Below are 57671 nucleotides of genomic sequence, written 5' to 3'. Positions count from 1 at the left end.
GCTGTGCGACGGGCTTGGCCTGGGTGGCAGTATCAACCTGCACCTGGTCCCCGGCTTTGATGTGCTGCAGGCCCTCAACCACTACCTGCTCACCGGCAGCCAGGCCCTCGGTGACCACCCAACGGTCGCCCTGGGCGCTGCCCAGCACTACCTGACGGTCGCTGACGCGAGACTGCGGGTCCACCACCATGACCTTCGGTACGCCGGCGCTGTCGCGTTGGATGGCGCGTTGGGGCACGCTGATGCCCTGGGGTTGCACCGCCTGCGCCAGGCGCACGCGCACATAGCTGCCAGGCAACAGGTCCAGGTTGGGGTTGGGGAATTCGCTGCGCAGGGTGATCTGGTTGGTACTAGGATCAACGCTGATGTCGGAGAACAGCAGCTTGCCGGGTAGTGGATAGGCACTGCCATCGTCCTGGATCAGGGTAACGCTGGCCTGGCCATCGCCGACCTGCTGCACCTGGCCGGCGCGCAGGGCCTTGCGCAGCGCGCTGATTTCGCGGGTCGACTGGGTAACATCGGCGTGGATGGGGTCCAGTTGCTGAATGGTCGCCAGCGGCGTGGCTTCGTTCTGCCCAACCAGCGCGCCTTCGGTTACCTGAGCCCGGCCAATACGGCCGGCGATCGGCGCCGTGACCGTGGCGTAGCCGAGGTTCAGGCGGGCGCGTTGCAGGGCGGCCTTGGCCTCGGCCACCGCGCCGTCGGCTTGCAGGAAGCTGGCTTTGGCATTGTCGTATTCCTGGCGGCTGACCGCCTTGTCGCTGACCAGTTCGCGGTAGCGCTGCTCCTGCAGACGGGCTTGGTACAACGTGGCCTCGGCCTTGGCCAGGGCCGCCTTGGCGCTGTCGAAGTCTGCCTTGAACGGGGCCGGATCGATCAGAAACAGCACATCCCCCTGTTTGACGTCGCTGCCTTCACGGTACACGCGCTTGAGCACCACGCCAGCCACCCGGGCGCGAACCTCCGCTGTGCGCGGTGCCAGGATGCGGCCGCTGAGCTCAGTGGTGACGGCCAGTGGCTGCAGTTGCAGGGTTTCTACCCGCACCTGGGGGGCAGGGGGCTGTTGGTCCTGGTTGTCACCTTCGCTACAGCCGCTCAGGCCAAGGCCCAGTAACGCCAGAAGCGCCAGGCGACGCAGGCAGGGGGATGATGTGTTGGGCATACGGGTCTTCCGCTGATGATCCACACTATGCTACGGCAGTCACTCAGCGAATTGCTGTGAACAGCTGTAGGGCAGGTGTGAAAAAGTGTGAAGAATGATCCTGTAGGCGGGGTGGGTTCTATATTCTGCATAGGCTTTTGCCGGTTTGGTCGCGGGTAGACGCCGCCCCACAGTCACCCACTGCCTGCGGTCTCTGTGGGAGCGGGTTCACCCGCGAAGAGGCCGGCACAGTTCCACTCCAACCCAGAACCCAAGCGCCTATGCCGAATATTTTCCTGGTCGAAGACGACAGTGCCCTGTCCGAGCTGATCGCCAGCTACCTGCAACGCAATGAATTCCAGGTACAGGTGATTGCCCGCGGCGACCATGTGCTCGACGAGTACCGTCGGCACAAACCTGACCTGGTCATCCTCGACCTGATGCTGCCGGGTATCGACGGGCTGCAGGTGTGCCGCCTGTTGCGTCAGCAGTCCCGTAACCTGCCGATTCTGATGCTCACCGCCCGTGACGACAGCCATGACCAGGTGCTGGGGTTGGAGATGGGCGCCGACGACTATGTGAACAAACCGTGCGAGCCGCGTGTGCTGCTGGCGCGCGTGCGCACCCTGCTGCGCCGCAGCAGCATCAACGAACCCCGCCTGGACCAGGACCTGATCGTTATCGGCGGCCTGTGCATCGACCTGGCCGAGCGTACGGTGACGTGGCGCGGTGAGGCGGTGGAGCTGTCCAGCGGGGAATTCAACCTGCTGGTGGTACTGGCGCGCAACGCCGGTGTTGTGCTGAACCGCGACCGCATTCTGCAGCAGTTGCGTGGCATCGAGTTCAACGGCACCGACCGCTCGGTCGACGTGGCCATCTCCAAGTTGCGGCGCAAGTTCGATGATAATGCCGGGGAAGCCCGCAAGATCAAGACCGTGTGGGGCAAAGGCTACCTGTTCAGCCGTGTCGAGTGGGAGTGCTGACCGCCCATGCTGAAAATTCTGGTGCGCCTGTACCTCGTCATCATCGTGGCGTATGCCGGCGCCTTGCTGTTCATACCCGACACCATCGTCGGGCTGTTCCAGGATCGCTTCATGGCCTACAACCTGGGGCAGACCAAAGGCGTGCAGTCGCTGATCGTGCGCCAGTTCCACCAGGTGCCCAAGGCGCAGTGGCCGGCGGTGGAGCAGGCACTGGCCGAGGATTTCGCGCCGTTGCAGGTGCAACTGCTGCGCATGAGCGATGCCGGGTTGCGGCCGGCAGAGCGTTCGCGCCTGGAGCAGGGGCTGTACGCCGTGCGGTTGGCAGACTGGGGTTATTACCAAACGGTACTGGCGCCTCTGGACAAGGACTGGCTGGTGCGTTTGCATTCGCCGCCAGACCCCCTGGACATCAACGTGCTGTCGTGGGGTGTCACGGTACTGATCGGCGCTGCCATGCTGGGTTGCCTCCTGCTGTGGGTGTGGCCGCACTGGCGCGACCTTGAACGCCTCAAGGAAACCGCCCGGCGCCTGGGGCAGGGCAAGATGTCGGAGCGCACGCATATTTCTGCACATTCCAACATCGGTGAGTTGGCCGGGGTGTTCGACACCATGGCCGGCGACCTGGAACGCCACGTGAATCAGCAACGTGAACTGCTCAACGCCGTTTCACACGAACTGCGAACGCCTTTGACGCGCCTGGACTTCGGCCTTGTGCTGTTGTTCGATGAAGTGCCGGCGGCCAGCCGCAAGCGCCTGCTCGAACTGGTGGGCCATGTGCGGGAACTGGACGAACTGGTGCTGGAGCTGCTGTCCTACAGCCGTTTGTACAATACCGACCAGGCGCGCGAGCGGGTGGAGGTGTCGCTGCTGGAACTGCTGGACAGCGTGCTTGGCAGTTTTGCCGAAGAGCTCGATGGCCGGGGCATCCAGTGGGAAGTACGCGCTGGCAATGACATGCCGCGTTTTGTGCTCGACCCGCGGCTTACTGCGCGTGCGGTGCAAAACCTGGTGCGCAATGCCATGCGCTACTGCGACAAGCGCCTGCTGCTGCGTTTGAGCCTGGAAGAGGGGGCGTGCCTGTTGACCGTGGAGGACGACGGCATCGGGATTCCGGTGGAGGAGCGCGAGCGGATCTTCCAGCCGTTCTACCGCCTGGACCGCAGCCGTGACCGCAGCACTGGCGGGTTTGGCCTGGGGTTGGCGATCAGCCGCCGGGCCATCGAGGGGCAGGGGGGAACGCTGACGGTTGCGCAATCTGCCCTGGGTGGGGCCCGGTTTACCATACGGCTGCCCGCCAGTTGAAAACCTTGCTCCGGCGCTTCTTATCACCGTGCACTTCTTGTAGCGTTACAGGCTGTCCATCCGGGAGCTGAACATGCAAGGCAAGGCACGCAAGATCGTCCAGGTCGTGCTCTACGAGGCCATCGCCGTGGTGTGTGTAGCGCCCGCGCTGGAACTGGCGTTCGGTGCAGGCATGGCACAATCGGCCGTGCTGTCGGTGTTGATGTCTGGCATCGCCATGAGCTGGAACATGGCCTACAACTGGGCATTCGAACGTTGGGAAGCGCGTCAGCCAGCGCGCGAGCGCACCTTGCTGCGTCGTCTGTTGCATGCATTAGGCTTCGAAGGTGGGCTGGTCGTCCTTCTGCTGCCGGTGGTGGCTTACTGGCTGCAGGTAAGCCTCTGGGCAGCGCTGCTGACCAACCTGGCCCTGTTCGTGTTCTTCTTTGTGTACGCGTTCGTCTTCCAGTGGGGGTTCGACAAGGTATTCGACGTGCCGCTGTCGGCCCAGCAGGTCAAGTGTTGACGTGCGACCGTGGCGCGGGATAACGTCCTGCCCATGCACACCCTCTCGCACGCCTTCGCCAGCATTATTACCGCCATTATCAGCTTGGCGGGCTAGCGCGAACGTGCACGAAACCCGCCCTGGAGGCGGGTTCTTTCCATCTGACTCCTGGGCACCCTGAACAACCGCCAAGGAGTTACCGATGACCAGCCTCTGCGTCAGCCCTCGTCTCACCCTCACACCCCAGCAATTGCTGTCGGAGCAGGTCAGGCGCATTCTCGCCGCGCCGGTGTATGACCTGGCCATCGAGACACCGTTGCAGGCTGCGCCGGCCTTGTCTGCCAGGCTTGGTAACCGGGTGCTGCTCAAGCGCGAGGACCTGCAACCGACCTTCTCATTCAAGATCCGCGGCGCCTACACGCGCCTGGCGCGGCTAAGTGCAGCCCAGCGAGCGCGCGGTGTGATCACGGCCTCGGCCGGCAACCACGCCCAAGGTGTGGCACTGGCCGCCTCACACCTTGGCATGACGGCGACCATCGTCATGCCGACCACCACGCCGTCGCTCAAGGTGGAGGGGGTACGCTCACGGGGTGGGCACGTGGTGTTGCACGGTGAGAGTTTTCCCCACGCATTGGCCCATGCATTGACCCTGGCGGACCGCGGAGGCGCCACCTTCGTGCCGCCGTTCGACGACCCCGATGTGATCGCAGGGCAGGGCACCGTGGGCATGGAGATACTGCGCCAGTGCCAAGGCCCGTTGCACGCCATCTTCGTGCCGGTGGGCGGCGGTGGCCTTATCGCTGGCATCGCAGCCTATGTGAAATACCTGCGGCCGGATGTGAAGGTGATTGGTGTAGAACCGCAGGACTCGAACTGCCTGCAGGCGGCGCTGCAGGCCGGGGAGCGGGTGGTGCTGCCACAGGTGGGGGCGTTTGCCGATGGCGTGGCCGTTGCCCAGGTCGGCGCCCACTGCTTCGAGCTGTGCCGGCATTTTGTCGATGAAGTACTGACGGTCGGCAACGATGCGCTGTGTGCTGCCATCAAGGATATCTACGACGATACCCGCTCCATCACAGAACCTTCCGGCGCACTGGCCGTGGCAGGTATCAAGCAGTATGTGGCCCGTGAAGGTACCCAGGGCCAGACGTTGGTGGCCATTGACTCCGGGGCCAACGTCAATTTCGACCGCTTGCGCCACGTGGCCGAGCGGGCCGAACTGGGCGAGCAGCGTGAAGCGATCATTGCCGTCACCATACCGGAGCAACCTGGCAGTTTCCGTAGCTTCTGCCAGGCACTGGCCAAGCGCCAGATCACCGAGTTCAACTACCGCTGCAACCCGGGCAAGCCGGCGCGGTTGTTCGTGGGGGTGCAGACCCACCCGCAGCACGACCCCCGGCAGCACCTGCTGGGCAGCCTGCGCGGGCAGGGTTATGACGTGCTGGACCTGACTGACAACGAACTGGCCAAGCTGCATGTTCGCCACACCGTGGGCGGCCATGCCGCGCCAGGCGCCCAGGAGTGTGTGCTGCGCTTCGAGTTCCCGGAGCGCCCCGGGGCGCTGCTGGCGTTTCTGGAGCGGTTGGGCAAGCGTTGGAACATTAGCCTGTTCCATTACCGTAACCACGGTGCCGCCCACGCTCGTGTGTTTGCGGCACTTGAAATCCCGGAAGAGGAGCGCGGTGACTGGCGTTCGGCGCTGGCGGAAATGGGCTACCAGTACTGGGACGAAACCGACAACCCGGCCTACAGGCTGTTTCTAGGCTGATGTAAGGGACAAGCCAGCGCCGGGGTAGCGGCCTCAGCGCTCGCGCATGAAAAAACCGGCGACAAACTTGCGGAAGGTTTCGGGGCTCTTGAAGTCGGCATAGCGCTTGAAGTTGTCGGCGTCCGGCTCGGGGCCCATGGGCTTTTCCAGCAATGAAACCGAGAGCACACGGTCCTGGTCCGAGGTCATCACCAGTTCATCCATGACCTGGCCGCCGATAACCGGCCGGCGCATCTGCACCTTCACGCCCTTGCCGGCCATCCAGTCCACCAATGCCACCAGGGCCTTGAGCGGTTCACGCTCCTCGTCGCGGTATATGGGGAACAGATGCCTGCGCGACAGCACAGGCACGCTTGCCACGTGGATCAGCTCGTAGAACTGGCTGCCGGGCGTGGCTGGCGAATACAGCACCAGGGCCAACAGTGGGCCACTGGCGCGTTGCCCGCCCCAGTACAGGTGATGACCTTGGAAATCGACGCCTTCGACGCTGCGGTTGCTGAACAGCTTGCGGCCCTTGATTTGATCGATGCAGTCGAGCAGCAGGCCGTGCCGCCGATGGTTGCCAAACACCGTGGCCTCTCGCAGCCGCGCCTTGAGCATCATCATGTGCTTCATGTCCAGGCGGGTTTCCAGGTAGTTGCTGGCCGGTACCCGCTCAAGCAAGGGATAGCGGCTTGCCACATTGCGCAACTGGGCGAATTGCCCTGTGAGGTCCTGCTTGAGGTGGGTGGCATACAGGTTCAGGCCGCTGGTTTCGATCCAGGTCAGCAGCAGGGACAGCAGCCGCTGTTGCTCGCGGCGGTCCGCGCTCTCGCTGCCGCTGCCTGCAGACGCTGGGCGAAAGTCGCCGATCAGGCGCAGTGGGGTATCCGGTGCCAGCCAGGCTGCCGGCTGCACAGGGGCGCTGTCGCGCTCGGCCGCCTCTTGTTCGTCCTTGGTGAACGGGCACCCCGGGGCGTGCTCGGCAGTGCCGGGGTTGTTCTTGAGAAACAGCGTGCCGGTGTGGCCATTGAGTGTGACGTTGAGCACCGGCAGCGCATCGCTGCGGCAGTCGCAGGCCAGCCAGTGGTTGGCGTTACGCACATGCATCAACAACTGGTTGGCTTGCAGCAGCCGAGGCCCGGTAAGGCTGCCGCTGGCAAACCCCTCCAGCAGCGCTTCTTCAGCAGGCGTCAGGCTACGCACCTGGGTGGCGGTCTTATCGATGATGCGCATGCAGCAGCTCCTTGCTCAGAACCTCAAGCTTCAAGCAAAGCGCTGCTGCTTTCAACCGTCAGAAGATGTAATCGGTGGTCAGGAAGCTGGACTGCCGGTTGCGGATGATTTCGCTGATCAGCGCCTTGTTCGCGTCCTGGAAACGGGTGGCGACCAGGGTTCGAATCGAGAACACACGCAGTGCGTCGTGTACCGAAAGCGTACCTTCGGCGCTGTTCTTGCGCCCGTTGAAAGGGTAGGTATCCGGGCCGCGCTGGCACTGTGCATTGATATTGATACGCCCCACCTGGTTGGCGAATGTATCGACCAGGCTGCCGATGGTGGCCGGGTCATTGCCAAACAGGCTCAGTTGCTGGCCGTAGTCGGAGTCCAGTACATAGTCGATGACGGTCTGCAGGTCCCGGTAGGGCACCACCGGCACCACAGGGCCGAACTGCTCCTCGTGGTACACCCGCATGCCCGCGCTCACCGGGTAGAGCAGCGCCGGGTAGAAGAACGACCCACGGCTGCGCCCGCCGTGCTCGTTCAGCACCTGGGCGCCGTGCGCGGTTGCATCGGCTACCAGTTCGTTGAGATACGCCACCTTGCCCGGCTCAGGCAACGGCGTCAGCGCCACGCCCGGTTCCCACGGCATGCCGGCCTTGAGGTCGGCCAGCTTGCGCTTGAATTTATCCAGAAACGCCTCGGCCACGTCCTCATGGACGAACAGGATTTTCAGCGCGGTGCAGCGCTGGCCATTGAATGACAGGGCACCGGTAACGGCTTCTTCCACCGCATTGTCGAGGTCGACCTGAGGCAGCACGATGCCGGGGTTCTTGGCGTCCAGCCCCAATGCCGCGCGCAGGCGATGGGGCCGTGGGTGCAGCTTCTTCAGGTCGCTGGCCGCCTTGTGGGTGCCGATGAACGCGAACACGTCGATCTTGCCGCTGGCCATCAGCGCACTCACCGTTTCCCGGCCACGGCCGTAGATCACGTTGATCACCCCTGGCGGGAAGCTGTCGCGGAACGCCTCCAGGAGCGGGCGGATCAGCAGCACACCAAACTTGGCTGGCTTGAACACTACCGTGTTGCCCATGATCAGCGCCGGGATGAGCGTGGTGAAAGTTTCGTTCAAGGGGTAGTTGTAAGGCCCCATGCACAACGCTACGCCCAGCGGTGCCCGGCGAATCTGGCCCAGCGTGCCCTGTTCCAGTTCGAAGCGGCTGGAGCGGCGGTCGAGGTCCTTCAGAGCATTTATGGTGTCGACGATGTAGTCGCAGGTGCGGTCGAACTCCTTCTCGGAGTCCTTGAGGTTCTTGCCGATTTCCCACATCAGCAACTTGACCACGGCCTGGCGCTGTTCGCGCATGCGCGCAAGGAACGCTTCGACATGCTGGATACGCTCGGCCACGCGCATGTTCGGCCATTTGCCGCGACCCTTGTCGTAGGCGTCAACGGCGGCGTCCAGGGCGGTAAGCGCGGTATCGGCATCCAGCAGCGGGGCGCTGCCCAGCACCACCTGGCGCTCTTGGCTGCCTTCCTTGAGCCACACCGGGCTGTAGACGGTGTTCAAGGGCCCGTCCCAGCGCCTCAGCTCACCGCCGACCAGGTAGTCCCGTTGTTCCAGTGGGGCATCCAGCCGCCAAGCGTCTGGTATGGCCTCCAGGCGGGGGAAGAGTGAATCGAGCAGACGTTCCATGGTTGCTGCACCTCATGTTCGTGACGGCGTTGCACACGCCAGGTGAAACGATTCAGTTCGAGCATGCGCTGGCTGGCGAAAAAAAACCAGTGTGGCCCAACTTGGAGCATTGTGCCTGCGGGGCGAGCGCCCCGCAGTGCCGGCGTGTTACAGCGGCAGGTTGAACAGATCGATTGCGGGGCGGCCCAGCCACTGCTCGCGCAGCGCAGGGTGGGTGTCGATCAGGGTAAGTCTGCGCCAGAATTCGGCGTGCGATTGCTGCGGGTGTGAAAGAAACGGCTCGGTGTCGAGCAATGCCCGCAGGTCGCGGCGGTATTGCAGCGGCAGACGTTGCCACACCGCCGACTCGGCGGGGCCGGTGCCGTCGAAGAAGTCCAGATAATCGCTTTCGCAGACCATCAGGTCGACATGGTGAGACGCATTGTAAGCCTCGATCTGCGCCACCACGGGGGCGCTCAACCACTCGCTTTCCAGGCGCAGGGTATCGGCAATATGAGTCGGCAGTTCGAAACCTTCAGGTAATTGCGCCAACTGGTTGTCCGACAGGTCCAGCACGAAGGGTTCGATCATCTGTTCCAGGCCGCGAGGCAGGTCAGTCAGCGCACACCCTGAAAGGAACAGTGTCTTGAGCTCCGGGTGCAGGCGCAGATCGGGTGCGCGCAGCAGTGGGTTGTCGGTGAGGTCGAGCACGGTCAAGCCGGTGTAGCGCTGGAAGGTCTGCTGGCATAAGTCGTCCCAGGTTACCCGATTGCTGTCCAGGTCCAGCCAGCGCAACGCTTCGGGGTGCGTTACCAGGGGGAGATGGTCGAACCGGCAGTCTGTGAGCAGCAGCCGCGTGAGGTTGGGGAAGTGCTGGCAGAACACAGTGGGCAGGTGCTTGAGGGAGCGGTTGCCGCTTAACGACAGGTGCTCGATATGCGCGAAGCCTTCGCCCAGCGGCATGCTTGCCAGGTCATCGTGCTGGAGGTCCAGCTTTGATAGGTCGAGGCTCAATAGCCGGCCCCCGCCCTCGAGCGGCAGGCGTGTCATGCGTCGCCAGGCGTTGATGAGCGGCTGGATCGCCAGGTGCCGTTGATGGGGGCGAAGGGGGTTGGGGCGTGCCCATTCGGCCAGCTCGGTACGCAGGGCCACCAGCTGCTCCTGCAGCGCACGCAAGCGCTCGCTGGTAGAGCGTATATCGTCGAGGTCGTCTTCTTCCTGGTCTTCGCTCAACCAATCGGCGATCTCGGCATCGGTGGCCTCGGGGTAGATTCGCCGGAAGGCCGCCGCCAGTGAGTGGGTTTGGCGGGGGGCCGGCGGCAGCGGGTCGAGGGGGCGCCCACCGCGCAACCACCCCTGAGGCACGGCGGGTTGCCGGGGCACCCCGCCCAGCCGTCGCAGCAGGTCTGCGCGGTGCTCGCGGGCCCAGGCCAGTACCGTCTGGCGCAATGCATGGGGGTTGCCTTGCTTGATGCCCAAGCGGGCGTGCAGCGAGCGCGGCAGGGCCTGTTCGATCGCCCGGCAGAGGTCAAGGCCCTGCGGCATGGGGGCCGGGCGCTCGCCCAGGTAGGCCTCATAGCCTTCGGTGGATTTGATTACCCGAGCCAGGGTGGTGGCGTGGCCGCTGCCGACGGCGTCCAGCACAGGGCCCTGCGGCCCCCCGGCGCGCAGCTCCAGGCGCAGGTCAGCCGGCCACGCGGGCAGGGCATCCAGTGCGCTGAACAACAGCCGTTCGCTGTCCGCGCTGGCACGCGCGGGCAGCAGCACGCCCTCCAGGCCACGCACCAGCGGTAGCTCACTGTGCACGTCTGCTACCTGCTGCCGGATCGCCGCCGGGAGCGTCTGAGCCTGCTCCCAGGCCGCCCACTCAGCCGGCTCCAAGGGTTTCAGCAGACGCCTGGCCAAGGCCGGAGAAAGCCTGGGGTAAGCTGCCAGCAACGCTTCGCAGGCTAGGTCATTTGCCGACAAGCTGTTGTAGCGTTGGTCAAACAGCCCAGGTTGGGCATCGGCGCCCAAGGCCTGTACGTCATCTTCGATCTGCATACGCTCCAGCACATCCATCAGCAGCGCGGGCGCCGGCTGGCCCAGAAGGTGTACCCGGCGCAGGTGCTCGGCATCGACACCGCACAAGTTGCAGGCTTGCTCAACCTGTTCGGCAGTCAACCCTGTGAGCGGCTCACCGAGCCTGTGCACCAGCGTGGTCAAGGACCAGTCGCCGGGTTGTTCGTGCTGACCCCGCCAGGCGCCTTGACGATTGTGTTCAAGCGGGGGCTGCCAGGCCTCAGGCGTTTCGGGGTGGATGATGCGCCATTGCTGGGTCTGCGGGTCCAGCTGATGTTCGTAGAGGTGCCCGTCCATACGGAAGAAGTAGCGCCCCTCATGCAGGTACTGGCCCTGAGGGTTGGCCTGCAAGCCAGCGGGCAGCTTGACGGGGCTGCGATAGGGTGCCAGGTCCTGGTTCCACAGTTTGTAAGTGCCGTCGGCAGTGCGTATTTCCTGGAGGTTAGCCATCAGTGGCCCGTTGAACAGCTTTGGCAAGGCGTGACCTGCCGCCCCCAACCCACCCAGCAATGCCAGGTTCACGCCGAGGTTTTCCAGGTGCTGGAGCGCCTGGTGACGGTCGCCAGCTTCCCAGGCTTCATATCCCTCGAACGCCTCGCCCAGCAGTTGGCAAGCCGTTACAGCCATCATGGCGGTGCCCACCACCGGTATGAAAAAGCCAGCAACGTTGAGCAGGTCCAGGCCAATGGCTTCCCACTCCTGAAAGCGCCGCGCCCGAGCGCTGGCATCGGCATCTGCAGTGGGCACGGCCAGCAGCCTGGCTTCATGCTTCATACGCGCCAGCTGTTGGTCATAGCCGAAGCCGAATGGCTCGGTTTGGATGCGCTGGCGAGTCGGCCGCAGGTCGGCATCGGCAGCACGCTGCCACGTCGCGTTCTGGGTGCTTACGCCAGTGGCGTCGAGGTTCTGTTGTAGCACATCAAGAAAATGCCCGCGGGCATCGCGCACCACATAGGCGGTGAAAGCGCTGCGCGCATCAGGCTCCAGCAGCAGCGCTGCCAGTGCTTCGTGCACGGCCTGCAGGTCATTGCACTGGCGTAGGGCAGGGGTGTGGTTGGGCAGGAACAGGCCCAACCCGTCGCGCCCCAAGTCGATCAACATCACCTCGTGCAGCGTGACCCCGAACAGCGCCAGCTGCCAGCATTGTACCGGCCCACCCGCCAGCAGCCGGGTCACGGTATCGACGCTGTCGCCGGTCAGCAGATGTCGCATATGGGCCACGCCGGCCGCCAGGCGCAGGCGTGCTCTGAACACCTCCGCCATCAATACCCTGATCTGGGGTTGGCCGAAGGAGTGCTGCAGGTGCGCCTGATAGGCACCGCCCAGGTCCTGTTCACGGCAATGGGCGGCGAAGGTTTCCGGGGCAAGGGGCAGGGGCTGTACCTGGTAGCGCTCGGAGTCCAGCATGAAGTGGGCGGCAGGCGTCTGCATGCCGATGATCGCCGACCCCCGCACGCGAATGGGTGTGACCTGGATGTCGGCGCTCAGGGCCAGGGCGCTTGGCGGTGTGAAGGTTTCGTCATCGGCAAAGTTCTGCAGTGCTGCCTGCAGCAGGCTGTCGCGCCGGTGGCTGAACAGGTAACGCAGGCCCACCCAGTGCCAGCGGCGTTCCACCCGTAGCAGCTCACAGTGCTCGAGCGGTGCTTGTAGCCCTTGGCGGGCAAGGTAGGTCTGCAGGGCAGGCTGTGCGAATTCCACCACCTGCTTGACGCCCCGAAGTGACCGGGCCAATGCTGCCTGGGCCATCAGCAACCGCCGATGGCTGGCGTTCACCACCTCCCGCAGGTCCGGGCTGGCATTGTTGAACCAATCGCTGTGTTGCCAGGGGGCCAGTTGGCTTTTTTGCAAGGCAGCCCACTGCTCGGGATTAGTGTGCTGGGCCCAGGCCGGTAACTGCCGTTCGCCTTGCATGTGAAATAAAGACATGGGTTAGCTCCTTCATGAGAAGGAGGCATCAAACGGTATTTATCGGCCACCAAGTGGTAATCGGGTATTGCCGGGCCTATAGCAAATAGCCAATACAACCCGGTCGTTGGGCAGGAAATTTGGCGCCATTAAACTTCTTGGGCTGCGGCAGCAACTTTGCTTGCCAAAGTGTTTATCCGCATCTTAAATTGTTTCTACAGGTGATGATAAATAGCCATTACCGCTTTATTAATCAATGGTTTAGATGCTTAAAGCGGATTGTTCTCTTTTTCCGATAGGCCGCAGGGCACCCCACAGGACCTCGAAGAAGAAATGAAAAAGACGTTGACGGCTGTAGCGCGTCGCCATTTATCACCCTCCCTGCGCTACGACTTGCGGCTGTGGGCCAGTAAAGCTGGCGAGCTAGTGGCGCGCGCCTGTTTCTGGCGCTGGGAGATGAGCCGGTTCCGCCTGCAGCCTGCCAGCCCGTACGAAATTCTCTACATTGGGCGCAAGCAGCAACGTGAGATGGCCAAACTGTTGATAGGCGGCAAAGGTCACGTGGCGCAAACCGTGGATGGCACCCCCCAGCGCGATGCCGGGCAGGTGGTGGTGGTTAGCGAAATGCCGACAGCGGGTGCCTTGTCAGTGCCGCATTACCTCAGCGCAGTGGTGCCACTCGGGCGGGCGTTGGAAGATATTACCGCGCGCTACGACAGTGAGTTGCGGCGCAGCATTCGCAAACATCGCCCGCTGTATGCAATGCGCCAGGCTACAACGGATGAGGAAATCGCCATGGCGGACCGCGAGCTGTTGCGGCCGTACGCCACGGCGCGGCAGGGTATTCATGCGGCGCAGTTTCCCACCGAAGAGGTGTTTCGGATCGCCAAGACGGTCGGCAGGCTCGACCTGATCACCTTGGGTGACGAGGTCATTGGCTGCCACCTGGGGTGCGAAGTGGTGCGCGACGGCAAACGGTACTGGAGTACGCTGCGGTTCGGCTATTGCGAAGCGGTTTTCTCCGACGCCAAGCGGTTGCGCGAAGTGAACTCGATCACCACCTTCATGGCCCTTGAATGGGCGTTGGCCCAGGGCTTCGATTATTACGACATCGGCCTTTGCCTGGCGCGACCAGACGATGGGTTGTTGAAGTGGAAGCGCCGTCGTGGCGGTGATATCGATTCGCTGGGCAACCACGCCTACCTGTTTGTACGCCTGCCCAAAAAGGGTACCGCAGACTTCCTGTGGGAAACGCCCCTGTTCGCGGTGGAGGGGAACAAGTTGACCCTGCACCTGGGCCTGCCCACGGGCGCCAGCGCCGAGCAGGTTGCCAGCCGCTACCACGAGATGGTGTTCGGCGGCCTGCACAAGATTTACCTGTATGGCCGCGAAGAAGCGGTACAGGGCCTGGAGCAGGCCCTGCAGAACCGTTATGCCAATCTGCAAAGCAGCCCTGTGATGCAAAGGGTGCTGTGTAATTGAACTCACGCCATTAGGCAGCCCAATGAATCTGGGTGCTGCGGCGGTTCCTGAACTGTTCCGCTTCGGAGATGCTTCATGGCAGGCGACCTCTCGCAGCACGATGCAGTGCCGGTAACCCGGCATGCCGGTTGGACTCTGGCTGCCTACCGGTACATGGCGCGCAAGCGGTTGAGCCAAGCGCAGCCCCTGGATATCAAGGCGGTTGCCGCGAAACGCTGGGACATCGCACCGGCTGAAACAACCGTGTCGCCACCGGCGCTGTTTTTGCCCGGCCAGCTTGAACGGGTGACCGGCTGGGAAGGCAAGCGTTTCTACCCCTATGTGCACCCGGCCAAGACCATGCAGGGCGGCATTGAAACAGAGCAGGGGCCAACCCGTGGCTATTTGTTGAAAGATGTCTGGCTGGTGGACGGGGCGTTATACAAGGGCCGGGCCAGCCACTGGCTGTCACTCAAGCCCTCGACGTTTCCCACTATCAGGGTAGAGCATGAACTGGACCGGGCAGCCATCTACTGCACGCAAAATGGCAACACCTGGTTCGGCACCTGGTTGATGGAGGATTGCCCCACCTATGCCCTGGCCTGCGATGAAGGCGTACCGGTGACCACCGCGCCGTCCACCCGCTACCCCCTGTTCACCCAGACGTTGGCGTACGAACACTGGCTGGGCATGCAGCCTGCCCGCTTGCGCAGCGCGTTTTTCCGCGAACTGGTGCTGTTCGACGACCAGAGCAACAACCGCAACCGCCACGCCCGTTACCGCGCCATGGGCGACAAATTGCTCGCCCACGTGCCGCACACGCCACACCCTGGGGTTTTTCTGCTCAGGGGTGGTGATGGCGAACGGCGGATGTTGCGCAACGAACTGGAAATCGCCGAGCACCTGCGCGCCACTCGCGGTTTCCGTATCGTCAACCCGCTGCAATGGGACGTGCCGAGTATCGTCGCCGCGTGCGCAGGTGCGCAAGTGGTCATCGGCGTGGAAGGCAGCCAGTTGGTTCACGGCGTGAATGTATTGCAGGCCGGCGGTTGCGTGCTGGCCTTGCAGCCGCCGAACCGTTTTGTCAGCTACTACAAGTACCTGACCGACCGTGATCATCAGTATTTCAGTTTTGTAGTGGGTACACCTGATGGAGACGGGTTCACCATTGACATCGATGAAGTCGAGCGCACGCTCGACCTGTATCAGGCGCGCAGGGTGTAGTATCGCGGCAGCGTTTGGCACTGGGCGGGGCAGAGATGATCGAGGTATCGAGGTTCTGGCGAGATTCACGATTGCCGTTCGTGGAAGCTCGTGTGGTCGGTGACGGGCGTCAGATCTGCCATGCAGCCCATTCCCACGAGAGTTTTTCGCTCGGCGTGATCACTGGAGGTCGCAGTACTTATGTGAGCGGTGATGATCGTTGGGATGTTCAGGCGGGCACTACCGTCTTGATAAACCCCGGCGTGGTGCATACCTGCAACCCTGTCGCCGGGCAGGGTTGGTCCTACCTGATGATGTACCTCGACATGTCCTGGCTTGAGCGCTGCGGGTTCCATTTGCCGGCCCAGGCTTTGAGCTATTCGCCTGCCCTGTACCAAAGGTTGATGGAAGTCTTTGCAGAGCTGTTCGACCCAATGATCACTGACCGTGAGCGTCGCCTCGCTATGTTCTTTGCAGCATTACCCGGCTTTCTCGGCGCAGCCGCTCCCCAAGCCAGCAAGGCGCACCCCCGTTTGGAACTGGCAGCGGCATTCATCCGGGCGCACCGTGGAGATCTTCTAAGCCTTGCCGACATTGGCGCAGCTTGCGGCTTGTCGCGGGCGCACCTGATCCGCGCGTTCCGCCAGCGCTTTGGTCTGACGCCGCATGGCTACCTGCTTGACCAGCGCGTGCAACTGGCGCGGTCGTACCTGCGCGAGGGTTGGGCAATCGCCGAGGCGGCCCACGCGGCTGGCTTTGCCGACCAGGCGCACCTGCAGCGGGCCTTCAAACAGCACTTGGCTGCCACACCGGGGCACTATCAAAAGGGCGCTGCCTCTACCTGAGCAGGTAGAGCGCACTGACCACCAGCAATGCCGCCAAGGTGCGGTTGAGCACGCGCAGATGGGCTGGCGTTTCAAGCCGCTTGCGAATCAGGCTGCCAGCCCAGGCCCACGCGGCCACTGAAACGAAACAGATAGGCCCGTAAATCCAGGTGAAGAGCCACAGCAGTTGTTGTTCGCCGCCAGTGTAGGCGCCTACGCCAGCGACCGCCGCCAGCCAGGCCTTGGGGTTGAGCCACTGCATCGCCGCCCCGTGCCAAGCTGAAGGTGGCCGGCCGATGTGGGCATCCCCCAGTTTTCCATCGTCCATGGCCAGTTTCCACGCCAGGTACAGCAGAAACACCACACCGCCTGCATGGAGCAAACCGGCTACCGCCGGCAAACGGGTCAGTAGCTGGTGGACCCCGCAGCCTACCAATACCAGCAATAGGCAAAACCCAAGGGTGGCGCCGGCGACATGCCCGAGGCTGGCTCGGAGCCCATGGCGGGCGCCGCTGCCCAGGGCCACGACATTGACGGGGCCGGGTGAAATAGAAGCGGCCAGCGCAAAGGCGGCCATCGAAACTGCAACGCTCATGAATGCTATCCCTGTGGTTGAATGCTGGGTGAATGTTCAGGGATAGGGCGTTGCCAGTATTGAATGGAAGTGCTCTTCGCTCGTAGAGCGGGATGGAGCCTGCCTTGGCATCAGTTGCTAAAGGTTTGTAATAGTTTTGCGCTAACTGAAAAACCTGCTGTGCTTGTAGGATTATTTTCCCTAATTGTTATCCAGGTCATCAATGAGCACCTTCGTGGCGCCCCACCGTCTCCGGCCTTCCTGGCCCTGCTTTACCTCTCCTGTTGCCCTTTCCCACGTGAGTATCCGCTAATGGAATGGCTTGCCGATCCCACGGCCTGGCTAGGCCTGCTGACGCTTATCGTGCTTGAACTGGTACTGGGTATCGATAACCTGGTGTTCATTGCCATCCTGGCAGACAAGCTGCCCCCTCATCAGCGCGATCGCGCGCGGGTCATTGGCCTGAGCCTGGCCCTGATCATGCGCCTGGGCCTGCTGGCCAGTATTTCCTGGATGGTCACCCTGACGGCGCCGCTGTTCGAAGTGTTCGACAAGAGCTTCTCGGGCCGTGACCTGATCATGCTGTTCGGTGGTGTGTTCCTGTTGTTCAAGGCCACCATGGAACTGCACGAGCGGCTGGAGGGCCATGTGACCCAGGCCAGCGGCGCAGCCCGGCATGCGGCTTTCTGGCCGATCGTCGCGCAGATCGTGGTGCTCGATGCGGTGTTCTCGCTCGATGCTGTGATCACGGCGGTGGGCATGGTGGAACACCTGTCGGTGATGATGATCGCGGTGATCTTCTCGATCGGCATCATGATCGTCGCCAGCAAGCCGCTGACACGCTTCGTCAACGCGCACCCCACAGTGATCATGCTGTGCCTGGGCTTCCTGATGATGATCGGTTTCAGCCTGACCGCCGAGGGCCTGGGGTTCCACATTCCCAAAGGCTACCTGTACGCGGCCATTGGCTTCTCGATCCTGATCGAACTGTTCAACCAGTTGGCCCGGGCCCGCCGCAAACGCAGCCTGCAACAGCACCGGCCGCTGCGTGAGCGTACCGCGCACGCCGTGCTGCGCCTGTTGGGCGGGCGCCGCGTGGAAGCGGACGAAGTGGGTGAGGAAATCGCCGACCTGGTCGAGGGCGGCGAGGAGCAGGTGCTGTTCGACCGCCGCGAGCGGGTGATGATCAGCGGGGTACTGAACCTGGCCGAACGCCCTATTCGCACGGTGATGACGGCACGTGCCGAAGTCGACCTGCTCGACCTTGCCCAGCCGGCTGACGCCATTGCCCGCGCGTTGGTCCATTCGCCTTACTCGCGCTTGCCGTTGATCCGCGATGGCCGCGTGGACGAACCGCTGGGCTTTGTGCACAAGAAGGAGCTGCTCAAAGAGTTGCTGTCTGGTAGCCAGCCGGACCTGGAAGGGCTGGTGCGGGCGCCGTTGAACCTGCTGGAGAGCTTCAGCATCCTCAACGCGCTGGAGCAGATGCGTGGCAAGTCCACTCACATCGCGTTCGTGGTCAACGAGTTCGGTGACTTCACCGGCCTGCTGACCATGACCGATATCCTCGAATCCATCGCCGGCGAGTTGCCGGACGCCAGCGAGGTCGAAGGCCCGAGCTTTGTCCAGGACGGGCAGGGGTTTGTGATCAGCGGGGCAATGAACCTCAGCCAGGTCCACGCCCGCACCGGCTTCAGCGCCCGGGCCACCGAGGACTACCAGACCTTGGCGGGGCTGGTCATGAGCTTGCTGGACCGCCTGCCCATGGTCGGCGACCGCCTGGCATGGAACGGCTGGACGCTGGTGGTCGAAGCCGTGGAAGAACGGCGGGTACGTCAGGTACGGCTCATACCGAGCGACGACGCTGACGCATCAGGTGCTTGAAGCCTTCAAGCACCAGCACCAGCACCGCCGCCCAGATGGGCAGGTAGGTGAGCCACTGGTCCGGGCCGATGGTTTCACCCAGCAGCAAGGCTACGCCCACCAGCAACACGGGCTCGACGTAGCTGAGCAGGCCGAACAGGCTGAAGGGCAGTAGCCGGCTGGCCAGTACGTAGGCGATCAGGGCCGAGGCGCTGATCGCCCCAAGTACCGGAATGAGCAGGTACAGGCCGGGGTGAGCCTGCATGTCGGCACTGGACAGCGGCCCCTGGGCAACGAAGTACAGCGCCCAGGGCAGCAGCAGGCACATGTCGCACCACAGCCCACCCAGGTGGTCTGTACGGCAGCGGCGGCGCAGCACGAAGTAGATGGGGTAGCCGATGACTACAACCAGGGTTTCCCAGGCAAAACTGCCGTGCTGGTAGAACTCGTGTACCACGCCGAGCGCGGCGCAGCCCACCGCTATTTTTTGCAGCCGCGACAGTTGTTCGCCGTACACCATGCGCCCCGTCAGCACCATGGCCAGCGGCAGCATGAAGTAACCCATCGACACCTCCAGGCTGCGCCCGTGCAGCGGCGCCCAGAGAAACAACCATAGCTGCACGCCCATCAGCCAGGACGTGCCCAACATGCCCAGCAACAACACAGGTGTGCGCCGCACGCGGCCGAGCAACTCGCCCACCCTGGCCCAGTCGCGGGAAATCAGCATGAACAGGGTAAGGCATGGCAGCGTCAACAGGGTGCGCCAGCCGAAGATCTCTTCGCCATCCAACGGCTTGAGCAGGGACGTATAGAAGTACATCACGGCAAACAAGCAGGAGGCCATGACCGATGAAACAATTCCTTTTGACACGAGTGCCTCGAATACAGGATAGGAGCGGTGGAATCAGCCGCGCATGATCTCAGGGGCCGCGCCTTGCGGCAACTGGGAGGGGCCAGGTTGTGCGGCCAGGGCTTCCAGAAACTGGTCGGCGGGCATGGGCCTGGCGAACAGGTAGCCTTGCTGAAAATGCGCGCCATGGCGCGCCAGATAGTCCCGCTGCGCGGGGGTTTCCACCCCTTCGGCCACGATACCCAGCCCCAGCTTGGCCGAGAGCTCGATGATGCTGTCAAGAATGTGAACCGACAGTGCGTCAGCGCCGATCAACGCCACGAAGCTGCGGTCGATCTTCAGGTAGTCGACCTTGAATTGGCGCAGGTAGTTGAGGCTGGACTGGCCGGTGCCGAAGTCATCCAGGGCAATCATCACGCCCATGTCGTGCAGCTTCACGAACAGCTCCAGGGTGGCGGGGGTAGGCTCGATCAGCTTGCGCTCGGTCAGCTCCAGGGTCAGGGTCACTCGACCAGGCGGAAAATGTTGCAGGAATGCGCGGCAGTCCTCCACCAGGCCTAGGTCGCGGCAGTGATCGGCGGTGATGTTCACACCGATATGGAAGCCGTCTTCCATGAGCCCGGCATAAGGTGCCAGGCCTTGCGCCGTGTGCATCATCAGCGCCCGGGTCATGGCCACGATCTGGCCACTGTGTTCGGCATAGGGAATGAACAGGTCAGGGCTTACCAGCCCCTCCTGCGGGTGGTTCCAGCGCATGAGCACTTCAACACCGGCCCATCGGTAGTCCCCTTGGCGTACCACTGGCTGGAAGTAGGGCACGAACTCATCGGCCTGCAGCGCCCTGCGCAGTTCGGCCCGTGGTGAGTTGGCCCTGCGGATCTGCCAGTGGCAGGCAAGGCCGGCGCCTACTCCAAACACCAACAGCAGCCCGAGCAAGGCCAGGTAGTGGCTGCGCAACAGCCGGCCCTGTTGATCGGCGGGGTAACCCCCTGCCACGCTGAACGGGTAGCGAGCCGAGTCCTGCACCACGTAGGCCTTGGCCGCAGGTGCAGGGGCGCCCCGGTGGACTGCGCCGTCCTGGCCCATCCACGCATCGCCCACGCGCAGGATCAGGGCCTGGTCCGGGCCAATCAGGCGCAATACCGTCAGCAGGTGCTCACCATCGACGGTGCTGATGACGCCTCGGTCACCCTCGCTTGCGCGGTATAGCAGCAACGGATGGTCGGGCGTTACCGAATTGCCGGTCATCAGCCACAATTGGCCGTCGGCGTAATCGTCAGGGTTGACGCGTTCGTCGTAGTCCCCGAGCAATGACGTGCAATACAGCCGGTTGTAGTGGAACAGGTTGGTGGAGCGCACGTAAGCGTTGCGGGTCACTTCGGCGCGCAAGCGCAACTGCGCTTTGGAACACGGGGTGCTGGCCAGGGGGAGAAGGGTATGGGCAGCGCTCGACAGGCTGTCGAGGATACGCTCGATGTGCACCATGGCCTCGCGAGTGGTGGCTTGGCTGCTGGCCTGCATCTCGCGCTCGACCTGCCAGCTCATCACCGCGAACCCGCACAAGGCCGGCAACGCACCTACGAACCAAGGTAACAATGAACGCCAGCCGAAGCCTGGCCGGGTTTTTCGGGTGAGGGGCATGCTCTGGCCTATCCGCGCGGCAGTCTCAGGAGCATAGCCTTGGTATGCCAGGCTGAGGAACCAGATGGCGACAAAAGATTTTACGCTGTGTAGAATCGATTTACGAAAAGAACAATAAGTCCTTCCATTCGGGAAGGATCAAGCCCCCCGGAATGCGTCGCTATGTCAGACCATGGGTTCAGATTGATCATCGGTGATTTCCTCGCCCGCAGCGTACGGGGCATCCCGTGCTCGCCGCCGTTTTCCCTCCAAATCACTGGAAATTCATAATTTTCGCTGCAGATGAGGACACGAACATGGCTGATATTTTCGACAACCCGATGGGCCTGATGGGCTTTGAGTTCATCGAACTGGCATCCCCGACCCCCGGCCTGCTAGAGCCGGTTTTCCAGATGCTGGGCTTTACCAAGGTCGCGACCCACCGCTCCAAGGATGTGCACCTGTACCGCCAGGGCGACATCAATCTCATTTTGAATAATGAGCCCAAGAGTGTTGCATCGTATTTTGCCGCTGAGCATGGCCCTTCGGTGTGTGGCATGGCGTTTCGAGTTCGCAATGCTCACCAGGCCTATGCCCGCGCGCTGGAACTGGGTGCGCAACCGGTCGAAATCGAAACCGGCCCCATGGAGCTGCGCCTGCCTGCCATCAAAGGCATTGGCGGGGCGCCGTTGTACCTGATCGACCGTTTCGAAGAGGGCAGCTCGATCTATGACATCGATTTCAACTTCATCGAAGGTGTAGACCGCCACCCTGCGGGGGCGGGCCTGAAGATCATCGACCACCTGACCCACAACGTTTACCGTGGTCGCATGGCCTATTGGGCAGGCTTCTACGAGAAGCTGTTCAACTTCCGCGAAATTCGCTACTTCGACATCAAGGGCGAATACACCGGCCTGACATCCCGCGCGATGACAGCGCCGGATGGCATGATCCGCATTCCGCTCAACGAGGAATCATCCAAGGGCGCCGGGCAGATTGAAGAGTTCCTGATGCAATTCAACGGTGAAGGCATCCAGCATGTCGCGTTCCTCACCGACGACCTGCTCAAGACATGGGATGCCTTGAAAGGCTTCGGCATGCGCTTCATGACAGCCCCTCCGCAGACTTACTACGAAATGCTGCAAGAGCGCCTGCCTGGGCATGGTGAACCGGTGGATCAGTTGCAGGCGCGCGGTATTCTGCTCGATGGGGCCGCACAGTCCGGCGACAAGCGCCTGCTGCTGCAGATTTTCTCCGAAACGCTGCTGGGCCCGGTGTTTTTCGAGTTTATCCAGCGCAAGGGTGACGACGGCTTCGGTGAGGGCAATTTCAAGGCACTGTTCGAGTCCATCGAGCGTGATCAAGTGCGCCGGGGTGTATTGAGCACTGATTGACCAGGGCCGGGTCTGGGCGCTCAGTGGTGGCCCTCCGGGGCTTCCAGCGTTCTGTTCCGAACCCGGCCAAGCGCGAAGTAAATCACGGCGCCGGTCATGAGCCCAACCAGCATCAGCGAGGGCAGAATGTTGAGCATCGATTCGCGGATCTCGCGCGCGGTGTAGCCCGCTGCGTAGCCCCCGACAACCCGATACTCGTATTGGGCTGAATCAGCCTGACGGTTGAACTCGCTCAGCGATGGGCGCATGCCGCTCAGGCTGTCGCCATTGCTCCACAGGTAATGCTCATTGAAATCCAGCATCAGCGTCAGGCCGTCCTGAAACGCGCTCAATTCAGTTCGCAGTTGTGTGGTATAGACAGTGGCGACCACGCCATGGCGACCCTGCGGCAGGTACAGGTTCACCAAAAGGTGATCGTTGCGATCCTGCAACGTGCTGGAAAGCGTCACCAGCCGCCCAGGTGAGGCGAGGGTAGACAGCACACTGAGTGGATCGGACGTGGTACTGCAGTAGGCCTGACCATCACTGACCAGTGTCAGTGACCTCAGCATGGACCGGCTAGCGACTTGGTCCAGCAACGCCTCTTTGGCCTGCTCGCAGGTTTGCCCAGCCAGTGGCAGGGCCCTTGCCGCGACCTCATGCACGCGGTCCAGTGCCTGGTCAACGCTGAAAACCGCCTCTTGCACGGAGATGGCGGCATTCTCCGCGAGTTTTACCTCTACTTGGTAGATCATTACCAACAGGCCCGAAAAGACAGGCACCAGGCCTACGGCCATCAACAGCACGAGTTCCAGCATGCTGCGCCCGGCGTTCATGATTCTGTGCATGGTGAGGTGGGCCCCTGGCTTGTTGCTGATCGACATGAGCAGCCAAACGTCGAGCCTAAGTGTTCATGGGCGTACAGGCTGTAGGGCAGCCGCCTACAGCTCAGGGGAAAGTGGTGAGTGTTCGGTTGTGATCTATCCCCGGTACGTGCGTCAATTCTCGCTGGCGATGTGCGCTGGCCGGTGGCCGGGGGCCGGGTCACAGCCTTTGAAGGAGGGTGGGGCCACGCTGTGCTAACGTCAGTACTGCAGGCAAACGAGCCCTTGCGCGCACTTGGCGTCGTGGACGCCTTCGGCCCACCCAGTGGAGTGATGACAGTGGTTGCAAAAGACAAGCCGCGGGCGGCTGCGGCGCACCCGGTACAGCAGGCTCAGCGCGCTGCCCTGGCCGCTCTGGCACAGGTGTCGATTACTCAGTTCGATTGGTCGCGCACTTCTCTGGGGCCACTCCCACGCTGGTCGGCGTCGCTGCGCATTGCCGTGGACATGGCGCATTTGTCCCCGTTTCCCTGTGCAGTGGTGTGGGGGCCAGACATGACGGTTGTCCCCAACGATGGCTACCGCGCCCTGAGGCCAACCGTTGACGCCCAGGGCAAGGCGTTCGACGCAGTGTGGGCTGATGTGTGGGACGCCGTAGGCCCTTGGGTATTCGACGTACTAAACGGGCGCAGCAGCTTTGTCGAAGACCCGCCCGTGCGCATCAACTGTGGGGAATGTGCCGAACAAACCTGGTGCGCGTTCGGGTACACACCCTTGCATGATGAGCGCGGGGAGATTGCTGGCTTTTTGCATACGGTGGTCGAAACCACGGCCAGCATCGAAGCGCGCGATCACTGGCGCAGGCTTGCAGAGGGTTTTGAGCGCGACGTTCAGCGCCACGCGGCCGAGCGCGAACAGATATGGCAACTTTCGCACGATGCCATGATGACCCTGACCCCTGATCTCAAATTGCATGGCGCCAACCCGACCTGGTTCCGGATCCTTGGCTGGGCCCAGGAACACGTCCAAGGCATGCCGATCCTGGAGCTGGTTCACCCAGCCGACCGCGCCGAGGTGCAGCTGGCAGTAGACGGCCTGCTTCAGCACAGGCATGCGGACCAGGTGGAGACCCGCTTGCGTCACTGCGATGGCCACTATCACTGGTTTACCTGGCGCGCGCGTTTCGAGGCAGGCTTGATGACCGTGGTGGGGCAGGACGTTACCGAGCACCACGAACTCGCGATGCGCCAGTCCGAGGCATTGTTACGTAATAACGAACGCATGGAGGTGGTCGGCCAGTTGGCGGGTGGCATGGGTAATGAAATGAACAACCTGCTGGCAGGTATCGGCGGCAGCCTCGAACTGTTGCAGAGCCGGCTGGACGAGAGACGCCTTGAGCGGGTCGACGACTACGTCAGGGTGGCGCGTGATTCGGTGCAGCGAGCAATGGAGTTGACCCACCGCCTGCTGGCCTTCTCCCGCGAGCGGCCGCTGGCCCCCAAACCCATTTATTTCAACCGTCAATTGCGCCAGAGTGAACCGCTGCTGGCGAGCACCCTGGGCGCGGAGATAGGCCTGAAATGGCAGTTGGATGTCGCACCGTGGGCGGTGAATGTTGACGTTCCCCAATTCGAAAACGCCTTGATCAACCTCTGTGCCAATGCCCGTGAAGCCTGCCTCGGCCGTGGCAGCGTTACGGTGCGTACCGTCAATGAGCGGCTGACGGCGTGGTTCCCCGACGAAACCGGGGTGCCACCCGGTGATTACGTGGCGTTGCACATCGAGGACACCGGGCACGGCATGCCGGCGCGAGATGTGGCCAGGGCTTTCGAGCCGTTTTTCACCACCAAGCCCATGGGACGTGGGTCTGGGCTCGGTTTGTCCATGGTGTACGGTTTTGTCCGCCAATCCGGAGGGTATGCCTGGATCGAGTCATCGGTGAACGAGGGCACCAAGGTTTGCATGCTGTTCCCGCGGAGTCTGCATGCCATTGCTCAGGAGCAACCGCATCTGGGTCGGTCGGTGAGCAGAGCCCGCGGCGAGCGGGTACTGCTTGTCGATGACGAACTAAACCTGCGTGCAGTGATGCGCGAGTACCTGATCGATCGTGGTTTCGACGTCACGGACGTGCCCGACGCCAATACGGCACTGGAACGGTTTCATCAGGGCGACGTGTTTGACCTGATAATCACCGATATCGGTTTGCCTGGCGGCTTCAGTGGCAGGCAGGTGGCCAAGGCGATACGGATGGAGCTGCCACAGCAGAAAATCCTGTTTATCACCGGCTACGCCCAACAGCAGGTCGAGCCGGAGTTTCTCGAGCAGCCAGGCACGGCACTGATGAACAAACCGTTCATGCTGGCTGAGCTCGCCGATAAGGCCCTTGGCATGCTTGATACCTGAGAGCGCTCAGGGCCTTCCGAGAATCTGTATCACGTAGGCTTGCAGCTGTTGCAACTCGAAGGGCTTGCCAATCAGGTGCATGCCTGGGCCCAGAAACCCTTCACGAGCCATTGCCGTTTCTGCATAGCCTGTGATGAACAGCACGGGCAGTTGCGGGTCCGTACTACGCGCGATCTCCGCCAACTGCCGGCCGTTCATGCCGGGTAAACCTACATCGGTGATCAACAGGTCCACGGGTTCCCCCGAGCGCAAGCGGCTCAGCCCTTCAGCGGCGTTGCCTGCGGTGCAGCAAGAGAACCCTTCGTCCTCGAGCGCCTGGCATAACAGCTGGCGAACATCAGGGTCATCTTCGACCACCAGTACATGGTGACCGCCGCTGGGTTGCAGAGCCTGCGCCGATTCTGCATGGCCAGGATCACGCTCCAGATAGCGGGGCAGGTAGAGGCCTACCTCGGTACCGTGCCCAACCCGGCTGCGCAGCGTTGCGTGGCCATGGGACTGCTTGCTGAAGCCGTACACCATTGACAGACCCAGCCCTATGCCCTGGCCGATGGCCTTGGTACTGAAAAACGGCTCGAAGGCATGTTCCAACGTGCTTTGGGCCATCCCCTGGCCATCGTCGATGATGCGAATGTGAACATAGTCGCCCGCGCTGAGGGTGCCGGCAGCAAACTGACCTGCCTGGACATGCTGGTTGCTCGCCTCGATGCGCAGCCGGCCCCCACTGGGCATGGCCTCACAGGCGTTGAGCAGCAGATTGTCGAGGGCTTCCTGCAACTGCTGGCCATCCACTTCGACCGGCCAGAGGTCGGACGGTACATCAGTCAGCAACGTGACGGCCGGCGGTATGCTCACCTGCTTGGGCGGGTGGTGGAGCATGGCTTGCAAGTCGACACGTTGAGTGTGCAGGGACTGCCGCGAAGAAAATGCCAGCAGGCGGTGGGTAAGGCGGGCCGCGCGTGTTACCGCGTCGCGGCCCATCTGCAGAACACTGCCAAGGCCTTCACGGCGATCTTGCTTCAAACGGCGGTCAATCAGCTCGAAACTGCCGCCTATGCTGGTGAGCAGGTTGTTGAAATCATGGGCGACGCCGCCTGCCAGTTGGCCGATGGCTTCCATCTTGCGCGCTTGATGGCGCGCGAAGTCGCTGCCAGATGTGCCCTCGGGTGCAAGTGCATCCTGGGTGTCGAGCCGCAGCTGCAAGGCGCGTAATTGGTCCCGCGCGCTGTACTGCTTTTTGCGGTGACGCAACGCAGACTGCGTGACGTGCAGCAGTTGGGCTTCTGCGAAGGGCGTAATCAGAGGGATCAGGTTGCCAGTGGGGTGGTTGGGTTGCCCGCCCAACGACGCCTGGTTCTCTAGCACCAGGACGATTGGCAGGTCTGACCAGCACGGTTGTTCATCAATGAATGCTTGCAGCGGCAGGCAGGGCCCCTGCACAAACGCCTGCTCGGCAATGATTGCCAAGCCAGCCCCTTCAGCCAGGCAGGCGTGCAGGTTCGCCAGGTCCATTGCGCACAGGCTGTCGATGCCGGCCGAGGCGAGCAAGCGTGAAGTTTCCGCAGCCACAGGCTGGGGTGCCAGTATCAAGGCACGATGGTCTAGCGCCGGTGTACTGGCCAAGATGGCTCTCCTGAAATGGTAGCCCGATATGCTCTCGACCTTGTGCCAGAAGGAGGGTTCAACAAAACAGTCGGATTGCTATAGCCCCTGTTGCAAGAACGGGTCGTCAGGGTTCTGCCGCTCCAGCTCGGCCAGTAACACCTGCACATTTTGCAATTGCCCTGACTCTTTCCAGTACTTGATCAGCAGCACGCGGGCGCGGCGGTTGGCCGGCTCACGGGTGAGTACGGCCTCCAGTTGCTTTTGAGCCGCATCATGTTGCTCCAGGTCGTGCAAGGTCACGGCGAGTGTGTAGCGGTAGTCGGCATCGTCCGCATCCAGCTCCACGGCGCGGGACAGGGCCAGCAGGGCGTATTCGCGTTGGTCGTGACGGATCAGCCAGAGGCCAAGCTCGTGCTGCAGGAAGGCTGAGTCAGGCCTCAGGGCCAATGCCTTACCCAGCACCTGGCGTGAGGCGTCGTGCTGCCCTTGGCGCTCCAGCAGGCGGACCTGGGTAGCCAGGGCGTCGAGGTCATTGGGGGCGGCGGCCAGCGCGCGGTCGATGGCTTTGCCCGCCTGGGCGTAGTCGGCCTCGTGCAGGTAAAGCCGTGCGAGGTGTACCTGGGCATCGACATCTTCCGGTTGTTGCTCCAGTACCTGCTGGTATTCCGCCACGGCCTTTTGCAACGGGCCGAAATACAGGCCGATGGCATCAGGATCGAGGCCTACCAACGCATCCACTGCAGCGAAGCGGACGCTTTGATCGGCGTCCTCCAGCAGCGGCCCAAGCACCAGGCTACGCTGGGCGGCGGGCAACAGCCGGCGGATACCCGCGATGGCTGCCCGCCGTACCATCGGCTCTTCATGCTCCAGGTCTGTGCGAGCGAGTTTCAGCGCCTGCGGCGACGGATAATTGGGCAGCTCGGTATAGAGTGCGGCACGGCGGATGGGCTGCAGGTCATCCCGTTGCAGTTGCTGATACAGCACACGTGCCGCCCCCGGTTGCCCGTCATGAGCCTGGCGCAGGGCTTTCACATAGCTGTGAGCCGGCAGCGAGGGTTGCGCAGGCTTCACGTCGCGCCACAGGTAGCCAAACGAAGCCGCCACCACGATCAGCAGCAGCAGGGCGATCAGGTAGCGGTTGCGTCTGGGCATCGGACGGTCCGTAGCGGCGGAAGGGCAGAGCTTGGGCCAGCAGATTGGGAAATGCAACCGCGTCCCGAGAACAGGAGCCATTCGGCGTTGGGTGCGCACGCAACACTGTAGGAGCGAGCGCAGCTCGCGATGCGCCGCGCGAGCGGCGCTCAATCAAATCGCCGCAGACCCCGTTGCAACGAACACTCACGGCACACCCAGCAAAAAAAGCCCCGCAGGCACGAGCCGGCGGGGCAAACGCTGGCTGGACGAGCCAACCAAAGGAGCCTGGAACAGGGACCTCAGTGTGTGCTGGCGAGTGTTTCAGGTTGCCAGCCACCACCCAGGGCCTTGTAGATGGCGACAATGCCGCGGTACAGGTCCACTTCACCCAGCGCCTGGGCATCTTCGGCGCTCAGCCGTTCGCGCTCGGCATCGAGCAAGACCAGGTAGTCCACCGTGCCTTCGCGGTAACGGATAGAGGCCAGTTCCGCAGCCTTGCGGCTGGCGTCGCTCTGACGCATCAGCGACAGCAGCCGCTGCTGGGTCTTGTCGTAATCGCTGAAGGCATTGGCCGACTCTTCAAGGGCCAGCAACACCTGTTGCTCATAGTTGGCCAAGGCACCCTCGGCGTCGGCCTTGGCACCCCGCAGCCGCGCACGCACGCTGCCCAGGTCGAACGCGGCCCAGGTGATGCTGGGCCCAAGCGCCCAGGCGTTGGCCGCCGACGAGCCGATCTGCGAGCCCCGGGCCGCAGTGAACCCCAGGAACCCGCTGAGGCTGACCCGCGGGAACAGGTCGGCGGTGGCAACGCCCACGTTGGCCGTGGCAGCGGCCAACTGGCGCTCGGCACTGCGGACATCCGGGCGCCGGCGCAGCAACTCGCCGGGGTCGCCCACCGGCAGGGCCTTGGCGATGGCAGGCAGCGCCTTGGGCGCCAAATCAACGCTGAGCGCCTCGGGGCGCTGGCCGAGCAGCGTGGCAATACGGTGCCGTGCCCGGTCCTGTTGCGCCTGCAGTTGCGGTACGCTGGCTTCCACACCGGCCAGGCGGGCATCGGCACGCACCACATCCAGCTCGTTGCCCACCCCCGCATCGCGCAGGGTTTCGGTGATGGTGCGTGATTGCTGCTGCGTCTTGAGGTTGGCCAAGGCGATCTTTTCGCGCAGTTGTGCCCCGCGCAACTGGCCGTAGGCATCCACCAGCTCGGCAATCAGGCTGACCTGCAACTGTTGCAGGTCTGCGGCTGCCGCCGCCTCCTGCGCCTGGCTGGCTTCTATCTGACGCTGGATGCGGCCGAACAGGTCAAGTTCCCACGCCATGTCCAGGCCCAGGTCATAGCGCTCGGTGTTGACCCGGCGCTCCGTCTGGCCTGGCACCTGGCCTTTGCCAATCTCACTGCTGGCGCGGCTGGTGACCACGGGGAAGGGGTCGTTCTCGGCGTCCTCACGGATCGAACGCGCAGCCTTCAGCCGAGCAAAGGCTACCCGCAAGTCACGGTTGCCCTGCAACGAAGCCTGAACCAGCTGGTTCAGCACCGGGTCGTCGAACTGCTTCCACCACAGGGTTTCGAAGCGGCTGCGGTCATAGCCCTGGGCCTGGCTGCCCCCCGCCAATTGCGCAGGGGCTGTGGCCGGGGCGTTGTAGTCCGGCCCCACGGCGCAGGCTGCCAGGGCCAATGCCAGCAGGCTTGGGGTCAAGGGTTTGAGCAGGTTCATGCGTGGCTCTCCAGCGAAGGCGCGTGCTGGGCCTTGCGGGCCTGGCGACGTTCGACGAAACGGCGGATCAGGAAGAAGAACACCGGGGTAAGGAACAGGCCGAACACCGTCACGCCGATCATCCCCGAGAACACTGCCACACCCATGGCATGGCGCATTTCCGAGCCGGCCCCGGAGCTGAACACCAGCGGCACCACACCCATGATGAAGGCGATCGATGTCATCAGGATCGGGCGCAGACGCAGGCGGCATGCTTCGAGCACGGCTGCCAGCGGGTCGAGGCCCTTGGCCTGTTCGTCCTTGGCGAACTCAACGATCAGGATGGCGTTCTTGCAGGCAAGGCCCACCAGTACGATCAGGCCGATCTGGGTGAAGATGTTGTTGTCACCGCCCGACACGATCACCCCGGTGATGGCCGACAGCAGCGTCATGGGCACGATCAGGATCACCGCCAATGGCAGGCTCCAGCTCTCGTACTGGGCGGCAAGCACCAGGAAGGCCAGCAGTACGCACAGCGGGAACACAAACAACGCCGTATTGCCCGACAGGATTTGTTGGTAGGTAAGGTCGGTCCATTCGTAGGTCATGCCGTTGGGCAGTTCCTGCTTGAGCAGTTTTTCGATGGCCGCCTCGGCTTGGCCAGAGCTGTAGCCGGGGGCTGCGGCGCCATTGATCTCGGCGGTGATGAAACCGTTGTAATGCATTACCCGGTCAGGCCCGGATGTGTCGCTGACCTTGAGGAACGTGGCCAGCGGGATCATTTCGCCCAGGTTGTTGCGTACCTTCAGCTGGCCGATCTGCTCGGCATCCAGGCGGAACTGCTGTTCAGCCTGGACGTTCACCTGGTACGTGCGCCCGAAGCGGTTGAAGTCGTTGGTGTACAGCGAGCCCAGGTACACCTGCAGGGTGTCGAAGATATCGGTGATCGCCACGCCATGGGTCTTGGCCTTTTCCCGGTCGATGGCCGCGTCCACCTGGGGTACGTTCACCTGGTAGCTGGTGAACAAGCCCGCCAGCTCTGGCACGTCGTGGCTCTTGGCGATGATGTTCTGGGTTTCTTTATACAGTGCTTCATAACCCAGGTTGCCGCGGTCTTCGATCTGCAGGCGGAAACCGCCGATGGTGCCCAGGCCTTGTACCGGTGGTGGCGGGAAGATGGCAATGTAGGCGTCCTGGATGTCGGCGAACTGGGCGTTAAGCGCGGCAGCAATGGCTGCAGCCGACTGGCTCGGGTCCTTGCGCTGGTCAAACGGCTTGAGCGGCGTGAACACGATGCCGCTGTTCGGGCTGTTGGTGAAACCGTTGATCGACAGGCCAGGGAAGGCCACCGAGTCGGCCACGCCGGGTTGCTTGAGGGCGATTTCGCTCATGCGCTTGATGACCGCTTCAGTGCGGTCCAAGCTGGCGGCGTCTGGCAGTTGGGCGAAGGCCACCAGGTATTGCTTGTCCTGGGCGGGCACGAAACCCGTCGGGGTCGACGAGAAGCCCAGGTAGGTCAGGCCCATCAGCCCTGCATACACGAACAGTGCAATGCCACTGGAGCGGATGACCCGGCGCACGCCGCCCACATAGCGGTGGCTGGCACGGTCGAAGAAGCGGTTGAACGGCGCGAACAGCCAGCTACCCAGCAACCTGTCGAGCAGGCGCGAGAAGCGGTCCCTGGGTGCATGATGTTCATTGAGCAGCACCGCAGCCAGGGCCGGAGACAGGGTCAGGGAGTTGAACGCCGAGATCACGGTGGAAATGGCGATGGTCAGCGCGAACTGTTTGTAGAACTGGCCGGTGAGGCCGGAAATGAACGCGGCAGGCACGAACACTGCGCACAGCACCAGCGCGGTGGCGATGATCGGGCCGGTGACCTCGCTCATGGCTTTCTGGGTGGCCTCCAGCGGTTTCAGACCCAGGCCGATGTTGCGCTCGACGTTCTCCACCACGACGATGGCGTCGTCCACCACGATACCGATCGCCAGTACCAGGCCGAACAGGGACAACGCGTTGAGCGAAAACCCGAACAGGTGCATGACGGCAAACGTACCAATCAGCGAAACCGGTACTGCCAGCAGCGGGATGATCGACGCGCGCCAGGTCTGCAGGAACAGGATCACCACCAGTACCACCAGCACCAGCGCTTCGAACAGGGTGTGCACCACCGCCTCGATGGAGCCGCGGACGAAGACGGTTGGGTCGTAGACGATGCTGTAGTCCATGCCCTCGGGGAAGTCTTTTTTCAGTTCGGCCATCTTTGCCCGCACCTCGTCCGAGATGTCGATGGCGTTGGAGCCTGGGCGCTGGAAGATCGGGATGGCGACCGCCGGCTGGTTGTTCAGCAGCGAGCGAAGGGCGTACTGGCTGGAACCGAGCTCCACCCGGGCGATGTCCTTCAGGCGCGTGATCTCACCGTCCGCGCCAGCGCGGATGATGATGTTCTCGAACTCTTCTTCGTTGACCAGCCGGCCCTGGGTATTGATCGACAGCTGGAAGCTGGTGGAGCCCGGTGCGGGCGGTGCGCCCAGCTGGCCTGCCGCCACCTGACGGTTCTGCTCACGGATCGCGGCCACCACGTCGCTGGCGGTCAGGTTGCGCGAGGCGGTCTTGTTCGGGTCCAGCCAGACGCGCAGCGAGTAGTCACCCATGCCGAACAGCTGCACGTCGCCCACACCGCCCAGGCGCGCCAGTTCGTCCTTGATGTTGAGGATGGCATAGTTGGACAGGTACAGCATGTCGTAGCGGTTGTCCGGTGAGGTCAGGTGCACCACCATCGTCAGGTCCGGGGACGCCTTGTCGACGGTAATACCGATGCGGGTCACTTCTTCTGGCAGCTTGGGCTGGGTGCGGGTCACGCGGTTCTGCACCTGCACCTGAGCGTTGTCCAGGTCGGTGCCCAGGGCGAAGGTGATGGTCAGCGTCAGCTTGCCATCGGCGGTGGACTGGGAAGACATGTAGAGCATGTTCTCCACCCCGGTGATGGCCTGCTCCAGCGGCGCCGCGACGGTTTCGCCGATGACCTTGGGGTTGGCGCCGGGGAAGTTGGCGCGCACCACCACCGTAGGCGGCACCACTTCGGGGTACTCGCTGATCGGCAGCTGGAACAGTGAAATCGAGCCGGCAATCAGCAGTACCAGCGACAGCACCGCGGCGAAGATAGGCCGGGTGATGAAGAATTTTGAGAAGTTCATCGGTGTGTTCCCTTAACCGCGCGGCGCTTGGGCACTGGCAGCTTTAGCGTTATTGCCTGCCACCTTGGGCGTGGGGTTGCTGGCTTCCAGGGCCTGGCGCTGCTGGGCGAGTGCAGCCAGCGTCTGCTCGCTGGCCATCGGCGCCTCCTCTGGCGTTACCTGGGAGCCCGGGCGTACGCGTTGCAGGCCCTTGACCACGATGCGGTCGTCCTTGCCCAGGCCACTGCGCACGATGCGCAGGCCTTCGAGCTTGGGCCCCAGTTCGACGGCGCGGTACGCTGCCTTGTTGTCCTTGTCCATGACCAGCACGAACTTCTTGCCAAGGTCGGTACCCACGGCTTCATCGTTGATCAGCACAGCATCGTACTGGGCACTGCCCACCAGCTTGAGCCGGGCGTACAGCCCCGGGGTGAAGCCGCCGGCCTTGTTGTCGAACACCGCGCGGCCACGAATGGTGCCGGTGCGCGGGTTGACCTGGTTGTCGACGAAGTTCATCTGGCCCAGGTGTGGGTTGCCGTTTTCGTTGGTCAGCCCCAGGTACACCGGCGTGGTCTGGCCGCGCTGGCCGTCGCGGGCCAGCTGGGTGTATTTGAGGTAGACGCGCTCGTCGGCATCAAAGTAGGCGTACACCTTGTCGGTCGAAACCACACTGGTGAGCGGTGTGACATCGGCGGTAACGATGTTGCCGGCGGTGAATTCAGCGCGGCTGACCCGGCCACTGATGGGCGCGGTCACGCGGGTGAAGCTGAGGTTGAGGCGGGCCAGGTCAAGCTGCGCCTGGATGGCGTCGACCCCGGCGCGTGCCTCGGCGGCCGCGCTGCTGCGCGACTCAGCCAATTCTGCAGAGATGGCATTGCTGTCACGCAGCCGTTCGCCGCGGCGGGCTTCGTTGGCACTGCGAATGGCAGTGGCCTTGGCCTGTTGAACCTGGGCCTCCAGGCGCCGTACTTCGGCCTGGAACGGCCGCGGGTCGATCTGGAACAGCAGGTCGCCCTTGCGTACCTGGGCGCCTTCGGTGAACGCCACCTGGTCGATCTGCCCCGAAACCCGTGGGCGAATTTCGACGGTTTCCGGCGCTTCCAGGCGCCCGGTGAACTCATCCCACTCGTTGATCGGCTGTTCGATCACCTTGGCGACGGTGACCTTCGGCGCAACCGGAGCCTGCGCGGTGTCGGGGGTACGGCCGCATGCGCTGACCACCACGACTGCCAGGGCAGTGAGGGGCAAGCGCAGGGATTTGAGTGATGGTTCCATGGAGAACTCCGCCAACCTATTAGTAATGGGCGGAGTGTGAGTGTGTTACGCGTAGGGCACGAATCGAACGGGCTGAACTTTATTATCACGGCGAATGATAAGTCCGGCTCATTCACCGTGATGCAACCCGTTGTCAGGGTTTCGCAGCACCCTGGCCACTCTTACCAGCACCTTCAGAACCGGTGGCGTCCATGCCCGGCAAGTCGCGGTTGTCGTTCTGTATGGCAGGCGGGCTGTCCGGGTCATGCCCTTGCAGGCGAGGGTCGGTGTCGGTAGGCACGGGCTTTTCAATCGGGTTCAAGGTGCTGTCCACACCGGGTTTGGGCGCTTGGCTGTGCGGGTCGTCCGGGTACGTGGGGCCGGTGCCAGCGGCGAACGTCAACGGCGAGGCCAGCAATGCGACCAGCAGGAAGCTCGAACGGGTCATGGCAGTCTCCTTGGCTTAGGGCAGGGCGGTTACGCAAGCTTTGGCCCTGCCCACGGCGTCAAGGTGCCATTACCCCGATCAACGGTCACACCACCAGCGACAGCAGCATGATGAAGATGATGCCGACGACCGAAAGAATGGTCTCCATCATGCTCCAAGTCTTGAAGGTCTCTGCGACGGTCATGTTGAAGTACTGCTTCACCAGCCAGAAGCCGGCATCGTTCACATGTGACAGGATCAGCGAGCCCGCGCCCGTGGCCAACACCAGCAGCTCACGGTTCACCCCGGGTACCAGGTCGATCACCGGCGCGACGATGCCGGCCCCGGTGATGGTTGCCACCGTGGCGGAGCCGGTGGCGATACGGATCACCGCCGCTACCAGCCAGGCCAGTAGAATCGGGGAAATCTCGGCCTGCACAGCCATCTGCCCTATCACGTTGCCCACGCCGGTATCCACCAGCATCTGCTTGAAGCCCCCCCCGGCACCCACGATCAGCACAATGGCTGCGGTGGGCGCCAGGCTGTGGTCGAGCATCTTCATGATCTGCTGGCGGTTGAAACCGCGGGCCGAGCCGAAGGTGTAGAAAGCCAGCAGCAGTGCGGCCAGCAGCGCGGTGATGGGGTGGCCGATCAGGTCCATCCACTGGCGCACGATATGCTCGGCGGGCAGTACCACGTCGGCGAAGGTCTTGAGCAGCATCAGTACCACCGGCAGCAACACGGTGATCAGGGTCACGCTGAAGCTGGGCAGGTTGCCTTGGTCGGATTCCTTGGCAATCTGGTCCATCAGCTCCTGGGATGGCTGGCCCGGGATGTAGCGGGAGATGAAGTTGCCGAACAGCGGCCCGGCGATGATGGCGGTCGGCAGCGCTACGATCAGGCCGTAGAAGATGGTCTTGCCGATGTCCGCATGGAAGATGCCGATGGCCAGCAGCGGGCCCGGGTGCGGCGGGACCAGGCCGTGCACCACGGACAGGCCGGCCAGCAACGGGATGCCGATCTTGATCAGCGAGACCCCGGAGCGACGTGCCACGATGAAAACCAGCGGTATCAGCAGCACGAAGCCGATTTCGAAAAACAGCGGGATGCCCACCAGGAAGGCGGCGAACATCATGGCCCAGTGCACGTTCTTCTTGCCGAAGGCGCGGATGAGGGTCTGGGCGATCTGGTCAGCCCCCCCGGAGTCGGCCATCAGCTTGCCGAGCATGGTGCCCAGCGCCAGCACGATGCCGACGAAACCCAATACGCCGCCAAAGCCGTCCTGGAACGACTTCATGACCTTCGCCACCGGCATGCCGGAGGTCAGGCCCAGAAAGCCTGCGGCCAAGGTAAGGGCAACGAAGGGGTGAACCTTGAAGTGGGTGATGAGCAGGATCAGCCCGACGATGGTGACCAGCGCGTCGAGCAGCAGGAAGGTATCAGTAGCCAGTCCGAACATGATGTGAAGGCCTCGGTCTTATCGTTGTTTTGGCAATGCTGTTGTTGAATCGACCCTTCGGCGAGGGCGGGGTAGCGCTGTCTCTGGTGATCAGGCAAACGCCGCGTCAGGCGCTTTGCGCCAGTACCTGATCACCGCAGCGCTTTAGCCAGGAGTCTACGGCTTCGGCCAGGGCGGCGATGGGTTGGGTGGCTTCCAGTGCCAGCGTGCGTGGCTCACCGTGGGGCGGCTCAAGCGCCGCGAACTGGCTGTCGATCAGGCTGGCGGGCATGAAGTGCCCGGGGCGCGCCAGTACCCGTTGTTCCGCTTGGGCGGGGGACAGCTCCAGAAACACGAACACCAGGCCCGGCATGGCTGCGCGCAAGGTGTCGCGGTAGCGCTGTTTGAGCGCAGAGCAGGTCAGGATAGGCCGCTCGCCTGCCTGGGCGCTGGCTTGCAGTTCCTGGCCCAGGCGCACCAGCCAGCCGGCGCGGTCGTCGTCATCCAGCGCAATGCCGGCGCTCATCTTGCGAATATTGTCGGCGGGGTGGAAGGCGTCGCCCTCGATCAGGCGGCCGCCGCTTCTGGCAGCAATAGCAGCGCCGATGCTGCTTTTGCCGCAGCCGGCCACTCCCATTACCACAATGGCGGGCAGGGAAGAGTTCATCAGTACCTCCTGCGGGGTGAGATAGCGCTGTCTCGTCGAGGACGAAACGCAACCTCCCCGGTGTTATTGGTCTTGTGCAAACGCAGTATGGACGCCCATCTGCAAGCGCGTGCGGCGCGATGGCCAAAGACACGTTGCCTGCTTCTTGGGACAGCGCTACCTTAGAGGCCGTTCCCACTCCTTGCAAGTAGTAAAATTACAACATCATGTCCCGCATTGGCTCCCGCACTACCGGCCGTCCCACCCTGGCAGAAGTGGCCAGGCTCTCCGGGGTTTCCCCGATTACCGCATCTCGTGCCCTGCGTGGGGTCAGCACCGTGGCACCAGAGCTGGCGGCCAAGGTCGCCGCCGCCGCTGCCAGCCTGGGTTATGTGGCAAACCCGGCTGCCCGTGCTTTGGCGTCGGCACGCAGCCAGTCGGTGGTGGTGCTGATCCCGTCGCTGTCCAACCAACTGTTCATCGACACTTTGGAGGCCATCCACGAGGTCATGCGCCCGCGTGGCCTCGAGGTGCTGATCGGCAATTACCACTACGACCTGGCCGAAGAAGAAAACCTGATCCGCAACTACCTGGCCTACCAGCCGTGCGGCATGTTGCTTACAGGCTTCGAGCGCAGCGAGGCTGCCCGCCAGATGCTGGCGGCCAGTGGGGTACCTTGCGTGCACATGATGGAGCTCGACGGAACCTCAGAGGCATTCTCCGTCGGTTTCTCGCAGCAACAGGCTGGCCGGGCGGCAGCGCGCCACCTCATTGAGCGTGGCCGCACCCGGCTTGGCTTCATAGCAGCGCAGTTGGACCCAAGGGTGATGCAGCGCGCCGAGGGCTTTCGCCAGGCCCTGGCTGAAGCCGGCCTTCACGTAGCCGAACGGGAGGTGCTGACGCCTGAGCCGTCCTCCATCGCGCTGGGCGGCGAGCTGTTCAGCCAGTTGCTGGAGCAGGCGCCGGATGTCGACGGTATCTTCTTCTGCAACGACGACCTGGCGCAGGGCGCGGTGCTGCAGGCGCTGCGCCAGGGCGTGCAGGTGCCCCAGCGGGTGGCCATGGTCGGCTTCAATGACCTGCCGGCGTCGGCGCACATGGTGCCCAGGCTCACGTCCATCCGTACCCCTAGAGCTGCCGTTGGTCGGAGCGCTGCCCAGGTATTGCTGGCGCTGCTTGATGGCAAAGCGGTAGCGCCGGGCCAGCAGGACCTGGGGTTCGAGCTGATGGTGCGCGAGAGCACCTGACGCCCATGGCGGCGCATGGGCCTCACGCGGTGCAAACGGCGATCTATGCTCTGAACACCGAGCGGAAAGGAGGCCGGGGTATGTTCGATTTCCATCGCAAGTCCGACCTGGAAGAAATACAGCGCAGCCACCAGGCACTGGCCGATGCCAAGGCCAAACTCGCCGCTATCAGCCAGTGCATGGCAATGATCGAATTTACCCCTGACGGCATCATCATCGATGCCAACCCGCGCTTTTGCCACGCCATGGGCTATGACGCCGAGGAGCTGCGCGGTCGCCACCACCGGTTGTTCTGCGCGCCCGATTACGCCGACAGCGCGCAGTACCGGCAGTTGTGGCATGACCTGGGGCAGGGCACGCCTGTCAGCGGCACCTTCGAGCGTATCGACAAGCAGGGCCGTGAAGTGTGGCTTGAGGCCAGCTACATGCCCGTGCTCGATGCGCAGCAACAGGTCGTGAGCGTGATCAAGGTGGCCGCAGACATCAGCCAGCGCGCAGCACTGGAACATGAGCGCGAACGTTGGCTGAACGCCATAGGCCGGTCGATGGCCGTGATCGAGTTCACCCCGGCAGGCCGGGTGATGCAGGCCAACCAGAATTTTCTCGACACCATGGGTTACGCGCTGGACGAGGTGGTGGGCAGGCATCACGGTCTGTTCTGCCTGCCGGCTGAACGCGAATCCCCTGCTTACCGTGAGTTCTGGGCATCGTTGAACCGTGGCGAGTACCATTCCCACCGCTTCGAGCGGGTCAGCAAGTCGGGCCAGACGGTGTTCCTGGAGGCGTCCTACAACCCGATCTTCGACAGCAAGGGCCGCTTGTACAAGGTGGTGAAGTTTGCCAGCGACATCACCCACCAGGTCAGCACGCAGCAGCGGGCTGCCGATGCCGCTCATGCCAGTTCCGTACAGGCCGACGCCTGCGCGCGCAAAGGCACCGAGGTGGTACAGCAAGCGGTGCAGGTCATCGAGCACATCTCTCAGGAGCTGAACCAGGCGGCGCGCAGCCTGGATGCCGTGAGCAAGCAGTCGGATGAAATCGCCCAGATCGTGCTGACCATTCGTGGCATTGCCGACCAGACCAACCTGCTGGCCTTGAACGCCGCCATTGAAGCGGCGCGCGCTGGTGAGCATGGGCGCGGCTTCGCCGTGGTGGCCGACGAGGTACGTAACCTGGCGGCCAGGACCAGCCAGGCAACCCTGGAAATCGTCGAGGTGGTGCGGCAGAACCGTGAACTGTCAGGTATCGCGGTCTCCAGCATGCAGTCGAGCCTTGAACGCACCGGCCATGGTGTTGCCTTGGCCAACGAGGCGGGCACGGTGATCATGGAGATTCAGCAAGGCTCACGCCACGTGGTCGATGCCATCGACGAGATCACCTCGACATTGCAGTTGCACTGAGCGCGCTGCCCAGTTCGTCCAGCAGGGTTTGCAGGCTGGCTTGCAGCAGTTGTTGCTGCTCGCAGGTGGGCCGCCCGTTGGCCACAGCCTGTTCCACCGCTTCGCAGCGAGCGACCACGGTACGCACGCGGATCATCTTGGCGCCACCTTTTATCCGGTGAACCAGGGCCCGCACCGAATCGTCGTCAGCGTCGGGCGCCAGGTCGCGCAACGAGGCCAGGTCCTCGGCTACGCTCTGGGACAGTTGCTCGAGCAGATGGCGGGTCAGCTGGGCGTCATTGCGGGTCAGGTGGTGCAGTTCTGCGAGGTTGAAACTGTTGCCAGAGGTGGTCGCAGGGGGGGGCGTGACAACGGCGTCGGCCTGGGGGAGGTGGGCTTTCAAGGTACGCAGCCCGATGGGTTTGAACAGGCAGTCATCCATACCGCTGGCCAGGCAGCGCGCCCGTTCCTCGGCCTGTGCGTTGGCGGTCACGCCCACGATACGGCAGGGTGGCAGGCCGCGCTCATGCTCCATGGCGCGGATGCGCCGGGTGAGTTCATGGCCATCCATCACCGGCATGCTGCAATCGGTGATCACCAGGTCGAAGTGTGCTGCCTGCCAGCGCTCCAGCGCCGCTTCACCGTTTTGCGCCAGGGAGACGCGGTGGCCCAGCGTGCGCAGTTGCCTTTCGAGCAACAGCAGGTTGGCGGGGTAGTCGTCGGCTACCAGTATGTCCAGGGGAGCGCCGCTGCTTTCGAGCGCCGAGTGCGTCGGCTCAGATGCTGTCGGCGCAGCGCACGCGGGCAAGGCCAGGCTGACTTGCACCTTGGTACCAACGCCCTCGACGCTGTGCAGGGCCAGCGTGCCACCCATCAGTTCTGCCAGTGCCCGGCTGATCACCAGCCCCAGGCCTGCACCCTGCCGGGCACGCGGCCCGTCGGCCTGGACGAAAGCGTTGAACAGGCGGGCCTGGTCGGCAGGGCTGATGCCGATCCCTGAATCGCGTACGCACAATTCGACCTGCACCTGGCCTTCTGGGGCTGAGCCCGCCAGCACCAGGCTGGCCTGAACCTCGCCGCGCTCGGTGAACTTGATGGCATTGCTGAGCAGGTTCGACAGCACCTGCTTGAGGCGCAGCGGGTCTGCCGAGACCCACACCGGCAGGGCCGGCAGGGCGCCGTGCAAGTGCAGCCCCTCGGCCCTGGCGTTGCCTTCGAACACCCTCAGCGTGGCCTGTACCAGCTCGACCAGGTCGGTCGGCACCGGCTGCAGGCTGATATGCCCCGACTCGATGCGCGAGATGTCCAGAATATCGCCGATCAGCGCCAGCAGGCCCAGGGCCGAGTCGTGGGCAGTTTGCAGGGTCTGGGTATCGCAACGCCCGTCTCGGCTGTCTTCCAAGGCCAGCTCCAGCAAGCCGATGACAGCATTCATTGGCGTGCGGATTTCGTGGCTCATGGTCGCCAGGAACGTGCTTTTGGTCTGGCTGGCCTGTTCGGCTTCTTCCTTGGCGTGCCGCAGCTGCTCCAGTAGCCCGCGGCTCAGGGCCAACTGGGCCTGCAAGGCGTGCTGTGCCTCGGTGCGCTGGTTGATCAGCTTGCGCAGGTAGCTGTTCCAGAACACCACCCCGGCCAGCAGCAGGGCGGCCAGTACCAGCACTTGAAGCGCCAGGTCCCGGTAGTTGCGCCATGGGCTGTCACTGACCAGCGTGCTGGTACGCCAACGGTTGATCAGCCGCTCAAGTTCCTCGGGCGGGATACTCAGCAATGCCTTGTCGAGAATGGCCTGCAACCGCGGCTGATCCGGCGCGACCGCGAACGCGGCAATGGCCGGGTCTTCGTCCAGGACGCTGGCAATCTTCAGGCGGTTCTTGAACACGTGGCTGATGTAGTAGGCCGCATTGATGTGGCTACTGAGTGCCACGTCCGCAGCACCTTTGATCAGTGCTTCCATGAGGTCGAGCGGGCTGTCCAGCTCGATCAGCGTGGCGTGGGGGTAGCGGCGTTGCAGCATGTCCCGCTGGGGTGAGCCCCGCACCAGGGCGATGCGCTGTTGGCCAAGGTCCTTGACCCGCGACAAGGAGGCGTCATCAGCGCGGGTGATCAACACCCGCGGGCTGACCAGGTAGGGCCGGGTGTAACGCAATTGCCGGGATCGCTGCGCGCCATAGCCCAAGGCCCCGATCATCTGCGCCTCACCGCGTGCCAGCCGTTCGACCATATCCTGCGCCGATGCGCCCTCGACGGGGTTGAACTGCAAGCCGGTGCGCAGGCCGATCTGCTTGAGCAGCTCCAGGGTGATGCCGGTGGGGCGTTGTTCGGCGTCGTTGAACGTGAGGGGGGCCAGCGCCGGGTTGATCAACACATCCACAACGGGGTGGGCGATGATCCAGGCTTCCTCTTCGGCAGACAGGGCGCTGAGGTGGCGCTGCAGTAGCAGGCTGGTGTTACCGCTGCTCCAGCGCCGCAGGATGTTCAGGCGCTCGCTCTCGCCAATGCGCGCCAGGGCTCTGTCTACCAACTGCCGCAGGTGGGGTGTGTCGCGGGCGATGGCAAAGGAAAACGCCTCGGGAATCACCTGGGAAAAGTGGTCAATTTTCAAAGTGCCTTGAAAGGTCTTGCCGATGAGAAAGTCAGTGCTGATGGCGTCGCCCAGGTAAGCATCCGCATCACCGAGCTCCACGGCAGCCAGCCCGGCCTGGGTAGAGCGATACAGGCTCAGTTGGGCAGTGGGGTACAGTGCTCGCACGCGGTTGGCGGGCAGGTAATGGTCCACCATGGCCAAGCGCAGGCCAGCCAGGTCGGGCGTCTCCTTGAGGTTGCGGCCTTCGCGGGTGACCACCACGGGCAAGTCGTCGGCGTAAGGTGCGCTCAGGCTGAGCTGCGCATCGGCGGCCTCAAAGCCGTTCGAGCTGCCCAGCAGGTCGATTCGCCCGTCGTGCAGCGCAGCGATGGCTTCGTGGCGGCTGTCGAAGCGCAGCACCTCGATAGGCGTCCCCAACTGCTCGGCGATGATGCCGGCGTAGTCTGCGCTGATGCCCTCATAGTCGTGGGGGCTGACGTTGATCTCGAACGGCGGGTAGTCGGGCCTTGAGCTACCCAGCACGATACGCTGGCGCTGCTGCAGCCACTGGCGTTCTTCGTGGGTAAGCGTCATGGGTGGCGTGACGCTCACCGAGCGGGCCAGCAGCTGGCGGGTTTCGCTGGCGGCCAGCAGCCAGCCGGGGCCGGCCAGGGCGAGCAGCAGCAGAGCGCCAGCCAGCAGTCGTTTCATGGCCGCCCGCCGCTCAGTAGACGCTGTTGCGTTTGGCCAAGTCGACCATTTCAACCAGCGACTCGGTCTTGAGTTTTTCCATGATGCGGCCCCGGTAGGTGCTGATGGTTTTGGCGCTGAGGTTCATGCAACTGCCGATGTTCTTGTTGCTCTCGCCACGGGCCAGGCGCCGCAGCACTTCCATTTCGCGGTTCGACAGGCTGGCCAGGCGTACCGGCTCGCTTTCCAGCGAGTTGCTGTTGACCGACATCTGCGGGAATGTTGAATAGCCCTTCACCAGCGCCTTGAGGGCGAACAGCAGGGCGTCGTGGTCTTCTTCCTTAGTCACGAAGGCACCAATGCCAGCATCCAGGCAGCGCCGTACATACAGATCGGTGGCCTGGCCTGTCAGGACCATGATCTTGGGCACCGGCTCGATGGCCTGCAGGCGCTTGATCACCTCCATGCCATCCAGGCCGGGCAGGCCGATGTCGAGGATGACCACGTCAGGCTTCAGTTCACGGGCTACCTGCGCCACTTCGCTGCCATTACCGACTTCGCCGATGACGTGGAAGCGTTCACGCTCAAGGAGCATGCGCAGGGATAGCCTGACGATGGGGTGATCGTCGACGATCAGCACGGTAGTCATTAGGAAAACTCCTGTGAGGGTGTGGTGCATTTCCTGGAGCACCCAGGAATACTTCTGCAAGTGAGTCAATCAGAAGCGCAGCAAGATACGACCATTACGGAAGTTTGGTAATGCCGAGTATAGAAGTGTTGATAAACCTTGGCCGTGCTGTCGAAAAATCCTACAAAACTAGGCGGCGGCGCGCGCCCAGGCAGGCGCTGGCGCCTACCTGCCGGTCTCAGGCGCAGGTCGCATGATGTTTATTGACGCGCAGGGTGGAGGCCGGGTTGTTTGCCAATGCCTGGCCTACCCTTGCAGGGCGGCTGAGCAATTGCCCGCCGCAGTTGGGGCAGCGGTGTTGCAGGCGGCCTTCGGCGCAGCCGCGGCAGAACGTGCACTCGAACGAGCAGATAAACGCGTCAGTGCTGTCACCGGGCAGGTCGACGTCGCAGCATTCACAGTTGGGGCGCAAGTCCAGCATGGGGGAGGGTCCGGTAACAGTAAGGGGTTGGTCAGTCTGCTACCGGATTGCAGTGCCTTGCAACACTCAACCCGCTGGGCGATACAGGTGTGCGTGCCCGGCGCGATACAGGGCGGATTCAGCGAACGGCGTTTCTCCCAGCACGTGGCCCACCAGAATCAGCGCAGTACGGCGGAAGCCCTTGGCCGACACACCTGCGACGATGTCCGCCAGCGTGCCACGTACCCAGTCCTGGTCGGGCCAGGTGGCACGGTGCACAACCGCGACGGGGCACTCTGGCCCATAGTGCGGCACCAGCAGCTCGACGATACGCGCCAGGTGCTTGACCCCAAGGTGAATGGCCAGCGTGGTGCCGTGGCGTGCCAGGTCTTCCAACCGTTCCCCGGCCGGCATCGGGGAGTTTTCGCCAAAGCGGGTCAGGATGACGCTCTGGGCGACCTCTGGCAGGGTCAGTTCACACCCCAGCAGCGCGGCGCTGGCCGCGGTGGCGGTTACGCCGGGGATGATCTGATAGTCGATGCCCAGCGCCTGCAGATGACGGATCTGCTCGCCGATGGCGCCATACAGGCTTGGATCACCGCTGTGCACCCGGGCCACGTCCTGGCCCAGGGCATGGGCTGCCTGCATGGCCCCGATGATCTGCTCCAGGTTCAGCGCAGCGCTGTTGATCACGGTTTCGGCCTGGTGGCCTTCCAGCACGGCGGCAGGCACCAGGGAACCGGCGTAGATGATCACGGGGCATTGGCGGATCAGCCGCTGGCCCTTGACTGTGATCAGTTCCGGGTCGCCGGGGCCGGCGCCGATGAAGTAAACCGTCATGAAAGTCCTTGGATGTAAAGAGATGAACAGACTAGCCTGCGATGGCCAGTGTTGCCGGGCCCATGACCCGGCGCGGCAGCAGTAGCTCGGCGTGCCCTGCCGCCTGGCAGGCCAGCGCCAAGGCCGTGCTTTCCGCGACGCCCCAGCAACCGCTGTGGGTATACGCAGCGGCAGAGCGATGGCTGAGCAGCGGCTCGTAGGCCTGCAGCTGCACCGCAGGGTACAGCGCCAGTGGCAGGCCGAGGCGCTCGGCTAGCTGAAGCAGGCCGGGTTCGCCAGCCTTGAGTGCGATGCTGGCGATGCCGCGCAGGTCACTCAAGGCGAGGCCCCGTTCGGCCAGGCCGGCGAGCAGAAGCGCCTGCAAAACGCCCACCGGGCACCCCCGCCGGCAGCCAAGCCCCGCGTACACTGCCGGCATCAGGCCTGGCTGTGGCGGCGGTACAGCCACGCGGTGAGCAGGCCCAACGCCAGCCAGAACGCAGCGTTGGTCAGCCACGAGGCCAGTTTGAACTGAGCTTCCAGCGCCTCGGGCGCCAGGCTCTCGTGCACTTCGGGTTGCGGTGCGCCAATCAGGTGGGGCACTGCCAGTAGCACCACACCAAGCACCTTCAGCAGCCAGTGGTGGGCGAACACTACCAATGCCAGGCCCAGGGCTGTTGCGCTGGCGGCGCCAACCCACCAGGCTTGGCGCTGGCCCAGGTCCGCTGCAGCGGTGCCCGGCAGTTCTGGCGGCAGGCCTAGCGTGGGTGCCAGGCAAAACACCGCGAAGCCGGCCAGGCCCCAAAGCGCACCGGTGCCAACACGCTTGGGCTCCCGCAGGCTGTAGAGGGCAGCGAGGATAAGGGCGAAGCCCACTGCGACCACCAGGTTGCCACCGGTGGTGGACAATACTCGCTGCCAGCCATCTTCCGGCGACCAGGCCTCAGCACTGTGTTCGTGCGCCGCTGCGCCCTCGCCATGGGCGTGCTGTTCGGCGGGGGCGGCGGTTTCGTAGGTTTCGGCCTGCAAGATGAGGGGGCTGACCCAGAAGCTTTGCAGCAGGGTGAGCAACAGGGCCGCAAGCAACCCGCTGAAACCCGCGGTACGGGCGATACGCGTGATCATTGGCGGTTACTCAGTGGCAGGGGAAGGCGGCGCTGTGGCGCGTGTCGTGGGCAGCGTTGTGTACGGCTTCGATATGCGAAAAGCCGGCAAAGTAGACCAGGCACAGCCCCAGCAGGCTGGCGCCTACCGCAACAGCAATGCGCTGGCTGAGTGTGACGGGGGTGGTGATACTTGGGGTGTTGGCGCTGGTGACGGGCATGACGCGTTCCTCTGCTTTTTGTGGGCAACGGGCAAGCGCGGCAGCCCCGGGCGGCGCCCAGGGGGATGCGACAGCGCCCGCCCACCGCGGGGTGTTCATAGGCGCAAGGCCGGTCTCCGGGCTGGCGAGGAGGAGGTTGGCTCCTTGAAAACGTCACCTTCCCATGCCAAGGGTGATGGCACAGTGGTACAGACGCTTCGCTCGCTTACCGTTGCGGGGGCAGCACCGGCTTGGTCAAGGCCCTGTTGCAGGCCTGTGACGCACCGGTTTCCCGTTTCACCCCCATAGGGGCACCTTGACGCAGGGCACTAGAAAAGCACGAGGTGGGCCAGCCGTCAATTGCCTGTCAAACCGGCAAGCCGTCACGGGCAAACGCTTGCAGTTGCTCCCCCTCCAGGCGGTAGCGCACCCACTCATCCTGCGGCTGCGCGCCCAGCGACTCATAAAACTTGATGGCTGGCTCGTTCCAGTCCAGCACGCTCCATTCCAGGCGGCCCCAGCCATGGGCCACGGCCTCCCGGGCGATGTACCTGAGCATCTGCTTGCCGGCACCGTCCCCGCGCTGATCCGGGGTGATGTAAAGGTCTTCGAGGTAAATGCCGCTGCGCCCCAGCCAGGTGGAATAGCTTTGGAAATACACGGCAAAGCCAATGGCCCGGCCGTCACGTTCGCCGATCAGGCACTGCACGGTGCTGTGCTCATCGAACAGGCTGCGTTCAATGTCCTGCAGGGTGGCCAGCACTTCGTGCCGGGCACGCTCGTACGCCGCCAGTTCAGTGATGAAGGTCAAAATCTGCTGCGCATCGGTGCGCACCGCCGGGCGAATAACCACGCTCATGGTGAATACCCCTGTTTCGAGATTGGCAATACAGTGAGGTGTATCTCATTAATTAAAGGTAACTGTACCGGTCGCTCGGGTGGCGGACTCCGGTAGTGTGACGGCATACCGCACCTACTGGAATGCCTGGCCATGTTTGCCTCTGTCGACCTGCTCGCTGCTTTTATCCTGTTCGCCTTCGTTTCGTCCATCACCCCGGGGCCCAACAACACCATGTTGCTGGCCTCCGGGGTGAACTTCGGCGTGCGCCGCACGATCCCGCATGCCATGGGCGTAAGCATCGGTTTCATGGCGATGGTGCTGGCGGTGGGGCTTGGCCTGGGCGAAGTGTTCAAGGCGTGGCCGTCCCTGTATACCGTGCTGCGCTACGCGGGGGCGGCCTACCTGCTTTACCTGGCCTGGAAGATTGCCAACGCCGGGCCTGTGGGCGCAGCGGCCAACAATGGGAGGAAGCCAATAGGCTTCTGGCCGGCGGCTGCTTTCCAGTGGGTCAACCCCAAAGCCTGGGTGATGGCGGTGGGGGCGATCACCACGTACACACCCGCTCAAGGCTACGTCACCAACGTGGTAGTGATCGCGGCGCTGTTTGCGTTGGTGAACTTGCCCAGCGTCGGCATCTGGGTGATGTTTGGCAGCGCGTTGCGCAGCGTGTTGCAGAACCCGCGCTGGCTGATGCTGTTCAATGTCCTGATGGCCCTGCTGCTGGTGATTTCGCTGTACCCGCTGCTGTTTGTAGAATCGGCGTTTCACTAGCACTACAGGTAGCGCGCCGCGATGCAGCTGATTCCATGGTCCCATCAATGCGACGAGGGCTTCACCCTGCGTGGCTGGCGCACAGAAGCCAGTGGGCGACCGCTGTTGCATTTTTTGCACGGCAATGGCTTTTGCAGCCTGGCTTATCAACCCATGCTGGCGCGCCTGGCCGGCCATTTCGATTTGTGGCTCAGTGACGCGCAAGGGCACGGCGACAGCGACCACGGTGGCGTGTTTCGCGGTTGGAACCGCACCGCTGCGCTGGCCGTCGAGGCCTTCGAAGGCGGGCGGAGCGAGTATGGCGAGGTACCCCGCGTGGCCCTCGGGCACAGTTTTGGCGGCGTGCTCACTAGCCTGATGCTGGCGGCTGAACCCCAGCTGTTCCAACGCGCTGTATTACTGGACCCAGTACTGTTCAACAAGCGCATGTTGGCTGTGCTGGGTGCAGCAAGGGTGGTCGGCCTGCACCGTCACCACCCGATGGCACGCCAGGCTGCGCGGCGGCGCAGCTTCTGGCCTGACCGGCCTTCGGCGCATGCTTCGCTGCAGGGCCGGGGTATTTTCAAGGGTTGGCACGATGCAGCGCTGCAAGCCTACATCGACCATGCCTTGGGCGAATGCGAGAAGGGCGTGGTGCTCAAGTGCAGGCCCAGCCGCGAGGTGGAGATCTTCAGCTCATTTCCTCGGCGCTTGTGGCCAACCTTGTTACGCATCGCCGTCCCCACGCGCATTCTGTACGGGGAACATACCTACCCCTTCGTGCCGGTCTCGGCAAACCGGCTGGCGAGCCTCAACAGCCACGTGAGTGCCCGGCAAGTGGCGGGCGGGCATTGCTTCATGCAGGAAAACCCAGGCAATGCTGCCGATCTGGCAACTGGTTTTTTGCTCGGCACTGTCCCATAGGTGGGACGATGCATGCCATTGCGGCAGGCTACTCAGCTATAGGCACCATTGCTAAGGTGTTCTCAGCCAATGAGGACCTCCCCATGAAAACGATTCTCGGTATCCACCGCAGCCCCCAACCCCACTGGGTGGGTGACGGTTTCCCGGTGCGCAGCCTGTTCACCTACGACAACCTGGCCAGCCGTATAAGCCCGTTTTTGCTACTGGACTATGCCGGCCCTCACACCTTCTCACCCACCCAGGCCCGGCGCGGGGTGGGTGAGCACCCCCATCGTGGCTTCGAGACGGTGACCATCGTGTACCAGGGCGAGCTTGAGCACCGAGACTCGACAGGGGCTGGCGGCTTCATCGGCCCCGGTGATGTGCAGTGGATGACGGCCGCCGACGGCATCATCCATGAAGAGTTTCATTCGCCGCGGTTTGCGCAAACGGGTGGAACGCTGGAGATGGTGCAGCTGTGGGTAAACCTGCCGGCCCGTGACAAGCGCGCCGCAGCGGGCTACCAGACGCTGCTGGCGAAGGATATCCCGGTGGTGCCGCTGGGCGGCGAATCCGGGAGCCTGCGCGTGATCGCAGGCAGCTACCAGGGCGCTTTGGGCCCTGCACGCACGTTCACGCCGATGGATGTATGGGACATGCGCCTACAGGCAGGGGCGAGCTTCACGCTACCCGTCGCCGCTGGCCGCAATGCAGCGCTGGTGGTACTGCAGGGCACGGTCACCATCAACGGGGCGCAACAGGCGGGGCCTTCGAGCCTGGTGCTGTTTGACCCGGCAGGGCAGGACCTGCAGCTTGAAGCAGCGGAAGCTGCCAGCGTTCTGCTGCTCAGTGGCGAGCCGATCGACGAGCCGATTGTGGGTTACGGCCCGTTCGTGATGAATAGCCAGGCCGAGATCATTGAGTCCTTCGAGGCCTTCCAGGCTGGCAAATTCGGGCAGATGCAGGGCGATCGCGGGGGTGCCTCGCATTGATGCACCGCTCGTCGCAGGGTGGTGATTCTGCCCGAACCTAACCTCACCCCAGGGGTTCTTCAGCTAAGGTGCTAGATGAACCCCTGCATGCTCATCACTGCAGCGCATCGACGTATGGCCAAAGATGCTCATTATCAATTGGCGCTCAGCCTGCTACAGGCGTAACTACATTAAACAGGCCATCGCCAGAGAGGGTCGTACCATGTCGTTGATAGGCGTTTCGATGCTGGAAATGCGGCAGATGATCGAGCATGCCTGCCTGCCTGATCGTTGTGAAATCAGCTGCGCTGACGGTAACAACCTAACCATACGGCTTGCGCAAGGCCAGAACTTCGAGCGCGGTGTGAGCCTGAGCGGTGTACCGCTGCACAGCCTCAACAGCTGCCGCGACCTGGTGAACCTGGTTGGGCAGCTGCATGCGCTGCGCGGCAAAAGCCCTGCGCGGGCGAAGGCGATTGCCTGATCACTCCCATGTCATGTAATGCGCTTTAGCCGCTAGCGCAGCTCCAGCAGCAGGTTCAGGCCGCCGTCTCCGCATTTGCCTTTGTCGCGCACTACGCCGTGGTAGCTGCGCCCGTCCAGCATAAATGCAACGCTGTGCGCCCTGTCGACCTTGTCTGGCAGCGGCGGGCAAATATGCATGCGCAACGCAGGTCGCCCTTGGAGGCTCAGCGGTGCCAGCTGGCACTGGCACTCCACACTCAGCGCCACGGGGCCGAACAGCGTGTCACGCACGTAATCCAGTTGCACCGATGCATTGGGGGCGCGGCCTGGCATCTTCATGGTCGGGTGCCTCTGGTGGAAAGTGGCGGGACGGCGTGATGCTGGGTCATGACAGCCTCCTGTGAGCTGACGGTGGTGCGTGGTGACACACGCTTCGGCTAATGCACTATCCACGACCCGCCTTGCGGAAGGTCAGGTTGATCCGGCGCTCGCCCATGCGCGGGTGAACCCCGGGCTTGATCGGCAGCACACCGTGAAAGCGTAGACGGTCTTCGCCGCCCCAAACCAGTACATCACCATGGCTGAGCGGGATGCGCTGGGTCTTGTCAGCCCGTTGTTGCCCCCCGAATAGAAACACGGCCGGAAGCCCCAGGGAAACCGACACGATAGGCTGATCGAAATCGCGCTCGTCGCGGTCCTGATGCAGGGTGAGGCGGGTGCCTGGTTGGTAATGATTGACCAGGCATGCGTCTGGAACGAACCCGTCGAAGCCGGCGACAGCCGCGCTGCGCGAGGCAAGCGCAGTGAGCACATCGGGCAACGCCGGCCATGGCTGGCCACTGACGGGGTCGGTGGGGCTGTAGCGGTAGCCGTTGGCATCACTGACCCAGCCCAGCTCACCACAGTTGGTCAGCGCCACCGCCATGTGCAGGCCGCCGGGGGTGCGCATGTGCCGGAACGGCGCAGCCCGCAGCACCGGGCGCAGGGCGTCCAACATCGCCTCCAGGTCGGGGAGGGCGAAGCCTGGCAACAGCACTGTATGGCTGGCCAGGCGATGCGGCTGTGGGCCGAACAGGTCAAGGTCGGACTGAATCATCAGGGGTCAAATCTCTCCGCCGAGTCAATATCGCGGGTTCATGCAAACCTATTGGCGTCAATGCGACATTAAACTCAAAATGTTTCTGAACGCCGTTCGTCAGTGAGCGGTCTTGATCATTGGCCCCGGCCGAGGCCGCTTACCGATGATGAGGATTAGAAATGTCTGAGCACGTACCGGACAACCCCCGCAGGGACTTCCTGCGCAAGACCTTGACCCTGATACCTGTGGTAACGGTCGCCAGTACCGGCCTGGGCCTGGGCGCCAGCGCGGTGATAGCCGAGCCAGCACGCAGCCCCAACGTGCCAGAAAAAACCGACGCCGCCCAGTACCAGCCGGCATTTTTCACCGTGGACGAATACGCTTTCCTCCAAGCCGCGGTGAGCCGCCTTATCCCGGCTGACGAGTTGGGCGCCGGCGCCCTGGAGGCCGGTGCCGCCGAGTATATCGACCGACAGATGGGCACTCCCTATGCCAGCGGGGCCTTGTGGTACATGCAAGGCCCCTTCGATGCAGACGCCGCACCCGAGCTGGGTTACCAGTTGCAGCTCAACCCGCAGCAGATCTACAGGCTAGGCATCGCCGGTGTGCTGGGCTGGTGCAGGGCCCAGGGCAACAAGCCGTTCCATGAACAAAGCGCCGCCCAGCAGGACCGTGTGCTCGCCGCACTGGAGGCGGGCGACCTGGTGTTGCAGGACGTACCTGCCAAGGCCTTCTTCAGCCTGCTGTTGCAAAACACCCGTGAGGGCTTTTTCTGCGACCCCGTGCATGGCGGTAACAAAGGCATGGTCGGCTGGAAGCAGATCGGCTTCCCCGGTGCCCGCGCCGATTTCATGGATTGGGCCGAGCGCAACGAGCGCTACCCGTTCCCACCGGTGTCCATTCGTGGGGAGAGGGCCTGAACCATGGCTAATACCTTGAAAAAAGTCGATGCGGTGATCGTCGGGTTTGGCTGGACCGGCGCCATCATGGCCAAGGAACTGACCGAGGCAGGGCTGCAGGTGGTTGCCCTGGAGCGCGGCCCCATGCAGGACACCTACCCAGACGGCAGTTACCCCCAGGTGATCGATGAGCTCACCTACAGCGTGCGCAAGAAACTGTTCCTGGACCTGTCCAAGGAGACGGTCACCATACGCCACACGGTCAACGACGTGGCCTTGCCGTACCGGCAACTGGGCGCTTTCCTGCCGGGTAAAGGTGTAGGCGGTGCCGGGCTGCATTGGTCCGGTGTGCACTTTCGTGTAGACCCGATCGAGTTGCGCATGCGCAGCCATTACGAAGAGCGCTATGGCAAGTCGTTCATCCCCCAGGACATGACTATCCAGGACTTCGGCGTTACCTATGAAGAACTGGAGCCGTATTTTGATTTTGCCGAGAAGGTCTTCGGCACCTCCGGCCAAGCCTGGACCGTGAAGGGCGAAGTGGTAGGGCGGGGCAAGGGGGGCAACCCATACGCCCCAGACCGCTCCAACCCCTTCCCGCTGGTGTCACAGAAGAACGTGGTATCCGCCCAGCTGTTCCAGCAGGCCACCTCGGCCCTGGGCTATCACCCCTACAACCTGCCGTCGGCCAATACCTCGGGCCCTTACACCAACCCCTATGGGGCGCAGATGGGACCGTGCAACTTCTGCGGTTTCTGCAGCGGTTACGTGTGCTACATGTATTCCAAGGCCTCACCCAACGTGAACATTCTGCCGGCATTGCGCCAGGTGCCTAACTTCGAGCTGCGGGCCAATGCCCACGTGCTGCGGGTGAACCTTGACGACAGCAAGCAACGTGCAACCGGCGTGACCTACATCGACGCCCAGGGCCGCGAACTGGAGCAGCCGGCCGAGCTGGTGATCCTGGCCGCGTTCCAGTTCAACAACGTGCGCCTGATGCTGCTGTCCGGGATCGGCAAGCCTTACGACCCTGTGAAGAACGAAGGTGTGGTCGGGCGCAACTTTGCTTACCAGAACATGGGCACGGTGAAAGCCTTTTTCGACAAGGACGTGCACACCAACAACTTCATCGGTGCAGGTGGCAACGGCGTTGCTATCGACGACTTCAATGCCGACAACTTCGACCATGGCCCCCATGGCTTTGTCGGCGGCTCACCCATGTGGGTGAACCAGGCAGGCTCGCGGCCGATTGCCGGTGTCGCCAACCCCCCGGGTACACCTGCCTGGGGCAGTGCCTGGAAGAAGGCCACCGCCGACTACTACACCCATCAACTGTCGATGGACGCCCATGGCGCACATCAGTCCTACCGGGGTAATTACCTGGACCTGGACCCGACCTACCGCGATGCCTACGGCTTGCCGCTGTTGCGCATGACCTTCGACTGGCAGGACAACGACATTCGCATGAACCAGTTCATGGTCGACAAGCTGAGCAAGATCGCCCAAGCGATGAACCCTAAATCCATCGCCGTGCTGGGCAAGCAGGTGAAAGAACATTTCAACACCGCCAGCTACCAGACCACCCACCTGAACGGTGGTGCGATCATGGGGACCGACCCTGCCACCAGTGCACTGAACCGCTACCTGCAATGCTGGGATGTACACAACGTATTCGTGCCGGGCGCCTCTGCGTTCCCTCAAGGCCTTGGCTACAACCCGACCGGGTTGGTGGCCGCGCTGACGTACTGGTCTGCCCGGGCCATTCGGGAGCAGTACCTGAAGAACCCCGGCCCGCTGGTGGCGGCTTAAGGAGCGATGAACATGAACAGAATGTTGATCGCGACTTTGCTGATGGGCACCGGGCTCTGCGCGCAAGCGGCGCAGCCCGACCCGAAACAGGTGCAGCAAGGTGAATACCTGGCCCGCGCGGGCGACTGCGTTGCCTGCCATACTGCCAAGGGCGGCAAGCCATTTGCGGGCGGGCTGCCTATGGAAACCCCCATCGGCACAATCTACTCCACCAATATCACGCCGTCGCCCGAAGGCATCGGCAGCTACAGCTTCGAGGACTTCGACCAGGCGTTGCGCCGCGGCATCGCCAAGGACGGCAGCACGCTTTACCCGGCCATGCCGTACCCGTCCTACGCGCGCCTGACCGAAGCCGACATGCAGGCGCTGTATGCCTATTTCCAGCACGGCGTGCAGCCGGTGGCCGAGCCCAACAGGGACAGCGACATCCCCTGGCCGCTGAGCATGCGCTGGCCGCTGGCGATCTGGCGTGGCCTGTTCGCACCAGATGCCAAGCCCTGGCAGGCGGCCCAGGCCAGTGACCCGGTCATCGACCGCGGGGCGTATCTGGTCGAAGGCCTGGGCCACTGCGGCGCGTGCCACACCCCACGGGCACTGACCATGCAGGAAAAAGCCCTGAACCCACAGGAAGGTGAGGCGTTTCTGGCCGGCAGCGCGCCGCTGGAGGGCTGGATTGCCAAGAACCTGCGCGGTGATCACAAGGATGGCCTGGGCAGCTGGAGCGAGGCCCAGTTGGTGCAGTTTCTCAAGACCGGCCGCAGTGACAACAGCGCGGTATTCGGTGGCATGAGTGACGTGGTGGAGCACAGCATGCAGTACATGACCGATGCCGACCTGACCGCCATTGCCCGTTACCTGAAAACCTTGCCGCCAAGCAACCCGAACGACAAACCGCATCAATACGACCGCAAGGTGGCCGATGCCTTGTGGCACGGCGATGACAGCAAGGCAGGTGCTGCGGTGTACATCGACAACTGCGCGGCTTGCCACCGCACCGACGGCAAGGGCTACACCCGCGTGTTCCCGGCACTGGCCGGCAACCCTGTGGTGCAAACCGCCGATGCCACCTCGCTGATTCACCTGGTGCTCAAGGGTGGCACGCTGCCGGCAACCCATACGGCACCCTCCAGTTTCACCATGCCAGCCTACGCCTGGCGGCTGAATGACCAGCAGGTGGCAGCCGTGGTCAACTTCATCCGCACCAGTTGGGGCAACCAGGCAGGTACCGTCAAGCCCGGCGATGTAGCTGACCTGCGCACCAGCGACATGCGCCAGACATCAGGCGATGACCTGGGGCAGGTGACGGACCACTAGGCCCGGGCCAGGCGTGACCCGACAGATGGCAGATTGACGAACGAGCCGGTTTTTGGTGTATTGAAACCGGTTTCATCGCCCTAACAATAATGATCAGGAACTGCCATGACCGACGCGCCTGCCCATGCCCGCGAACGGGTCACCATCAGCGAAGTCGCCCGTGTTGCCGGGGTATCCAAGGCAACCGTGTCGCGTTATATCGGCGGCGACCGGCAGTTGCTGGCCGACGCCACCGCCGCGCGGCTGGCCCAGGTCATCGAACAGCTGGGCTACCGGCCCAACCAGATGGCCCGTGGCCTGAAGCGGGGCCAGACGCGGTTGATCGGCATGCTGGTTGCCGACATCCTCAACCCGTATTCAGTGGCGGTGATGCATGGCGTTGAAACCGCCTGCCGCCAGCACGGCTACAGCCTGGTGGTGTGCAACACCAACCGTGACGACGAACAGGAGCGCCATCATCTGCGGGCGTTGCAGTCGTACAACGTCGAGGGGGTGATCGTGAACACCCTCGGCCATCAGCCTGGCGAGTTGCTCAACCTCATGCGGGACATGCCCATGGTGCTGGTGGACCGACAACTGCCCGAGCTGAAGGTCGACCTGGTTGGCCTGGACAACCTCGACGCCGTGGAGCAGGCCATCGCGCACCTGCATGCCCGCGGCTACCGGGACATCCTGGCTGTCACCGAGCCGCTGGACGGCACCAGTTCGCGGGCGGAGCGGGTTCAAGCCGTCGGCACCTGTGTCGGTCAACGCCCCGGCATGCGCCAGCAGGTCCTGCACACAGGCCCTGGCCTCGATGCGGGCCTCGCAGCATTCCTTGCGCAGAGCGGCCATGGCCCGCAGGCCATCTTCACCTGCAACGGCGTCGCCACCCTGGAGGTTACTCGCAGCCTGCGTGCTGCAGGCCGTGATCTGTTTGCAGACGTCGGCCTTATCGCCCTGGACGACCTGGACTGGTACCCGTTGGTCGGCAGCGGCATCACGGCCTTGGCCCAGCCCACCGAACGCATCGGCATGGCGGCGTTCGACAGCCTGCTGGGCCGGCTGCAGGGCGACAGCGGCATCGCCACGCGCATCGACTTCAAAGCCTCCTTGCTGATACGAGGCTCGACTTCCCCACGCTAACTACCGGCAGCCTCCGCTTCGGCGAATACTGCTGGCGAAAAATGAAACCGGTTTCACAAGGACAATAACAATGCACCCGATCCCCGTTTCAATCAGCCTCTCCAGCTACGGCGCGGACTATGTTCGCCAGCGTGGCCAGGAGCAATTCATCGATCTGCTGGCACGGGCCGGCGCCAGGCGGGTGGAGTTGCGCGAGGAGCTGTTCTCCTGCCTGCCAGACCCACTTGCCCTGGGCGCAGTCATCGCTGGGGCCGGCCTGGACTGCGTGTATTCCACGCCGCTGGAGCTGTGGGCGCCAGACGGCCTGCCCGATACACGGGTGACCCAGAAGCTGCACATTGCGCACGAACTGGGTGCAGCAGCGGTCAAGGTCTCCCTGGGGCACTACCACACGCGCTGCGACCTGGCGGCCTTGCGTGAGCTGGTGCCAGCGCAGGGGCCAAGGTTGTTGGTAGAAAACGACCAGACACCCCAGGGTGGCCGCATCGCAGCGTTGCGGGCGTTCTTCATGCGGGCAGATGAAGCGGGGCTCGGGGTGGGCATGACCTTCGACATCGGTAACTGGCAGTGGCAGGGCGAAGCCGTGGAACAGGCTGCCAGCCAGCTGGGCCGCTGGGTGCAGTACGTGCACTGCAAAGCTGTTCGGCAGCTTGCCGACGGCCGTTTGGCAGCGGCGCCACCGCAAGTGGCCGACCTGCAGGCCTGGGACCGGCTGCTGGCGCAGTTCAGCCCCGGTGTGGTGCGTGCCGTGGAATACCCCCTGGTGGGCGATGACCTGCTGCAGGTGACCCGCGACCAGGTGCGCCACCTGGCCGTACTGGGGCTGGGCGCACGGGCCGAGGAGGTGAGCCATGCTTAAACACGATGTGCTGTGCTTTGGTGAAACCATGGCCATGTTCGTAGCCGAGCAACTGGGCGAACTCGCCAGTGTCAGCCTGTTCAACAAGCGTATTGCCGGGGCCGACAGCAACGTGGCCATTGGCCTGGCACGCCTGGGCTTCAGCGTACGATGGGTGAGCCGGGTAGGGGACGACTCGTTGGGCCGTTTTGTGCTGGACAACCTGCGCGGCGAAGGCCTGGACTGCTCGGACGTACAGATAGACCCGGCTCACCCCACCGGCTTTCAGCTCAAGGGCCGCTGCGACGATGGCAGTGACCCCGCGGTGGAGTACTTCCGCCGGGCCTCGGCGGCCAGTCACATGACCCCGGCCCTGCTGCAGCCCGGCTGGCTGCAGGCCCGGCATCTGCACGCTACCGGTATTCCGCTGGCCCTGTCCGAAGGCTGCCGCAGCCTGTCGCACACCTTGGTGGATGCCATGCGCAGTGCCGGGCGCAGCGTCTCCTTCGACCCTAACCTGCGCCCTTCGCTGTGGCCGGACCTGCGCACCATGGTGCAGCAGACCAATGCACTGGCAGAAAAGGCCGACTGGGTGCTGCCGGGCCTTGAGGAGGGCCGCTTGCTCACCGGCCAGCAGACCCCGGCCGACATCGCCGGCTTCTACCTGGACCTTGGCGTCGAGCTGGTGGTGATCAAGCTGGGGGACG

General features: G+C 63.4%; 48 protein-coding genes, 1 pseudogene and 1 riboswitch (2 of these 50 running past the window's edge). Of the genes and pseudogenes, 23 read left to right on the top strand and 26 right to left on the bottom strand.

What is annotated here, in order from left to right:
• Positions 1-1162 carry the 5' portion of an efflux RND transporter periplasmic adaptor subunit gene (locus PPA02S_RS06485; protein WP_028633896.1) on the bottom strand. 14 nt of this gene lie to the left of the window's left edge, so only the first 1162 of its 1176 coding nucleotides appear in the window; its start codon is at positions 1160-1162; its stop codon lies beyond the left edge, outside the window.
• Between the two features lie 260 nt (positions 1163-1422).
• Between PPA02S_RS06485 and PPA02S_RS06480 the strand changes: the two genes are divergently transcribed.
• The 4 genes from PPA02S_RS06480 (at position 1423) to ilvA (ending at position 5675) form a co-directional block, all read left to right on the top strand.
• The gene (locus PPA02S_RS06480) at positions 1423-2124 is read left to right on the top strand and encodes a response regulator (RefSeq protein ID WP_028633897.1); all 702 of its coding nucleotides are present in this window, start codon (positions 1423-1425) and stop codon (positions 2122-2124) included.
• Between the two features lie 6 nt (positions 2125-2130).
• The gene (locus PPA02S_RS06475; protein WP_028633898.1) at positions 2131-3426 is read left to right on the top strand and encodes an ATP-binding protein; all 1296 of its coding nucleotides are present in this window, start codon (positions 2131-2133) and stop codon (positions 3424-3426) included.
• A 73-nt stretch (positions 3427-3499) separates the two neighbouring features.
• Positions 3500-3931, top strand: coding sequence for a PACE efflux transporter (locus PPA02S_RS06470; RefSeq protein ID WP_028633899.1), 432 nt, complete (start codon positions 3500-3502; stop codon positions 3929-3931).
• A gap of 181 nt (positions 3932-4112) precedes the next feature.
• Positions 4113-5675, top strand: coding sequence for a threonine ammonia-lyase, biosynthetic (gene ilvA, locus PPA02S_RS06465; protein WP_028633900.1), 1563 nt, complete (start codon positions 4113-4115; stop codon positions 5673-5675).
• A gap of 33 nt (positions 5676-5708) precedes the next feature.
• On the opposite strand, the gene PPA02S_RS06460 is transcribed toward ilvA, so the two are convergent.
• The 3 genes from PPA02S_RS06460 to PPA02S_RS06450 form a co-directional block, all read right to left on the bottom strand.
• Positions 5709-6890, bottom strand: a complete 1182-nt coding sequence (locus tag PPA02S_RS06460; RefSeq protein WP_028633901.1) for a DUF8534 domain-containing protein — start codon at positions 6888-6890, stop codon at positions 5709-5711.
• Between the two features lie 58 nt (positions 6891-6948).
• On the bottom strand, positions 6949-8568 hold the full coding sequence (locus tag PPA02S_RS06455) for an NADP-dependent glyceraldehyde-3-phosphate dehydrogenase (RefSeq protein ID WP_028633902.1): 1620 nt from the start codon (positions 8566-8568) through the stop codon (positions 6949-6951).
• Positions 8569-8715: 147 nt separating this feature from the next.
• A complete protein-coding gene (locus PPA02S_RS06450; RefSeq protein ID WP_028633903.1) occupies positions 8716-12534 on the bottom strand; it encodes a dermonecrotic toxin domain-containing protein in 3819 nt (1272 codons plus the stop codon).
• Positions 12535-12846: 312 nt separating this feature from the next.
• Here PPA02S_RS06450 and PPA02S_RS06445 point away from each other — a divergent pair, with 312 nt between their 5' ends.
• From PPA02S_RS06445 to PPA02S_RS06435, 3 genes are all read left to right on the top strand, one after another.
• The gene (locus PPA02S_RS06445) at positions 12847-13995 is read left to right on the top strand and encodes a GNAT family N-acetyltransferase (protein ID WP_028633904.1); all 1149 of its coding nucleotides are present in this window, start codon (positions 12847-12849) and stop codon (positions 13993-13995) included.
• A 75-nt stretch (positions 13996-14070) separates the two neighbouring features.
• Positions 14071-15198 (top strand): glycosyltransferase 61 family protein, encoded by a 1128-nt coding sequence (locus tag PPA02S_RS06440; RefSeq protein WP_028633905.1) that lies wholly within the window; start codon positions 14071-14073, stop codon positions 15196-15198.
• A 35-nt stretch (positions 15199-15233) separates the two neighbouring features.
• On the top strand, positions 15234-16022 hold the full coding sequence (locus tag PPA02S_RS06435; protein WP_028633906.1) for an AraC family transcriptional regulator: 789 nt from the start codon (positions 15234-15236) through the stop codon (positions 16020-16022).
• On the opposite strand, the gene PPA02S_RS06430 is transcribed toward PPA02S_RS06435, so the two are convergent.
• The gene (locus PPA02S_RS06430) at positions 16015-16596 is read right to left on the bottom strand and encodes a LysE family translocator (protein WP_028633907.1); all 582 of its coding nucleotides are present in this window, start codon (positions 16594-16596) and stop codon (positions 16015-16017) included. The genes PPA02S_RS06435 and PPA02S_RS06430 overlap by 8 nt on opposite strands.
• Positions 16597-16887: 291 nt before the next feature.
• On the opposite strand from PPA02S_RS06430, the gene PPA02S_RS06425 reads away from it, so the two are divergent.
• Entirely contained in the window at positions 16888-18459 is a 1572-nt protein-coding gene (locus tag PPA02S_RS06425) for a TerC family protein (protein WP_028633908.1), read from the top strand.
• Here PPA02S_RS06425 and rarD read toward each other — a convergent pair.
• Positions 18422-19309 (bottom strand): EamA family transporter RarD, encoded by an 888-nt coding sequence (gene rarD / locus PPA02S_RS06420; RefSeq protein ID WP_028633909.1) that lies wholly within the window; start codon positions 19307-19309, stop codon positions 18422-18424. The two genes, PPA02S_RS06425 and rarD, sit on opposite strands and share 38 nt — an antisense overlap.
• A gap of 33 nt (positions 19310-19342) precedes the next feature.
• Entirely contained in the window at positions 19343-20929 is a 1587-nt protein-coding gene (locus PPA02S_RS06415; RefSeq protein WP_028633910.1) for an EAL domain-containing protein, read from the bottom strand.
• A gap of 296 nt (positions 20930-21225) precedes the next feature.
• Between PPA02S_RS06415 and hppD the strand changes: the two genes are divergently transcribed.
• On the top strand, positions 21226-22302 hold the full coding sequence (gene hppD, locus PPA02S_RS06410) for a 4-hydroxyphenylpyruvate dioxygenase (protein ID WP_028633911.1): 1077 nt from the start codon (positions 21226-21228) through the stop codon (positions 22300-22302).
• 20 nt (positions 22303-22322) lie between these two features.
• Here the strand turns inward: hppD and PPA02S_RS06405 are convergent, their stop codons facing one another.
• On the bottom strand, positions 22323-23129 hold the full coding sequence (locus PPA02S_RS06405) for a CSS-motif domain-containing protein (RefSeq protein WP_028633912.1): 807 nt from the start codon (positions 23127-23129) through the stop codon (positions 22323-22325).
• Between the two features lie 309 nt (positions 23130-23438).
• On the opposite strand from PPA02S_RS06405, the gene PPA02S_RS06400 reads away from it, so the two are divergent.
• Complete coding sequence (locus PPA02S_RS06400) at positions 23439-25508, top strand: hybrid sensor histidine kinase/response regulator (RefSeq protein ID WP_042141394.1); 2070 nt, start codon at positions 23439-23441, stop codon at positions 25506-25508.
• Positions 25509-25514: 6 nt separating this feature from the next.
• On the opposite strand, the gene PPA02S_RS06395 is transcribed toward PPA02S_RS06400, so the two are convergent.
• The 8 genes from PPA02S_RS06395 to PPA02S_RS06360 form a co-directional block, all read right to left on the bottom strand.
• On the bottom strand, positions 25515-27131 hold the full coding sequence (locus tag PPA02S_RS06395; RefSeq protein WP_028633914.1) for a response regulator: 1617 nt from the start codon (positions 27129-27131) through the stop codon (positions 25515-25517).
• Positions 27132-27209: 78 nt separating this feature from the next.
• Positions 27210-28265: a tetratricopeptide repeat protein gene (locus tag PPA02S_RS06390; protein WP_028633915.1), complete on the bottom strand. Its 1056-nt coding sequence runs from the start codon at positions 28263-28265 to the stop codon at positions 27210-27212.
• 281 nt (positions 28266-28546) lie between these two features.
• The gene (locus PPA02S_RS06385; RefSeq protein WP_028633916.1) at positions 28547-29962 is read right to left on the bottom strand and encodes an efflux transporter outer membrane subunit; all 1416 of its coding nucleotides are present in this window, start codon (positions 29960-29962) and stop codon (positions 28547-28549) included.
• Positions 29959-33138, bottom strand: a complete 3180-nt coding sequence (locus PPA02S_RS06380) for an efflux RND transporter permease subunit (RefSeq protein ID WP_028633917.1) — start codon at positions 33136-33138, stop codon at positions 29959-29961. The genes PPA02S_RS06385 and PPA02S_RS06380 overlap by 4 nt, the downstream gene beginning before the upstream one ends.
• Positions 33139-33150: 12 nt before the next feature.
• Positions 33151-34392 carry a multidrug efflux RND transporter periplasmic adaptor subunit MexE gene (gene mexE / locus PPA02S_RS06375; RefSeq protein ID WP_028633918.1) on the bottom strand — a complete coding sequence of 414 codons (1242 nt, stop codon included), beginning with the start codon at positions 34390-34392 and terminating at the stop codon, positions 33151-33153.
• A gap of 133 nt (positions 34393-34525) precedes the next feature.
• The gene (locus PPA02S_RS06370) at positions 34526-34819 is read right to left on the bottom strand and encodes a hypothetical protein (RefSeq protein WP_028633919.1); all 294 of its coding nucleotides are present in this window, start codon (positions 34817-34819) and stop codon (positions 34526-34528) included.
• 85 nt (positions 34820-34904) lie between these two features.
• Positions 34905-36257 carry a GntP family permease gene (locus PPA02S_RS06365; protein WP_028633920.1) on the bottom strand — a complete coding sequence of 451 codons (1353 nt, stop codon included), beginning with the start codon at positions 36255-36257 and terminating at the stop codon, positions 34905-34907.
• A 106-nt stretch (positions 36258-36363) separates the two neighbouring features.
• Entirely contained in the window at positions 36364-36903 is a 540-nt protein-coding gene (locus PPA02S_RS06360; protein WP_028633921.1) for a gluconokinase, read from the bottom strand.
• Between the two features lie 206 nt (positions 36904-37109).
• Between PPA02S_RS06360 and gntR the strand changes: the two genes are divergently transcribed.
• From gntR to PPA02S_RS23590, 3 genes and pseudogenes are all read left to right on the top strand, one after another.
• Complete coding sequence (gene gntR, locus PPA02S_RS06355) at positions 37110-38129, top strand: HTH-type transcriptional regulator GntR (protein WP_028633922.1); 1020 nt, start codon at positions 37110-37112, stop codon at positions 38127-38129.
• A gap of 5 nt (positions 38130-38134) precedes the next feature.
• Positions 38135-38995, top strand: a pseudogene (locus PPA02S_RS23595) (PAS domain-containing protein); the annotation flags it as partial.
• Between the two features lie 75 nt (positions 38996-39070).
• Positions 39071-39529, top strand: a complete 459-nt coding sequence (locus PPA02S_RS23590; protein WP_439646125.1) for a methyl-accepting chemotaxis protein — start codon at positions 39071-39073, stop codon at positions 39527-39529.
• Here the strand turns inward: PPA02S_RS23590 and PPA02S_RS06345 are convergent.
• The 8 genes from PPA02S_RS06345 to PPA02S_RS06310 form a co-directional block, all read right to left on the bottom strand.
• The gene (locus PPA02S_RS06345; RefSeq protein WP_028633924.1) at positions 39504-42782 is read right to left on the bottom strand and encodes a transporter substrate-binding domain-containing protein; all 3279 of its coding nucleotides are present in this window, start codon (positions 42780-42782) and stop codon (positions 39504-39506) included. The genes PPA02S_RS23590 and PPA02S_RS06345 overlap by 26 nt on opposite strands.
• A 13-nt stretch (positions 42783-42795) precedes the next feature.
• Positions 42796-43410: a response regulator transcription factor gene (locus PPA02S_RS06340; RefSeq protein WP_028633925.1), complete on the bottom strand. Its 615-nt coding sequence runs from the start codon at positions 43408-43410 to the stop codon at positions 42796-42798.
• 217 nt (positions 43411-43627) lie between these two features.
• Positions 43628-43870: a DUF1272 domain-containing protein gene (locus PPA02S_RS06335; protein ID WP_028633926.1), complete on the bottom strand. Its 243-nt coding sequence runs from the start codon at positions 43868-43870 to the stop codon at positions 43628-43630.
• A 66-nt stretch (positions 43871-43936) separates the two neighbouring features.
• Positions 43937-44689, bottom strand: a complete 753-nt coding sequence (cobM, locus tag PPA02S_RS06330; RefSeq protein ID WP_028633927.1) for a precorrin-4 C(11)-methyltransferase — start codon at positions 44687-44689, stop codon at positions 43937-43939.
• A gap of 31 nt (positions 44690-44720) precedes the next feature.
• Positions 44721-45107 (bottom strand): cobalamin biosynthesis protein, encoded by a 387-nt coding sequence (locus tag PPA02S_RS06325; RefSeq protein WP_028633928.1) that lies wholly within the window; start codon positions 45105-45107, stop codon positions 44721-44723.
• Positions 45107-45793, bottom strand: coding sequence for a CbtA family protein (locus tag PPA02S_RS06320; protein ID WP_028633929.1), 687 nt, complete (start codon positions 45791-45793; stop codon positions 45107-45109). The genes PPA02S_RS06325 and PPA02S_RS06320 overlap by 1 nt, the downstream gene beginning before the upstream one ends.
• 10 nt (positions 45794-45803) lie before the next feature.
• Positions 45804-45992 (bottom strand): CbtB domain-containing protein, encoded by a 189-nt coding sequence (locus tag PPA02S_RS06315; protein ID WP_028633930.1) that lies wholly within the window; start codon positions 45990-45992, stop codon positions 45804-45806.
• Between the two features lie 89 nt (positions 45993-46081).
• A riboswitch (cobalamin riboswitch) is annotated at positions 46082-46305 on the bottom strand.
• A gap of 33 nt (positions 46306-46338) precedes the next feature.
• Positions 46339-46830, bottom strand: coding sequence for a GNAT family N-acetyltransferase (locus tag PPA02S_RS06310; protein ID WP_028633931.1), 492 nt, complete (start codon positions 46828-46830; stop codon positions 46339-46341).
• A 132-nt stretch (positions 46831-46962) separates the two neighbouring features.
• Here PPA02S_RS06310 and PPA02S_RS06305 point away from each other — a divergent pair, with 132 nt between their 5' ends.
• The 4 genes from PPA02S_RS06305 (at position 46963) to PPA02S_RS06290 (ending at position 49920) form a co-directional block, all read left to right on the top strand.
• Entirely contained in the window at positions 46963-47583 is a 621-nt protein-coding gene (locus PPA02S_RS06305) for a LysE family translocator (protein ID WP_028633932.1), read from the top strand.
• 21 nt (positions 47584-47604) lie between these two features.
• Positions 47605-48486: an alpha/beta fold hydrolase gene (locus tag PPA02S_RS06300; RefSeq protein ID WP_028633933.1), complete on the top strand. Its 882-nt coding sequence runs from the start codon at positions 47605-47607 to the stop codon at positions 48484-48486.
• Between the two features lie 83 nt (positions 48487-48569).
• Positions 48570-49457, top strand: coding sequence for a pirin family protein (locus PPA02S_RS06295; protein WP_028633934.1), 888 nt, complete (start codon positions 48570-48572; stop codon positions 49455-49457).
• 202 nt (positions 49458-49659) lie between these two features.
• Positions 49660-49920, top strand: coding sequence for a DUF1652 domain-containing protein (locus PPA02S_RS06290; protein WP_028633935.1), 261 nt, complete (start codon positions 49660-49662; stop codon positions 49918-49920).
• A 32-nt stretch (positions 49921-49952) separates the two neighbouring features.
• Here PPA02S_RS06290 and PPA02S_RS06285 read toward each other — a convergent pair whose 3' ends face one another.
• A complete protein-coding gene (locus PPA02S_RS06285) occupies positions 49953-50240 on the bottom strand; it encodes a hypothetical protein (protein ID WP_028633936.1) in 288 nt (95 codons plus the stop codon).
• Between the two features lie 106 nt (positions 50241-50346).
• Positions 50347-50997 carry a DNA oxidative demethylase AlkB gene (gene alkB / locus PPA02S_RS06280; protein ID WP_028633937.1) on the bottom strand — a complete coding sequence of 217 codons (651 nt, stop codon included), beginning with the start codon at positions 50995-50997 and terminating at the stop codon, positions 50347-50349.
• 161 nt (positions 50998-51158) lie between these two features.
• Between alkB and PPA02S_RS06275 the strand changes: the two genes are divergently transcribed.
• The 6 genes from PPA02S_RS06275 to PPA02S_RS06250 all read left to right on the top strand — a co-directional run.
• The gene (locus PPA02S_RS06275) at positions 51159-51899 is read left to right on the top strand and encodes a gluconate 2-dehydrogenase subunit 3 family protein (protein WP_028633938.1); all 741 of its coding nucleotides are present in this window, start codon (positions 51159-51161) and stop codon (positions 51897-51899) included.
• 3 nt (positions 51900-51902) lie between these two features.
• Entirely contained in the window at positions 51903-53687 is a 1785-nt protein-coding gene (locus PPA02S_RS06270; protein ID WP_028633939.1) for a GMC family oxidoreductase, read from the top strand.
• A 12-nt stretch (positions 53688-53699) separates the two neighbouring features.
• Positions 53700-55001, top strand: coding sequence for a cytochrome c (locus PPA02S_RS06265; protein WP_028633940.1), 1302 nt, complete (start codon positions 53700-53702; stop codon positions 54999-55001).
• Between the two features lie 105 nt (positions 55002-55106).
• Complete coding sequence (locus PPA02S_RS06260; RefSeq protein WP_028633941.1) at positions 55107-56126, top strand: LacI family DNA-binding transcriptional regulator; 1020 nt, start codon at positions 55107-55109, stop codon at positions 56124-56126.
• Positions 56127-56196: 70 nt separating this feature from the next.
• Positions 56197-56985, top strand: a complete 789-nt coding sequence (locus PPA02S_RS06255; protein ID WP_028633942.1) for a sugar phosphate isomerase/epimerase family protein — start codon at positions 56197-56199, stop codon at positions 56983-56985.
• On the top strand, positions 56978-57671 hold the 5' portion of the coding sequence (locus PPA02S_RS06250) for a sugar kinase (RefSeq protein ID WP_028633943.1). The gene runs 251 nt beyond the window's last position; 694 of the gene's 945 nt are visible here — the first part of the coding sequence; its start codon is at positions 56978-56980; its stop codon lies beyond the right edge, outside the window. The genes PPA02S_RS06255 and PPA02S_RS06250 overlap by 8 nt, the downstream gene beginning before the upstream one ends.

Origin of the sequence: Pseudomonas parafulva NBRC 16636 = DSM 17004 (assembly GCF_000730645.1) — a bacterium.
Taxonomy (GTDB): Bacteria; Pseudomonadota; Gammaproteobacteria; order Pseudomonadales; family Pseudomonadaceae; genus Aquipseudomonas; species Aquipseudomonas parafulva.
This window is presented reverse-complemented; position numbering and strand designations above follow the sequence as displayed.

Coding starts and splice junctions, on each gene's coding strand:
- PPA02S_RS06255 (WP_028633942.1), top strand. CDS start 56,197: ATGCACCCGATCCCCGTTTCAATCAGCCTCTCCAGCTACGGCGCGGAC.
- PPA02S_RS06295 (WP_028633934.1), top strand. CDS start 48,570: ATGAAAACGATTCTCGGTATCCACCGCAGCCCCCAACCCCACTGGGTG.
- PPA02S_RS06370 (WP_028633919.1), bottom strand. CDS start 34,819: ATGACCCGTTCGAGCTTCCTGCTGGTCGCATTGCTGGCCTCGCCGTTG.
- PPA02S_RS06405 (WP_028633912.1), bottom strand. CDS start 23,129: ATGCACAGAATCATGAACGCCGGGCGCAGCATGCTGGAACTCGTGCTG.
- PPA02S_RS06300 (WP_028633933.1), top strand. CDS start 47,605: ATGCAGCTGATTCCATGGTCCCATCAATGCGACGAGGGCTTCACCCTG.
- PPA02S_RS06360 (WP_028633921.1), bottom strand. CDS start 36,903: ATGAACTCTTCCCTGCCCGCCATTGTGGTAATGGGAGTGGCCGGCTGC.
- PPA02S_RS06435 (WP_028633906.1), top strand. CDS start 15,234: ATGATCGAGGTATCGAGGTTCTGGCGAGATTCACGATTGCCGTTCGTG.
- PPA02S_RS06260 (WP_028633941.1), top strand. CDS start 55,107: ATGACCGACGCGCCTGCCCATGCCCGCGAACGGGTCACCATCAGCGAA.
- PPA02S_RS06325 (WP_028633928.1), bottom strand. CDS start 45,107: ATGCCGGCAGTGTACGCGGGGCTTGGCTGCCGGCGGGGGTGCCCGGTG.
- hppD (WP_028633911.1), top strand. CDS start 21,226: ATGGCTGATATTTTCGACAACCCGATGGGCCTGATGGGCTTTGAGTTC.
- PPA02S_RS06265 (WP_028633940.1), top strand. CDS start 53,700: ATGAACAGAATGTTGATCGCGACTTTGCTGATGGGCACCGGGCTCTGC.
- PPA02S_RS06445 (WP_028633904.1), top strand. CDS start 12,847: ATGAAAAAGACGTTGACGGCTGTAGCGCGTCGCCATTTATCACCCTCC.
- PPA02S_RS06425 (WP_028633908.1), top strand. CDS start 16,888: ATGGAATGGCTTGCCGATCCCACGGCCTGGCTAGGCCTGCTGACGCTT.
- PPA02S_RS06470 (WP_028633899.1), top strand. CDS start 3,500: ATGCAAGGCAAGGCACGCAAGATCGTCCAGGTCGTGCTCTACGAGGCC.
- PPA02S_RS06340 (WP_028633925.1), bottom strand. CDS start 43,410: ATGACTACCGTGCTGATCGTCGACGATCACCCCATCGTCAGGCTATCC.
- PPA02S_RS06320 (WP_028633929.1), bottom strand. CDS start 45,793: ATGATCACGCGTATCGCCCGTACCGCGGGTTTCAGCGGGTTGCTTGCG.
- PPA02S_RS06285 (WP_028633936.1), bottom strand. CDS start 50,240: ATGAAGATGCCAGGCCGCGCCCCCAATGCATCGGTGCAACTGGATTAC.
- gntR (WP_028633922.1), top strand. CDS start 37,110: ATGTCCCGCATTGGCTCCCGCACTACCGGCCGTCCCACCCTGGCAGAA.
- PPA02S_RS06345 (WP_028633924.1), bottom strand. CDS start 42,782: ATGAAACGACTGCTGGCTGGCGCTCTGCTGCTGCTCGCCCTGGCCGGC.
- PPA02S_RS06335 (WP_028633926.1), bottom strand. CDS start 43,870: ATGCTGGACTTGCGCCCCAACTGTGAATGCTGCGACGTCGACCTGCCC.
- PPA02S_RS06390 (WP_028633915.1), bottom strand. CDS start 28,265: ATGCCCAGACGCAACCGCTACCTGATCGCCCTGCTGCTGCTGATCGTG.
- PPA02S_RS06270 (WP_028633939.1), top strand. CDS start 51,903: ATGGCTAATACCTTGAAAAAAGTCGATGCGGTGATCGTCGGGTTTGGC.
- PPA02S_RS06430 (WP_028633907.1), bottom strand. CDS start 16,596: ATGAGCGTTGCAGTTTCGATGGCCGCCTTTGCGCTGGCCGCTTCTATT.
- mexE (WP_028633918.1), bottom strand. CDS start 34,392: ATGGAACCATCACTCAAATCCCTGCGCTTGCCCCTCACTGCCCTGGCA.
- cobM (WP_028633927.1), bottom strand. CDS start 44,689: ATGACGGTTTACTTCATCGGCGCCGGCCCCGGCGACCCGGAACTGATC.
- PPA02S_RS06315 (WP_028633930.1), bottom strand. CDS start 45,992: ATGCCCGTCACCAGCGCCAACACCCCAAGTATCACCACCCCCGTCACA.
- PPA02S_RS06310 (WP_028633931.1), bottom strand. CDS start 46,830: ATGAGCGTGGTTATTCGCCCGGCGGTGCGCACCGATGCGCAGCAGATT.
- PPA02S_RS06400 (WP_042141394.1), top strand. CDS start 23,439: ATGACAGTGGTTGCAAAAGACAAGCCGCGGGCGGCTGCGGCGCACCCG.
- PPA02S_RS06290 (WP_028633935.1), top strand. CDS start 49,660: ATGTCGTTGATAGGCGTTTCGATGCTGGAAATGCGGCAGATGATCGAG.
- PPA02S_RS06365 (WP_028633920.1), bottom strand. CDS start 36,257: ATGTTCGGACTGGCTACTGATACCTTCCTGCTGCTCGACGCGCTGGTC.
- PPA02S_RS06275 (WP_028633938.1), top strand. CDS start 51,159: ATGTCTGAGCACGTACCGGACAACCCCCGCAGGGACTTCCTGCGCAAG.
- PPA02S_RS06385 (WP_028633916.1), bottom strand. CDS start 29,962: ATGAACCTGCTCAAACCCTTGACCCCAAGCCTGCTGGCATTGGCCCTG.
- PPA02S_RS06415 (WP_028633910.1), bottom strand. CDS start 20,929: ATGCCCCTCACCCGAAAAACCCGGCCAGGCTTCGGCTGGCGTTCATTG.
- PPA02S_RS06440 (WP_028633905.1), top strand. CDS start 14,071: ATGGCAGGCGACCTCTCGCAGCACGATGCAGTGCCGGTAACCCGGCAT.
- PPA02S_RS06450 (WP_028633903.1), bottom strand. CDS start 12,534: ATGTCTTTATTTCACATGCAAGGCGAACGGCAGTTACCGGCCTGGGCC.
- PPA02S_RS06380 (WP_028633917.1), bottom strand. CDS start 33,138: ATGAACTTCTCAAAATTCTTCATCACCCGGCCTATCTTCGCCGCGGTG.
- PPA02S_RS06460 (WP_028633901.1), bottom strand. CDS start 6,890: ATGCGCATCATCGATAAGACCGCCACCCAGGTGCGTAGCCTGACGCCT.
- PPA02S_RS06305 (WP_028633932.1), top strand. CDS start 46,963: ATGTTTGCCTCTGTCGACCTGCTCGCTGCTTTTATCCTGTTCGCCTTC.
- PPA02S_RS06455 (WP_028633902.1), bottom strand. CDS start 8,568: ATGGAACGTCTGCTCGATTCACTCTTCCCCCGCCTGGAGGCCATACCA.
- ilvA (WP_028633900.1), top strand. CDS start 4,113: ATGACCAGCCTCTGCGTCAGCCCTCGTCTCACCCTCACACCCCAGCAA.
- PPA02S_RS06480 (WP_028633897.1), top strand. CDS start 1,423: ATGCCGAATATTTTCCTGGTCGAAGACGACAGTGCCCTGTCCGAGCTG.
- PPA02S_RS06475 (WP_028633898.1), top strand. CDS start 2,131: ATGCTGAAAATTCTGGTGCGCCTGTACCTCGTCATCATCGTGGCGTAT.
- alkB (WP_028633937.1), bottom strand. CDS start 50,997: ATGATTCAGTCCGACCTTGACCTGTTCGGCCCACAGCCGCATCGCCTG.